The following is a 57,671-nucleotide window of genomic DNA, read 5'->3' as shown; positions in this document are numbered from 1 at the left end:
GACCGTGCCGGGCGCCGAGCGTATCTGGTATGTCGCTGACGCCTTCCGTGCGGGCATGACTGTCGAAGACATCTTCGGCATGAACATGATCGACCCGTGGTTCCTGGTGCAGATCGAAGATCTGATCAAGGAAGAAGAGAAGGTCAAGACCCTGGGTCTGGCCAGCATCGACCGCGACATGATGTTCCGCCTCAAGCGCAAGGGCTTCTCCGACCAGCGTCTGGCCAAGCTGCTGGGTGTGACCGAGAAGAACTTGCGTACCCATCGCCACAAGCTGGAGATCTTCCCGGTCTACAAGCGCGTTGATACTTGCGCCGCCGAGTTCTCCACCGACACCGCCTACCTGTACTCCACCTACGAGGAGGAGTGCGAAGCAGCGCCGTCGGGTCGCGACAAGATCATGATCCTGGGCGGCGGTCCTAACCGTATCGGCCAAGGTATCGAGTTTGACTACTGCTGCGTACACGCCGCCCTCGCCCTGCGCGAAGACGGGTACGAGACCATCATGGTCAACTGCAACCCGGAAACCGTTTCCACCGACTACGACACCTCCGATCGCCTGTACTTCGAGCCAGTAACCCTGGAAGACGTACTGGAAATCGTGCGCGTCGAGAAGCCAAAAGGCGTGATCGTCCAGTACGGCGGGCAAACTCCGCTGAAATTGGCTCGCGCCCTGGAAGCCGCTGGCGTGCCGATCATCGGCACCAGCCCTGACGCCATCGACCGTGCCGAAGACCGTGAGCGTTTCCAGCAGATGGTTGAGCGCCTGAACCTGCGTCAGCCGCCAAACGCCACTGTGCGCAGCGAAGACGAAGCCATCCGTGCAGCCAGCAAGATCGGCTACCCGCTGGTGGTGCGTCCGTCCTACGTACTGGGCGGTCGTGCGATGGAAATCGTCTACGAAGAAGAAGAGCTCAAGCGTTATCTGCGTGATGCGGTGAAAGTGTCCAACGACAGCCCGGTGCTGCTGGACCACTTCCTCAATTGCGCCATCGAGATGGACGTGGACGCAGTTTGTGACGGCACCGACGTGGTGATCGGCGCGATCATGCAGCATATCGAACAGGCGGGTGTTCACTCCGGTGACTCCGCGTGCTCGCTGCCACCGTACTCGCTGCCGGCGCACATCCAGGACGTGATGCGCGACCAGGTCAAGAAAATGGCCCTGGAATTGGGCGTGGTCGGCCTGATGAACGTACAGTTGGCGCTGCAAGGCGAAGACATCTACGTCATCGAAGTCAACCCACGTGCTTCGCGTACCGTGCCGTTTGTTTCCAAGTGCATCGGTGTGTCCCTGGCCATGATCGCTGCTCGCGTGATGGCCGGTAAGACCCTGAAGGAAATCGGCTTCACCAAGGAAATCATTCCTAACTTCTACAGCGTGAAAGAGGCGGTGTTCCCATTCGCCAAATTCCCGGGTGTGGACCCGATCCTGGGCCCAGAGATGAAGTCCACCGGTGAAGTGATGGGGGTGGGTGATACCTTCGGTGAAGCATTCGCCAAGGCCCAGATGGGCGCCAGCGAAGTGCTGCCGACTGGCGGCACGGCCTTCATCAGCGTGCGTGACGATGACAAGCCGCTGGTTGCAGGTGTGGCCCGTGATCTGATCAACTTGGGCTTCGAAGTCGTGGCCACCGCCGGGACCGCCAAGCTGATCGAAGCTGCCGGCCTGAAAGTGCGTCGCGTGAACAAGGTGACGGAAGGCCGTCCGCACGTGGTCGACATGATCAAGAATGACGAAGTCACTCTGATCATCAACACCACCGAAGGTCGCCAGTCGATCGCGGACTCGTACTCCATCCGTCGTAACGCCTTGCAGCACAAGATCTACTGCACCACCACCATTGCTGCTGGCGAAGCCATCTGCGAAGCGCTCAAGTTCGGTCCGGAAAAGACCGTGCGTCGCTTGCAGGATCTACACGCAGGATTGAAGGCATGACCAAATACCCAATGACCGTCCAGGGCTTCAAGGCCCTGGAAGAGGAGCACGCCCATCTGACCAAGGTCGTACGTCCAAAGCTGAGCCAGGACATCGGTACGGCCCGCGAGCTGGGTGACCTCAAGGAAAACGCCGAATACCACGCTGCTCGCGAGCAGCAAGGTATGGTCGAAGCGCGTATCCGTGACATCGAAGGCCGTCTGCAGAACTCGGTGGTCATCGACGTGACGACGATTCCGAAGACCGGTAAGGTGATTTTCGGTACGACCGTGGAAATCGCCAACGTTGAAACTGACGAAAGCGTGGTTTACCACATCGTGGGCGAAGACGAAGCTGACTTTAAACTCGGCAAAATCTCCGTCGGTTCGCCACTGGCCCGCGCCTTGATTGCCAAGGAAGAGGGTGATGTGGTGACCGTCAAGACGCCTGGCGGCGTGACCGAGTACGAGATTGTTGAAGTTCGTCACGTCTGAAAGGCGGCGCCCGCTTCGTGCGGGCGCCATGCTGTGGCAACTCGCCCAGATGCTTTGGGTGGGTGGCCTATGGCTGCTGCATATTGGTGTATTACCGGCGTTGGGCCTGATTGGCCTGGCGCCGTTGCTGATCGATGAGATCGACGGACTACTGAGTGCGCTGCTGGTGGGTTTTGCGGCGGCGTGCGTGATTCTTCAGGCGCTGGTGCTGATCAAGGCTGAAGGCCTGGGGAGTTTGTGGCGGGATATTCGCGGCCAACTGCTGTTGATGGCGCTGTATGCATGTGCAATGTTTTGCGCGGTGCATATCTGGCTGCCGGAAGCGTTGCGCTGGCAGCTATTCAGCTATCTTGTGCTAGGGTTTTCCGGCCTGGTGCTGGTTATACAGCCGGCGCCCGGGTGGAGTGGCGGGGCGCGCGAAGCACGCCCGTGACCCTTTGAATCATTTGAAGCGATGAACGTTCGACAGTTGCTTGTTGACGCTGAAGTTCTTGCGATACAGCAGCGCCATCTTGCCGATGACCTGAACCAGGTCCGCTTTGCCAACCTTGCACAGTTCTGCAATGGCAGCCAGGCGCGCCTCGCGGTCGAGGATGTTGACCTTGATCTTGATCAGTTCGTGATCGTTCAGCGCGCGTTCGAATTCGGCTAACACACCCTCAGTCAAACCGTTGTCTGCCACAATCAGAACTGGTTTCAGATGGTGGCCAATGGATTTGTACTGTTTCTTCTGCTCTTGAGTGAGCGGCATAATCTGACCCCTGCGTCTGATCTTGTAAAAAGCGGCGGCCAGTTTACCCGAGGGAGTCCGGGACCGCCCAGTTAATCACGACCCGTTTTATTTTCGAGGTGGCCCGTGGCCCGTTCCAAAACTAGCCTTAAGTGGCTGCAAGAGCATTTCAACGATCCTTACGTCAAAAAGGCGCAGAAGGACGGTTACCGTTCCCGGGCCAGCTACAAGCTGCTGGAGCTCCAGGACAAGGACAAATTGTTTCGCCCCGGCATGAGCGTGATCGACCTGGGCGCCGCCCCGGGTGGCTGGTCCCAGGTGGCCAGTCGTCTGATTGGTGGGCAAGGCCGGTTGATTGCGTCCGACATCCTTGAGATGGACAGCATCCCTGATGTGACCTTCGTGCATGGCGACTTTACCCAGGACGCCGTATTGGCCGAGATCCTGGAAGCTGTGGGAAATTCGCAGGTAGACCTTGTGATTTCCGACATGGCCCCCAATATGAGTGGATTACCGGCTGTTGATATGCCGCGAGCCATGTTCCTGTGCGAGTTGGCACTGGATCTGGCCGGGCGGGTATTGCGCCCGGGTGGTGATTTTCTGGTCAAGGTCTTCCAGGGTGAAGGCTTCGACGAGTACCACAAGAACATCCGCAAGCTGTTCGACAAGGTACAAATGCGCAAGCCGGACTCTTCCCGGGACCGGTCTCGCGAGCAATACCTGTTGGCGCGGGGGTTCCGTGGCATTGAAGGCGCCGCTAGCGATGAGCGTCTTTGAAAGTTTGAAGGGAGTCGATAGGTTTTTTTATATCGCTTTCGTCACGAAGCTTTACGAATATTGTGTAGTCAAAGTTTCACAAAGGGTTACAGACGGCGCCTGCCAGAGTTGTAGGTAATGTAGTAAGTTAGGCCGGTGAATATCATGCGAAGCGCGCGCCAGTAGCGGAGCTTGCTTCAGAGGGTAGTTAATTGAACGATATGGCAAAGAATCTGATCCTGTGGTTGATCATCGCGGCTGTCCTGGTGACGGTGATGAACAACTTCTCCAGCCCTAACGAGCCGCAGACCCTCAACTATTCCGACTTCATCCAGCAAGTTAAGGATGGCAAGGTCGAGCGCGTAGCGGTTGATGGCTACGTGATCACCGGCAAGCGCAACGATGGCGACAGCTTCAAGACCATTCGTCCGGCCATTCAGGACAACGGTCTGATCGGCGACCTGGTGGATAACCACGTGGTTGTCGAAGGCAAGCAGCCTGAGCAGCAAAGCATCTGGACCCAATTGCTGGTAGCCAGCTTCCCGATCCTGGTGATCATCGCCGTGTTCATGTTCTTCATGCGCCAGATGCAAGGTGGCGCGGGGGGCAAGGGCGGGCCGATGAGCTTCGGCAAGAGCAAGGCGCGCCTGCTGTCCGAAGACCAGGTGAAGACCACTCTGGCTGACGTCGCAGGTTGCGATGAAGCCAAGGAAGAAGTCGGCGAACTGGTTGAGTTCCTGCGTGATCCGGGCAAATTCCAGCGTCTGGGCGGCCGTATTCCTCGCGGTGTGCTGATGGTGGGCCCGCCAGGTACCGGTAAGACCCTGCTGGCCAAGGCCATTGCGGGCGAGGCCAAGGTGCCTTTCTTCACCATTTCCGGTTCTGACTTCGTCGAGATGTTCGTGGGTGTCGGTGCAAGCCGCGTTCGCGACATGTTCGAGCAGGCCAAGAAACACGCGCCGTGCATCATCTTCATCGATGAAATCGACGCCGTTGGTCGCCATCGTGGCGCCGGCATGGGCGGCGGTCATGACGAGCGTGAGCAAACCCTTAACCAGTTGCTGGTTGAGATGGACGGCTTTGAAATGAATGACGGCATCATCGTCATCGCTGCAACCAACCGTCCGGACGTATTGGACCCTGCGTTGCTGCGTCCAGGCCGCTTCGACCGTCAGGTTGTGGTGGGCTTGCCGGACATCCGTGGTCGTGAGCAGATCCTGAAAGTACACATGCGCAAAGTGCCGATGGGTGATGACGTGGCTCCGGCCGTGATCGCACGGGGTACTCCGGGCTTCTCCGGTGCCGACCTGGCCAACCTGGTCAACGAGGCTTCGTTGTTCGCTGCCCGTACCGGCAAGCGTATCGTCGAGATGAAAGAGTTCGAACTGGCGAAAGACAAGATCATGATGGGCGCCGAGCGCAAGTCCATGGTCATGTCCGAGAAAGAAAAGCAGAACACGGCTTACCACGAAGCCGGTCACGCCATTGTCGGTCGCGTCGTGCCTGAGCATGACCCGGTCTACAAAGTGTCGATCATTCCTCGTGGTCGGGCACTGGGTGTCACCATGTTCCTGCCGGAAGAGGATCGCTACAGCCTCTCCAAGCGGGCGCTGATCAGCCAGATCTGCTCGCTGTACGGTGGTCGTATTGCAGAAGAGATGACCCTGGGCTTCGACGGTGTCACTACCGGCGCTTCCAACGACATCATGCGTGCCAGCCAGATTGCCCGGAACATGGTCACCAAGTGGGGCCTGTCGGAAAAACTAGGCCCATTGATGTACGCCGAAGAAGAAGGCGAAGTGTTCCTGGGGCGGGGTGGTGGCGGTCAAAACGCCAGTTTCTCCGGCGAGACAGCCAAGCTGATTGACTCCGAAGTACGCAGCATCATTGACCAGTGCTACGGCACGGCCAAGCAGATCCTGACTGACAACCGCGACAAGCTGGATGCCATGGCGGATGCGCTGATGAAGTACGAGACCATTGATGCCGATCAGATCGACGACATCATGGCGGGGCGCGCACCTCGTGAGCCTCGCGATTGGGAAGGCGGTTCGGGCACTTCTGGCACCCCGCCAGTGGTTCAGAACGAACGCCCTGAAAACCCGATCGGCGGCCCGGCAGCTGACCACTAAGGCTTGAAATGACTTCTGTGTTGTCCTCCACCCGGTTGCCTTGCGGCAATCGGGTTCTTGATTTGGCCCATACGCATGTCATGGGCATTCTTAATGTAACCCCCGATTCCTTTTCCGATGGCGGCCGTTTCAGCCAGCTTGATGCAGCGTTGCGTCATGCCGAGGCGATGGTGGCGGCTGGCGCGACATTGATCGATGTCGGTGGTGAGTCGACTCGTCCCGGCGCCCGCGTGGTCTCTCCTTTGGAGGAGCTGGAGCGGGTGGCGCCTATCGTCGAGCGCATTGCTCGCGAGCTGGGCGTGATCATTTCGGTTGATACTTCAACACCAGCCGTAATGCGCGAGGCTGCGCGCCTGGGTGCCGGGTTGATCAATGATGTGCGTTCCCTCCAGCGCGAGGGTGCCTTGGATGCAGCTGCGGCGACCGGGTTGCCGGTATGCCTGATGCACATGCTGGGCGAGCCCGGAAATATGCAAGACAGCCCGCACTATGATGACCTTGTGGGTGAGGTGAGTGGCTTTCTCGCGGAGCGGGTCGAGCAGTGCGCTGCGGTCGGAATTCCTGCGGAAAAGATCATCCTTGATCCGGGATTTGGTTTCGCCAAGACCCTGCAACACAATTTAAGCCTGTTCAAGCATATGGATTCCTTGCATGCCCTTGGTCGGCCCTTGTTGGTCGGTGTTTCGCGCAAGAGCATGATAGGGCTGGCCTTGAACCGTCCGGTGGGTGAGCGACTGTATGGCGGCCTTGCGCTGGCGGCGCTGGCGGTGACCAAGGGCGCGCGTATCTTGCGTGTGCATGATGTCGCGGAGACTGTGGACGTGGTGCGTATGATTGCCGCTGTAGAATCAGCCGAATAAGAATGATGGAGCACTTATGACTAAAAAATACTTTGGCACCGACGGTATCCGTGGTCGGGTCGGCGAGTTTCCTATTACTCCAGATTTCATGCTCAAGCTGGGTTGGGCGGCAGGCATGGCGTTCCGCAGCATGGGCGCATGCCGTATCCTGGTGGGCAAGGACACCCGTATTTCGGGGTACATGTTTGAATCTGCGCTGGAGGCCGGTTTGTCCGCCGCCGGTGCTGATGTAATGCTGCTTGGCCCAATGCCAACGCCGGCGATCGCTTACCTGACGCGTACCTTTCACGCTGAAGCCGGTATCGTGATCAGCGCCTCGCACAACCCTCATGATGACAATGGCATCAAGTTCTTCTCGGGCCAGGGCACAAAGCTGCCGGACGAGATCGAGTTGATGATCGAAGAGTTGCTGGATGCGCCAATGACGGTGGTGGACTCCAGCAAGCTGGGCAAGGTGTCGCGCATCAATGACGCTTCCGGCCGCTACATCGAGTTCTGCAAGAGCAGCGTGCCGACCAGCACCAATTTTGCCGGTCTGAAAATTGTTGTCGATTGCGCTCACGGCGCCACCTACAAGGTTGCGCCGAGTGTGTTCAAGGAGCTGGGCGCCGATGTGACGGTGCTGTCGGCTCAGCCGAATGGTTTGAACATCAACGAAAACTGTGGCTCCACCCATACAGAGCAACTGCAGGCGGCCGTGCTGGCTGAGCATGCGGACCTTGGTATTGCCTTCGATGGTGATGGCGATCGCGTGCTGATGGTTGATCACACCGGTGCTGTGGTCGATGGTGATGAGCTGTTGTTCATCATTGCCCGCGACCTGCATGAGCGTGGCAAGCTGCAAGGCGGTGTCGTGGGTACGCTGATGAGCAATCTTGGGCTGGAACTGGCCCTGGCGGATTTAGGTATTCCTTTCGTTCGCGCGAATGTGGGCGACCGTTATGTGATCGCAGAACTGTTGGAGCGCAACTGGCAGGTGGGGGGTGAAAACTCCGGGCACGTCGTGTGCTTCCATCACACCACAACGGGCGATGCCATTATTGCCGCGCTGCAGGTGCTGTTGTCCTTGCGTCGTCGTGAAGAAAGCCTTGCCCAGGCCCGTCAGGCGCTGCGCAAGTGTCCTCAAGTGCTGCTCAATGTGCGCTTTGCGGGCGGTGAAAATCCGATCGAGCATCCGGCTGTCAAAGAGGCCTGCGAGCGCGTGACCCTGGCAATGGCGGGGCGTGGGCGGGTGCTGTTGCGCAAGTCCGGCACAGAGCCTTTGGTGCGTGTCATGGTCGAAGGTGATGACGAAATACAGGTTCGCGGCCATGCCGAAGACCTGGCAAAACTGGTAACTGAAGTTTGCGCCTGAATTCGGCTTGCCAGTGATGATGTGGTTGGGTAACATCTGCGCCCACTTTGACCGACGAGGTACAGCATGCGTCGCACTATGGTAGCTGGTAACTGGAAGATGCACGGTACCCGCGCCAGTGTCGCTGAGCTGATCAACGGCCTTCGTCACTTGGCCTTGCCAAGCGGTGTTGATGTCGCGGTTTTTCCACCTTGCTTGCATATCAACCAAGTGGTTGATGGCTTGAAAGGCAAGTCGATCCAGGTCGGCGCGCAGAACTCTGCGGTGGAGCCGATGCAAGGTGCGTTGACTGGTGAAATTTCGCCGAGTCAGCTGGTTGATGCGGGTTGTTCCTATGTGCTCGTTGGGCACTCCGAGCGCCGTCAGATGATGGGCGAGCGTGATGGGACACTCAATCGCAAGTTCGCAGCGGCACAGGCTTGTGGCTTGATTCCAGTGTTGTGCGTAGGGGAGACCCTTGCAGAGCGCGAATCGGGCAAGACTCTTGAGGTTGTCTCGCGTCAGCTGGGCAGCATCATCGAGGAGCTGGGTGTTGGTGCGTTTGCAAAGGCAGTAATCGCTTACGAGCCGGTCTGGGCCATTGGTACCGGGCTGACTGCTACGCCGCAACAGGCGCAGGATGTGCACGCAGCCATCCGCGCACAGTTGGCGGCAGAGAATTCTGAGGTCGCACAAGGTGTGCGGCTTCTATACGGCGGCAGCGTGAAGGCGGCCAATGCGGTCGAACTGTTCGGCATGCCGGATATCGATGGGGGGCTCATTGGTGGAGCTTCCCTGAATGCAGATGAGTTCGGTGCGATCTGTCGCGCCGCGGGAAACTGAAAAAATGCTGGAAACAGTCGTAGTCGTTTTTCATCTGTTGGCTGCCCTGGGCGTAGTTGCCCTGGTTTTGTTGCAACAGGGTAAAGGTGCGGATGCTGGTGCGTCTTTCGGTGCAGGTGCTTCAAATACTGTGTTCGGAAGCCAAGGTTCCTCTACCTTTCTTAGTAAGTTTACTGCTATACTTGCCGCAGGTTTCTTCATAACCAGCTTAGGGTTAGGTTACTTTGCTAAAGAGAAAGCTCATGTGCTGACTCAAGTAGGTTTGCCAAACCCAGCAGTGTTGGAAGTGCCAAAAGCAAAACCGGCTTCTGATGATGTCCCGGTGCTTCAAGAGCAAAAGTCGGCTACTCCAGCGACTGACGTACCTCCAGCTCAAGAGCAAAAGTAAGAAGGGTTGTAAACGCTGTATTGCCGAGGTGGTGGAATTGGTAGACACGCAACCTTGAGGTGGTTGTGCCCATAGGGTGTAGGGGTTCGAGTCCCCTTCTCGGTACCAATTATCAGGAGAGCCCGCAGTTGCGGGCTTTCTTGTAGGTGGAAGGTTACATTGACCCTGTAAGGGATCGGTCGTATACTTCCGCCCCAGCTTTGTCGCGGGGTGGAGCAGTCTGGTAGCTCGTCGGGCTCATAACCCGAAGGTCGTCGGTTCAAATCCGGCCCCCGCAACCAGTTTTAGCGGAGCCCCTTTTAAGGGGCTTTTTGTTAGCTGGACACTTTCAACGCCGCTGTTCGACGGCGTTTCAAGGATGGGCGTTTCGCCCATTTTTTTATTTTGCACAGCATGCACATACATGCACGAGGGGGTTCAGGTGTCGAGCAAGCTAGAAGAGTTGCAGGCCTTGTTGGCCCCGGTGGTCGTGGCCCTAGGCTATGAATGCTGGGGTATTGAGTTTTCGGCTCAAGGTCGCCACTCAATGTTGCGCGTTTATATCGATAAAGAGGGCGGCGTGCTGGTGGACGATTGTGCCATTGTCAGCCGTCAGATCAGCGGTGTCCTGGATGTTGAAGATCCAATTTCCGTTGAATACACCCTCGAAGTTTCCTCGCCAGGCATGGAACGCCCACTGTTCACTATTGATCAGTTTGCAAAATTTGCCGGTGAACAAGTGAAGATCAGGCTGCGATCTCCCTTTGAAGGGCGACGCAACTTTCAGGGCCTTCTGCGCGGTGTAGAAGAACAGGATGTCGTGGTGCAGGTAGACGACCATGAGTTCCTGTTGCCGATCGATATGATCGACAAGGCCAACATTATTCCCAGTTTTGACTGAGACGCGGATCCCGCGGATCCAATGGCTTGCGAAAGGCGAGGCGTACGATGAGCAAAGAAGTACTGCTGGTTGTTGAGTCGGTATCCAATGAAAAGGGCGTACCGGCAAACGTGATTTTTGAAGCGCTGGAGCTGGCTCTGGCCACTGCTACCAAAAAGCGTTTTGAAGACGAAGTTGATCTGCGTGTGGAAATCAACCGCCACACCGGTGCCTATGAGACTTTCCGTCGCTGGACGGTCGTCGAAGAAGCCGATCTTGATGATCCGGCCATCGAAACCTGGCCGAGCAAGGTTGCGCAAACGCACCCTGGCGCCAAGGTCGGTGATGTCGTTGAAGAAAAGATCGAATCGATCGAATTCGGCCGTATTGCTGCACAGACCGCCAAGCAGGTCATCGTGCAGAAGGTTCGCGAAGCCGAGCGCGCTCAAGTCGTTGACGCCTATCGCGAGCGCCTGGGTGAAATCATCTCCGGCACCGTGAAAAAAGTCACCCGCGACAACGTGATCGTCGACCTGGGCAACAACGCCGAGGCGTTGCTGGCCCGCGAGGACATCATCTCCCGCGAAACCTTCCGTGTCGGCGTGCGTCTGCGTGCGCTGCTCAAGGAAATCCGCACCGAAAACCGTGGCCCTCAGTTGATCCTGTCGCGTACCGCGCCGGAAATGCTGATCGAGCTGTTCCGTATCGAAGTGCCGGAAATCGCCGAAGGCCTGATCGAAGTCATGGCTGCGTCCCGCGACCCGGGTTCGCGCGCCAAGATCGCGGTCCGCTCCAAGGACAAGCGCATCGACCCGCAAGGCGCCTGCATCGGTATGCGCGGTTCGCGCGTCCAGGCAGTGTCGGGCGAATTGGGCGGTGAGCGTGTGGACATCGTCCTGTGGGACGACAACCCGGCGCAGTTCGTGATCAACGCCATGTCGCCCGCTGAAGTGGCGGCAATTATCGTTGACGAAGATGCCCATGCCATGGACATCGCCGTTGGCGCAGACAATCTGGCTCAGGCCATTGGTCGTGGTGGTCAGAACGTGCGTCTGGCCAGCCAACTGACCGGCTGGACCCTGAACGTGATGACCGAATCGGACATCCAGGCTAAGCAGCAAGCTGAAACCGGTGACATCCTGCGCAACTTCATCGACGAGCTGGAAGTCGACGAAGAGCTGGCACAGGTGCTGGTAGATGAAGGCTTCACCAGCCTGGAAGAGATTGCCTACGTACCGTTGGAAGAAATGCTCAACATCGACGGCTTTGACGAAGACATCGTCAACGAGCTTCGCGCTCGGGCCAAGGATCGTTTGTTGACTAAAGCCATCGCTACTGAGGAAAAGCTGGCAGACGCCCATCCGGCCGAAGACCTGCTCTCGCTTGAGGGTATGGACAAGGATTTGGCGATGGAACTGGCGGTGCGCGGCGTAATTACCCGCGAAGACCTGGCCGAGCAGTCTATTGACGATCTGCTCGACATCGACGGCATTGACGATGATCGTGCCGGCAAGTTGATCATGGCCGCCCGAGCCCATTGGTTCGAGTAACTAGGCGCGGCCTGAGGAGAGAAGTGCATGACGCAAGTCACGGTGAAACAACTGGCCGATGAGGTCAAAACACCGGTAGAGCGCCTGTTGCAGCAGATGCGTGAGGCAGGTCTGCCGCACACCGCCGCCGATGAAGGTGTGAGCGACAGTGAGAAGCAGTCTTTGCTGACTCACTTGAAGAGCAGCCACAAGGCGAAAGTGGAAGAACCGCGCAAGATTACATTGCAGCGCAAAACCACCAGCACCCTGCGTGTCGCTGGTAGCAAGAGCATCAGCGTTGAAGTACGCAAGAAGAAAGTCTTCGTACAACGCAGCCCGGAAGAAATCGAAGCCGAGCGCAAACGCGAACTGGAAGAACGTCGCGCAGTAGAAAATGCTGCTCGTCAGAAGGCTGAAGAAGAAGCCAAGCGTCGCGCCGAAGAAGAAGCGCGTCGCCAGCCTGCTGCTGCGCAACCTGCTGCCACTGAAGCGGTCGCCGCGCCTAGCGCGCCAGTAGAAGCTGTACGTGAGGCCGCTCCGGTTGCCCCTGCGCCAGCCCCTGCTGCCGACGCTCGCAAACGCGACGAACCTCGTCGTCCGGACAAGCCACGTGCTGACGATAACAATCGTCGCGGTGGTGGTGGCGATGGCGAGCGCAAAAACGCTCCGCATCGTGCTTCGGTCAAAGAGAAAGCGCCTGCTCCCCGCGTTGCCCCACGTACTACCGACGAAGAAAGCGATGGCTTCCGTCGTGGTGGTCGCGGCAAGGCCAAGCTGAAAAAACGCAACGCTCACGGTTTCCAGAGCCCAACCGGCCCTGTCGTGCGTGAAGTGAAGATCGGCGAGACCATCACTGTTGGCGACCTCGCTCAGCAGATGTCGGTCAAGGCTGCTGAAATCATCAAGTTCATGTTCAAGCTGGGCACCCCGGCCACCATCAACCAGGTACTGGATCAGGAAACTGCTCAACTGGTTGCTGAAGAGCTGGGCCACAAAGTGACCCTGGTCAGCGACACCGCCCTGGAAGATTCCCTGGCCGAGTCCCTGAAGTTTGAAGGTGAAGCAGTATCCCGTGCGCCAGTCGTGACCGTAATGGGCCACGTTGACCACGGTAAGACTTCCCTGCTCGACTACATCCGTCGTGCCAAGGTTGCTGCTGGCGAAGCCGGTGGTATCACCCAGCACATCGGCGCATACCACGTTGAAACCGACCGTGGCATGGTGACGTTCCTCGATACCCCAGGCCACGCCGCGTTTACCGCAATGCGTGCCCGTGGTGCCAAGGCGACCGACATCGTGATCCTGGTGGTTGCGGCGGACGACGGCGTAATGCCACAAACCATCGAGGCTGTTCAGCACGCTCAGGCGGCTGGCGTTCCTCTGGTGGTTGCAGTGAACAAAATCGACAAGCCGGGCGCCGATCTCGATCGCATCCGTAGCGAACTGTCGGTTCACGGCGTGACTTCCGAAGAGTGGGGTGGCGACACTCCATTCGTACCGGTCTCTGCGAAGATGGGTACCGGCGTTGATGAACTGCTCGAAGCCGTTCTGTTGCAAGCCGAAGTGCTGGAACTGACCGCTACGCCATCGGCTCCTGGCCGTGGTGTCGTGGTTGAATCGCGCCTCGACAAGGGCCGTGGCCCGGTTGCAACCGTCCTGGTTCAAGACGGTACCCTGCGCCAAGGCGACATGGTCCTGGTCGGTTCGAACTACGGCCGTGTACGTGCCATGCTCGACGAGAACGGCAAGCCAATCAAGGAAGCAGGTCCTGCTATCCCGGTCGAGATCCTCGGCCTGGACGGTACTCCGGACGCTGGTGACGAGATGAGCGTGGTTGCCGACGAGAAGAAAGCCCGTGAAGTGGCTCTGTTCCGTCAAGGCAAGTTCCGCGAAGTCAAACTGGCCCGTGCTCACGCCGGCAAGCTGGAAAACATCTTCGAGAACATGGGCCAGGAAGAGAAGAAGACGCTTAACATCGTCCTCAAATCTGACGTACGTGGTTCCCTCGAAGCGTTGAACGGCGCCTTGAACGGCCTGGGTAACGACGAAGTGCAAGTGCGCGTTGTCGGTGGCGGTGTCGGTGGTATCACCGAGTCCGACGCCAACCTGGCACTGGCTTCCAACGCTGTACTGTTCGGCTTCAACGTGCGTGCCGATGCCGGCGCTCGCAAGATCGTCGAGCAGGAAGGCCTGGACATGCGTTACTACAACGTCATCTACGACATCATCGAAGACGTCAAGAAAGCCCTCACCGGCATGCTTGGCAGCGACGTTCGGGAGAACATCCTGGGTATCGCCGAAGTTCGTGACGTGTTCCGCTCGCCGAAATTCGGCGCGATCGCCGGTTGCATGGTGGTTGAAGGCACCGTGTACCGTAACCGTCCAATCCGTGTACTGCGTGAAGACATCGTTATCTTCGAAGGCGAGCTGGAATCCCTGCGCCGCTTCAAGGATGACGCTTCCGAAGTACGTGCCGGCATGGAATGCGGTATCGGCGTCAAGAGCTACAACGACGTCAAGGTTGGCGACAAGATCGAAGTCTTCGAGAAGGTTCAGGTTGCTCGCAGCCTCTAACTCGCGCACTTCCGGAGCCACGCGGCGTGTGGGCATGCAAATGCCCCGCGCAGCGTACGGACTCTAAACGCAACGCCCGGTCTGGCTTTTGTCAGGCCGGGCGTTTGCCGCTTTCAGACCCCACGGGTTTCACCGTGTGGCAGTAACAGGTAACAAGACATGGCAAAAGAATACAGCCGTACCCAGCGTATCGGCGATCAGATGCAGCGTGAGCTGGCCCAACTGATCCGTCGCGAAGTCAAAGACCCCCGTGTTGGCCTGGTCACCATCACCGCCGTTGAAGTGAGCCGTGACGTGGGTCACGCCAAGATCTTCATCACCGTGATGGGCCAGGACAGCAGCGAAGAAATCGCGCAAAGCATCAAGGTGCTCAACTCCGCCGCAGGTTTCCTGCGTATGCAGTTGGCCCGCGAAATGAAGCTGCGCAGTGTTCCCCAGTTGCACTTCCACTACGACGAAAGCGTCGTGCGTGGCGCGCACCTGTCGGCACTGATCGAGCGCGCCGTGGCTGAAGACAGCCAGCACCCGTCCACACCTGAAGACGCCAAGGAGTAAGCGGTGGCTCAGGTCAAACGTATCCGTCGCAACGTCAGCGGCATCATTCTGCTCGACAAGCCCATTGGCTTCACCTCCAATGCCGCGTTGCAGAAGGTTCGCTGGCTGCTCAATGCCGAAAAGGCCGGGCACACCGGCAGCCTCGACCCGCTGGCCACCGGCGTGTTGCCGTTGTGCTTTGGCGAGGCCACCAAGTTCTCGCAATACCTGCTCGATTCCGACAAGGGTTACGAAACCCTGATGCAACTGGGCAAGACCACCACCACGGCCGATGCCGAGGGTGATGTGCTGCAGGTTCGCGACGTGACCGTTGGTCGCTCTGATATCGAGGCTGCGTTACCCGGTTTTCGTGGGCAAATCAGTCAGATACCGCCGATGTACTCGGCTCTCAAGCGTGATGGGCAACCCCTTTACAAGCTGGCACGTGCGGGCGAAGTAGTGGAGCGCGAAGCGCGTTCTGTTACTATTGCGCGCTTGGAATTGCTCGCCTGTGAAGGTGACACCGCGCGCCTGGCCGTGGACTGCAGCAAAGGCACCTATATCCGTACCCTGGTGGAAGATATTGGTGAACATCTTGGTTGCGGTGCGTACGTTGCAGAGCTGCGACGCACACAGGCTGGCCCTTTCACCCTGGCCCAGACGGTCACGCTGGAAGAGTTGGAAGCGGTACACGCCGAAGGCGGCAACGAAGCGGTTGATCGCTTCCTGATGCCATCGGACAGCGGTTTGCTGGATTGGCCATTGCTGCACTTCTCGGAGCACAGCGCGTTCTACTGGCTCAACGGCCAGCCGGTACGTGCCCCGGATGCTCCGAAGTTCGGCATGGTGCGGGTACAGGATCATAACGGTCGCTTCATCGGTATCGGTGAAGTGAGTGAAGACGGGCGCATCGCGCCACGTCGACTGATTCGGTCAGAATGACCGAACGAGTGTGGCTGTTAACAGGCACGGTCAACACTCATTTTTAGATACAGGGATTTGTCCCTGGCCTGTTGAAACTGCCCTTTGGGTGGTTTCCTGAAAAAGGATTGCCTCATGGCTCTCGACGTTCAAGAAAAAGCACAAATCGTTGCTGACTATCAGCAAGCTGTTGGTGACACTGGTTCGCCAGAAGTGCAAGTTGCACTGCTGACCCACAACATCAACAAGCTGCAAGGTCACTTCAAGGCCAACGGTAAAGATCACCACTCCCGTCGTGGTCTGATCCGCATGGTAAACCAGCGCCGTAAGCTGCTGGACTACCTGAAAGGCAAGGATCTGGGTCGTTATCAGACTCTGATCGGTCGCCTGGGTCTGCGTCGCTAATAAGCGATTGCGCTAGAGGTTGGTTGTCTGCCGTGCGTCAGTGGGATTCCCGCTGGCTCATGGTAGGCTCCCAGCCTCAAGTTTTATCTGGATACACGTTTTACCCCTGGACCTGGTTCGGGCCGATTCCCGACATTGCCCAAGAATTTCGCAAGAAGACAAGTTCCCCCAAGAGCCACAAAGAAGGTAGGACACCGTGAACCCGGTTATCAAAAAATTCCAGTTCGGTCAGTCGACCGTTACCCTCGAGACAGGCCGTATCGCCCGTCAAGCCTCCGGCGCAGTGCTGGTTACCGTTGACGACGACGTTACCGTTCTGGTGACCGTGGTTGGCGCCAAGACCGCTGACCCGAGCAAAGGCTTCTTCCCTCTGTCCGTTCACTACCAGGAAAAGACTTACGCTGCTGGTAAGATCCCTGGCGGTTTCTTCAAGCGCGAAGGCCGTCCTTCCGAGAAAGAAACCCTGACTTCCCGACTGATCGACCGTCCGATCCGTCCGCTGTTCCCAGAAGGCTTCATGAACGAAGTGCAGGTTGTCTGCACCGTCGTTTCCACCAGTAAGAAGACCGATCCGGACATCGCTGCGATGATCGGTACCTCGGCTGCCCTGGCTATCTCCGGCATTCCTTTCGATGGCCCGATCGGCGCTGCCCGCGTTGCGTTCCACGAAAGCACCGGCTACCTGCTGAACCCGACTTACGAGCAACTGAAAGCTTCGAGCCTGGACATGGTCGTTGCCGGTACCTCGGAAGCCGTATTGATGGTTGAATCGGAAGCCAAAGAGCTGACCGAAGACCAGATGCTGGGCGCCGTGCTGTTCGCCCACGACGAGTTCCAGGCTGTCATCAAGGCTGTCACCGAGCTGGCTGCCGAAGCGGCCAAGCCAACCTGGACCTGGGCGCCACAAGCTGAAGCCACTGAACTGCTGGGCGCTATCCGCTCCGAGTTCGGCGCTGCCATCTCCGATGCCTACACCATCACCGTCAAGGCCGACCGTTATGCGCGCCTGGGCGAGCTGAAGGATCAGGTTGTGGCCAAACTGTCCGGTGAGGAAGGCCAGCCTTCCTCCAGCGACGTCAAAGCGGCTTTCGGCGAGATCGAATACCGCACCGTTCGCGAAAACATCGTAAACGGCAAGCCACGTATCGACGGCCGCGACACCCGCACCGTACGTCCGCTGAACATCGAAGTCGGCGTTCTGCCGAAGACTCACGGTTCGGCGCTGTTCACCCGTGGTGAAACCCAGGCCCTGGTAGTCGCGACCCTGGGTACTGCCCGTGACGCGCAGCTGCTGGACACCCTGGAAGGCGAGAAAAAAGACCCGTTCATGCTGCACTACAACTTCCCTCCGTTCTCGGTGGGCGAGTGTGGTCGCATGGGTGGCGCTGGTCGTCGCGAAATCGGCCACGGCCGTCTGGCGCGCCGTTCGGTACAGGCCATGCTGCCTGCTGCTGACGTGTTCCCTTACACCATCCGTGTTGTGTCGGAAATCACCGAGTCCAACGGTTCCAGCTCCATGGCTTCCGTTTGCGGTGCTTCCCTGGCGCTGATGGACGCTGGTGTGCCGATGAAGGCGCCGGTTGCCGGTATCGCCATGGGCCTGGTTAAAGAAGGCGAGAAGTTCGCCATCCTGACCGACATCCTGGGCGACGAAGACCACCTGGGCGACATGGACTTCAAAGTAGCTGGTACCGCCAAGGGTGTGACCGCGCTGCAGATGGACATCAAGATCAAAGGCATCACCGAAGAAATCATGGAAATCGCCCTGGGCCAAGCCCTGGAAGCGCGCCTGAACATCCTCGGCCAGATGAACCAGATCATTGGTCAGTCCCGTACCGAACTGTCGGAAAATGCTCCGACCATGATCGCGATGAAAATCGACACCGACAAAATCCGTGATGTCATCGGTAAAGGCGGCGCGACCATCCGTGCTATCTGCGAAGAAACCAAGGCTTCGATCGACATCGAGGACGACGGTTCGATCAAGATCTTCGGCGAAACCAAGGAAGCGGCTGAGGCAGCACGCCAGCGCGTCCTGGGCATCACCGCTGAAGCCGAGATCGGCAAGATCTACGTCGGCAAGGTTGAGCGCATCGTCGACTTCGGCGCATTCGTGAACATCCTGCCGGGCAAAGACGGTCTGGTTCACATCTCCATGCTGAGCGACGCTCGCGTTGAGAAAGTGACCGACATTCTGAAAGAAGGCCAGGAAGTGGAAGTGCTGGTACTGGACGTGGACAACCGCGGCCGTATCAAGCTGTCCATCAAGGACGTAGCAGCAGCCAAGGCTTCGGGCGTTTAATCACCCCAGGCTTTACGCTGAAAAAAAGGACCCTTCGGGGTCCTTTTTTTATGGGCGCGGGAAAGTGAAGGGAAATCAGCCATTTACCCCGAGCCAAAAGCCGCAACTTGCATGCAGGCACGATGGGCTTCATGCAAGTTGCACGATTTCGAAAATCGCACATTTTTATAAGTCATTGTTTTATAATGACTTAATTATCAGTCACGACTTGGCACACTGCCTGCAATATCCCTGTTAACGCTGCAGCATCAAGGTTCATGTGCTGCGGACTTTTAATAAAACAGGAGTTACTCGTATGAAGAAGTTCGCTCTCGCTACTGCTACCGCTCTGACTCTGGCCATGGGTGCTAACGTAGCCTTTGCTCAGACTTCCCAAGCCCCTATGACTTTGGCGGCGGGTGAAGCGACCAAGGCCAAAGAAAGCGTTTCGGATACTTGGATCACTACCAAAGTTAAATCCGATCTGCTGACCGAGAAAGGCATTCCTGGCTCGGACATCAAGGTTGAAACCAACAAAGGCGTGGTTTCCCTGTCGTCCACAGTCGCTATCTCTGATTCGCAGAAAGCCACTGCTGTAGCGATCACCAAGAAAATCAAAGGTGTAACCGCCGTTTCCGCTGATGGCCTGTTGGCTGGCGGCGCGACCAAGGCTGACGGCATCGACAAGACCAAAGGCGCGGCTGCCAGCGCTAAAGAGTCGACCTCTGATACCTGGATCACCACCAAAGTGAAAGCTGATCTGGTAACCGAGAAAGGCATTCCTGGCACCGACATCAAAGTCGAAACCAACAAAGGTGTTGTTTCCCTGTCTTCGGCCGTAGCGGTCACTGAAGCCCAGAAAACCACCGCGGTGAACATCACCAAGAAAATCAAAGGCGTTAAGGCTGTATCGGCCGATGGCCTGAAAGCAGAGTAAATACTGAAGGATTCGTCTTGAACTAGACGGCGGCGGCTAAGGGTGAGTTAGATATCCACCCGATGCACCTCTTGAGTTCATGCGACCGACCACAGGGATGTGGTCATTACAGGCCCCGGCACTCGTGTCGGGGCCTGTTCTATTTTGGGCTGGAGAAAAACCTGACCACAACAGAGATCCAATGTGGGAGCGGGCTTGCCCGCGAAGGCGTCGTGTCAGCTAACCGATGGGTCGACTGATTCACTGCATTCGCGGGCAAGCCCGCTCCCACAGTTGGATGAGGTGCTTAGGAGGTTATTCAGCATCCAGATGCATCGGGGTCACCACCCGACCATCTTTCTCCGCCTGCCCCAGGTTCGCATCAATGAAGTACACCCGTTCATCTTCAAGCTGCCCCTTGTCCACCAAGTAGTCCTTGATCGTGCTGGCGCGGTCCTGGCCCAGCTGACGCAGCAAGACGTCACTGGTGCTCCAGAACTTGATCACGCCCTCACGCAGCTTCGCAGAGCGGTCGTCGTTGCTCAGGTCTTTCCACTCCGCTGGCGGTTGTTGCTTCAGGCGTGTGCGATAAATGCCTTCCAGCAGCGGCGCTTTCTCTTTCTCCGGTACGACCAACAGTGAGGCCTGCGCCGGGACCTTGTCGCCACGGCGTTGCAGGATCTTGTAGTAGTTGTATTGGTATTCACGCTCCAGGCGCTGTGCGGCCAGGAATGGGCCGTCGCTGCTGGCGGCTGCAGTGCCTTCGATTTCCAGGCGTAGGGCTGGACGTTCTTTCAATGCTTTGGCCAGGCTGTTCAAGGCGCCTTCGGCATCCTTGCTCAAATCGCTGGAACCCGGGGCGAAGGACACGTTGCCCAAATCCTCAGCACCGCCGCCTGAGATCAGCCCACCAATGAACTTGAACGGCGCCGTCGCCGCACGTACCACCAAGTTGCGCAGGGTCTGCCACACAATCGGCATTACGCTGAATTGCGGGTTGTTCAAGTCGCCGGTCACCGGCAGCTCGATGGAGATTTTGCCATCGCTGTCCTTGAGCAAGGCAATTGCCAGGCGGATCGGCAGGTCCACGGCGTCCGCACTGTCGACTTTCTCCCCCAATTGCAGTTGCTCGACCACCACTTTGTTTTCGGCTTTCAACTGGCCCTTTGTAATCACATAGTGCAGGTCGAGGTTCAGCCGGCCTTTGCGGATACGGAAGCCAGCGAACTTGCCGGAGTAGGGGGTCAGAGTCGTCAGTTCGACACGCTTGAAGCTGGTGGCGATATCCAGCGCCGCCATCGGGTCGAAAGGGTTCACGCTGCCCTTGATGGTCACAGGTGCATAGCGGTCCACCTTGCCGTTGATATTGACGCTGGCGGGCTTGGCCTGGCGACTGTCAATGGTGCCGATCTGGCCGTTGAGCTGTTGGATCGCCGTGGCGAAGTTGGGTGTCAGGCTGAAGTCCGCAAAGTTGGCCGACCCGTCATTGATCGCAATTTGCCCGATACGAATGCCCAACGGCTTTTCCTTGCTGGCGGGCTTGGATGTTTTGTCGGCGGGTTGCGGGATCAACAGGTCATCAACGTTGGTGGTGCGGTCATCGTTGATCATGAAGCGCGCATACGGTTGCAGCAGGTTGACCTTGTCGATCGACAGGCTGTCGCCATGCTGGTAGTTCACGCCCTCCAGTACCAGGCGCTGCCATTTGACGAAGTCGCGGGTCTTGAGGGTATCCAGGGTATGCAGTTGATCGACCTGCGCCCGGCCGGTGACCTGCAGTTTCAGCGGGTCCGCGCTTTTGAGGTTCACGTCCAGGTTGCTGCCCAACATGCCGCTGCGCAGTTCCAGGCGAATGAACGGGCTGATGTAGGACTGGGCGACCCGCAGGTCGATGTCCTGGGTGTTCACTTTAAGCTTGGCGCTGATCGGGTTGAGGTTCACTTCGCCGGTCGCGAGGATCTTGCCTTGCTTGCCCAGCCCCGTGTCGACCTTCAAGGTGAAGGGGCTCTGGTTGAGGCTGTCGAAGTTCTGTACATCGACATTCAGCGGGCCCAGTTCCAGCGCGACGGCAGGTTTGACCTGGCGGTCGGCCAGGTGCACCTGATAATTGCGCAGTTGCACGTCCTTGAGCAGCACCTGCCAGGGTTTGCTCGGCGCGGCAGGTTCAGGTTTGGGCGAGTCAGCGGTGGCCGGTGCGGTGGCGGGTTCCGCCTTGGCCGGTTTACTCGGTTGACTGGCAAACAGCTTCTGCCAGTCCAGTTGACCATCGGCTTCGCGGGCGGCCCAGGTTTCGAGCTTGTTACTGCGAATCTTGCCAACCACTACTTGCTGCTTGGCCAGGTCCACCGTGGTTTCGCTGACGTCCAGGCGCTCCAGACGTGCCAGCGGGCGGCCATCGGGGGCCTTGATCGCAAACGGCGCGATGCTCGCAGCGGTGTTGGTCAGGTTGAGTTCGGTCTCTTTGGCCAGGCTGAATTTATAGTCGGTGCTGAAATTCAACACACCGTCCTCAAGTACCAATGGCAAGGCATCGCGTACGTACGGCCACCAAGCTTTCATCTTGCCATCGGTGACTTTCAGGGTGCCCTCGGAGGTGATCGGCACCAGGCTGAAATTGCCTTTCCAGTCGATTTGCCCGCCTTCGGGGCCTGCGGCCACCAACGTCATGTCGGCGTTGTCTTCAGGCAGAGTGCTGAGGTTTTTCAGCTCGAAGTCGAGTTTGTCGTAGAGAAATTCGATCGGCTCGCTGGGGCGCAGATCCTGGAAATGCACATAGCCGCTCGCCAGCTTGATGCGTTCGATGCGCAGCGGGAACGGTTTGGCGTTGGGATCGGCCGGGGTCGGCTCGCTCGGCGGCAGCTTGAACAGTTGCGCCAGGTTCAGTTGCCCGGACTTGTCGAACAGCAGCTCGGTCTTGGGCTTGTCCAGCTCGACGTCCGCCAGGTGCAAGGCGCGGGTCCAGAGGCTGTCGATCTGCAGGTTGGCGTAAAGGCGCTCGAAGCCGACTTGTTCCTTGCCGGGTTCACCGATTTGCAGGCCCCACACGGTCAGCTCCAGGCTGAACGGGTTGAGCTCGATACGCTCGATGCGCGCCGGCACCGTGGCGTAATGGGCCAACTGTTGGTTGGCGATGCGAAGCGCAATGCCGGGCAAAATCAAAAAGCCCAGCAAGCTGTACAGAGCCAGAGCAGTCAACAAGGCGCCGACGGCGCGAATCAATCCTTTGGGCATGGGTGACGCCATCTGTGTCGAACGAGAGTGCCTTGGAGTATGGCACGGGTTTTCGGTTCCGAAGAACAGGCTCCGTTGGGATAAGTCTTACAGTTGCAGGATCAGGGTTTTCAGCGGTGGCTGCTGGTCACGGGACGGGAAGTCAGCCCCAGGTGTCATGACGGTCCACTCGCGGACCGGGCGACCGGCTTTTTCGGCGCAGCGCAGCACCTGTTCGCGCCAGTCATCCATGCTGACTTTAGCCAGATTGTTGCAGCAGATCAGCACGCCGTTGTCGGCGGTGGCCAACAGTGCCGGCTTGAGCAGGCTTTGGTAGTCGCGCAACAAATCGACGGTGCCGAAAGCGCTCTTGGCCCATGCCGGAGGGTCGAGCAACACCAGGTCATATTGACGCTGTTCGAGGCGTGGGTAGCTCGGCAGCTTCTGGCCGCGCCGCTGGGTGATCGGCAGCCCAGCCAGTTGGCGAATCGCCGGGAAGTAATCGGACTGCACGAACTCCATGGTCGGCAGTTGCGGGTTTAACAGGCCGTTTTCGCGCCCGACCGCCAGGTTGCCCTCGGCAAAGTCCAGGTTGCACACCTCTCGCGCACCTCCGGCTGCCGCGCTCAAGCCCACGCCACAGGTGTAGGCGAACAGGTTCAGCACGCTCTTGCCGGCGCTGTGCGCCTTGACCCAACCGCGCGTGTTGCGCAAATCGAGGAACAGCAGCGGGTCTTGCCCGGCATGACGACCGCGCACACGGTAGTTCAGGCCCCACTCCTGGCCGACCAGGTCCACCAGTGCCGCAGGTTCGGCGCGGTACACCGTGTCTTCACGGTCGATCCGCGAATTGCCACGGGAGCGGTCGTTGTAGACCAGCAACAATTCCAGGCCCATGTACTGGTTGATCAGTTGATGCAGGTCCAGCAGGTCGGCGGTTTCCAGCGACTGGTGGAAGCTTTGCACCAGCAGTTGCGGACCATAGCGGTCGATGGTCAGGCCGCCGGCGCCCTCCTGGCTGCCATGGAACAGCCGGTAGCAGTCGGTGCCTTGGGCGTGCAGCTCGTTGATCAGGTCTTGGCGATAGTCGAGGGCGGCGCGCAGCGCCTGATTCAGGGGAGACATGGAGCGCGCCTTGCTGGGAAAAGAGGGCGCGAAGTTTAACAGTTATGCGGCGTTGCCTACATCAACCCCATCCGCCGATGGGCGCGTTGCACCGAACCATTGCGCATGGCCCAGCGCAGCAATGGTGCACTGCGTCTTACCCCGGCGCGGATCATCTGGCGCTGCAACGGGCTTTGGTGCTGTTCGAGCATCGCACTGGCCCACTCCGGCAGCAGATCGATCCCGGCCTGCATCATCAAGCTGCCAAAGGGCTTGGCCAGGGTGCTGGGGGCGGGCGCGTTGACCAGCAGACGCAACACTTCGCGACTGCGTTCGTCGCACAACAGTTGAGGGCGGATACGCTCCAGATAATCCGAAACGTCCTGCCGTGAACGGGGAACATGCCGCGCGCCCAGGCGTTCAGCTACCAGGGCGATTTCGCTGTAGTAGCGGTCTTGATCCCGCCCCGAGAGATGAGGGTTGCGATAGCGCAGGTGCGCCGCCAGAAAATTGCTGACTTCCGCCACGTGCACCCACGTCAGCAACTCCGGATCGCTGGCCGCATAAGGCCGCCCATCCGGCGCATGGCCGACCACTTGCAGGTGAATGGTGCGCACCTTTTCGATCAGCCATTCGGCGTCTTGGCGTGAGCCGAAGGTGGTGCCGGAGATGAACTGCGAGGTGCGCCGCAAACGCCCGAGCATGTCCTGGCGGAAATTCGAATGGTCCCACACACCCGCCAGGGCCAATGGGTGCAAGGCTTGCAACATCAAGGCGCTGATGCCGCCGATCAACATGCTGCTGAAGTCGCCATGCACTTGCCAGCTCACCGAGTCGGGCCCGAACAGGCCTGGATCGCCCTTGGGGTTTTCCAGGTCCAGTTGGCCCAGTGACAAGCCGGTGAGGCTCATCAACTGGGTTTCGATACGGCTGCGGATAAATTCCATGGCGACTCAAGGGTTCCTATCGGTTCAGGCGTTTGTCGATCAGGCCGTCCACCACGCTTGGGTCGGCCAGGGTCGAGGTGTCGCCCAGGCTGTCGAGCTCATTACAGGCGATCTTGCGCAGGATACGCCGCATGATCTTGCCGGAGCGGGTTTTTGGCAGGGCTGGCGCCCATTGGATCAGTTCCGGCTTGGCAAAGCTGCCGATTTCCTTGCTGACCAGATCCAGCAGGTGTTTTTTCAGCGTGTCGCTGGGCTCCACGCCATTCATGGGAGTGACGAAGGCATAGATGCCCTGGCCCTTGACGTCGTGGGGGTATCCCACCACCGCGGCTTCGGCGACCTGGTCATGCAGCACCAGCGCGCTCTCTACTTCGGCGGTGCCGATACGGTGGCCGGACACGTTGATCACATCATCGATGCGCCCGGTGATCCAGTAGTCGCCATCCTCATCGCGGCGAGCGCCATCGCCGGTGAAGTAGTAGCCGAGGTAGGGTTTGAAGTAGGTGTCGATCATGCGCTGCGGATCGCCATAGACACTGCGGATCTGCCCGGGCCAACTGGCCTTGATCGCCAATACGCCGCTGCCGGCCCCGTGCAGCACCTTGCCGTGTTCATCCAACAGCACCGGCTGCACGCCGAACATCGGCTGGGTGGCGCAACCGGGCTTGATGCGCTGTGCGCTGACCAAGGGGCTGAGCATGATGCCGCCCGTTTCGGTCTGCCACCAGGTGTCGACGATGGGGCAGCGCTGCTCGCCCACGGCATTGAAATACCAGTCCCAGGCTTCCGGGTTGATCGGTTCGCCGACGCTGCCCAGCAGCCGCAGGCTCGCCCGGGAGGTGTTTTCCAGCGGGCCGTGGCCCTCACGCATCAAGGCGCGCAAGGCGGTGGGCGCGGTGTAGAAGATATTCACCTGGTGTTTATCGATCACTTGCCAGAAGCGCGAGCTGTCCGGGTAGCTGGGCACCCCTTCGAACATCAGTGAGGTGGCGCCATTGGCCAGCGGGCCGTACACGATGTAGCTGTGGCCGGTGACCCAGCCCACGTCGGCAGTACACCAGAACACTTCGCCGTCGCGGTAGTCGAGCACGTACTTGAAGGTCATCGCCGCCTGCAGCAGATAGCCACCGGTGGTGTGCAGCACGCCCTTGGGTTTGCCGGTGCTGCCGGAGGTGTAGAGGATGAACAGCGGGTCTTCGGCGTCCATTGGCTCGGGCGGGCAGTCGTCGCTGGCGGCCTCCAGGGCGAACTGATAGTTGAGGTCGCGGCCTTCGCTCCAGTTAATGGTTGCTCCGGTGCGTTCCACCACCAGCACCGTGCTCACATTCGGGCAACTGGCCAGTGCCTTGTCAACGTTCTGTTTCAGCGCCACCGGCTTGCCACCGCGTACGCCTTCGTCAGCGGTGATCACGGTGCGACAGTCGGCGTCGAGAATGCGGTCGCGCAGCGCGTCGGGCGAGAACCCGCCAAACACGACGGAGTGCACGGCACCAATACGCGTACAGGCCAGCATCGCGTAGGCTGCTTCCGGGATCATTGGCATGTAGATGCACACGCGGTCGCCTTTCTTCACGCCACGGCTTTTCAGCACATTGGCCAGGCGGCATACGTTTTGGTGCAGTTGGCGGTAGGTGATTGTGGATGATGTTGTCGGGTCATCGCCTTCCCAGATGAAGGCCGGTTGATCGGCACGTTGTGCCAGGTGACGGTCGATGCAGTTGTAGCTGACGTTCAGCTGAGCACCGGCAAACCATTGCGCTGCGCCGGTCTTGATGTCTGAGATTTGAACGGTGTGCCAGGGTTTGATCCAGTCAAGGAAGCCCTTGGCCTGTTCGGCCCAGAAGGTGTCGGGCTGTTCGATGGACTGGCGATAGAGACGCTTGTAGTCCTCTTGGCTGAGCTGCGCAGCTCGGCGGACGGCATCGGCGGTGGGAAATGAGCTGATATCGAACATGAGCGGTCCTTATTCTTGTTTTAGGGACAAGAGGGGAGCGCCCTGTGTGTAGGAGCCGGCTTGTCGAATCGTCGCACCGCGGCGATGGCGATCTTTCGGACGCCATCGCCGGCAAGCCGGCTCCTACACAGGAAGGTGTGCTCCCGCCATTTCAGACCATCAGTGTAGTGCCGATCCCTTAGCCGCGGTGACGACCACGGAAGTAGTTGATCAGGCCCTGGGTCGAAGCGTCCTCGGCCGAGGTTTCTTCGGCGCCGGTCAGGCGGTTGTACACGCCTTTGCCCAGCTCTTTACCCAGCTCCACACCCCATTGGTCGAAGGCGTTGATGCCCCAGATCACGCTCTGCACAAACACTTTGTGTTCATACATGGCGACCAGCGCGCCCAAGCGGCGCGGGCTGATGCGCTCAACCACCAGGGTGTTGCTCGGACGGTTGCCCGGGATCACCTTGTGCGGGGCCAGCTTCTGAACTTCGGCTTCCGGGATGCCCTTGTCGCGCAGCTCGGCTTCGGCTTCGGCGCGGGTCTTGCCGAGCATCAGCGCCTGGCTCTGGGACAGGCAGTTGGCGTACAGCCACTGGTGGTGGTCAGAGACCGGGTTGAAGCTGACGATCGGCACGATGAAGTCGGCCGGGATCAGTTGGGTCCCTTGGTGCAGCAACTGGTGGTACGCGTGCTGACCGTTGCAGCCGACGCCGCCCCAGATCACCGGGCCGGTATCGGTGGACACGGGCGTGCCGTCCTGGCGCACGCTTTTGCCGTTGGATTCCATGTCCAGCTGTTGCAGGTGCTTGGTGATGTTACGCAGGTAGTGGTCGTACGGCAGGATCGCGTGGCTCTGCGCGCCCCAGAAGTTGCCGTACCACACGCCCAGCAGGCCCAGCAGCACGGGCATGTTCTGTTCGAACGGCGCGTTCTGGAAATGCTGGTCCATGGTGTAGGCACCGGACAGCAACTCCTTGAAGTTGGACATGCCGATGGCCAGCGCGATAGGCAAGCCGATGGCCGACCACAGCGAGTAACGGCCGCCAACCCAGTCCCACATCGGGAAGATGTTCTCCTCGCGGATACCGAAGGCCACGGCCGCGGCGTTGTTGCTCGATACGGCGATGAAGTGGCGGTACAGCTCGGCTTCCGAGCCCCCCTGGGCCAGGTACCAGGCACGGGCGGCCTGGGCGTTCTTCAGGGTTTCCAGGGTGTTGAAGGATTTCGACGAAACGATGAACAGCGTGGTCTCGGCGCGCAGCTTCATGGTCAGCTCGTGGAACTCGCTGCCGTCGATGTTCGCCAGATAATGGCAGCGCACGCCTTTGTGGGCGTAGGACAACAGCGCTTCGGACACCAGCTCCGGGCCGAGGAACGAGCCACCGATACCGATGTTCACTACGTCGGTGATCGGCTTCTCGGTGTAGCCACGCCACAGGCCGTCGTGGATGCGGCCGACCAGGTCAGTGATCTGGTTCAGCACCTTGTGCACGTCCGGCATGATGTTCACGCCGTTGACCGATAGCTTGTCGCCCACTGGGCGGCGCAGGGCGGTGTGCAGGGCAGGGCGGCCTTCGGAGGAGTTGACCGGCTCGCCTGCATACAGCGAGTTGATCGCGTCTTTGAGACCGACTTCCTTGGCCAAACCCACGAGCAAGTCGCGGGTTTCGCTGGTGATCAGGTTTTTCGAGTAATCGAGGAAAAGTCCGCAGCTGCTCAAGGTGAACTGGGAGAAACGCTGAGGATCGGCATTGAACGCTTCGCGCATGCTGAAATCCTGCATGGCTTGGCGATGTTGATTGAGCGCTTGCCAGGCGGGCAGAGCGGTAACGTCATGAGGAGTGCGGTAGTACGCCATCGCTGCGGGTTTCCTTTTATTACGGGGACTGCCTTTAGGACACTTCAAAGTCCGGAACGTCCTGCTTTGTTCAAGCGGCCGACCCCGGACAGCGCTAACCAAGAGCGCAGGGCGATTACATTAAACCTAGCGTGTGAATATGTCTTGGCTTTGTCTGCGCTGTAGCCGGTACTTTTTTATACCGGCACAGCGGACAGGGCAACAGGCGTGCTGTTTTTGAGGTGGGAAAAGGCGGGGAGTGTCAGGCCAGGTTCAGGTGCAGGTTGTCGATCAAGCGCGTGGCGCCCAGGTAGGCGGCCACCAGTATCACGATGTCGCGGTCCTCGGCCGTGGCGGGCCGCAGGTGCGCGCCTTGGCGAACTTCGAGGTAGTCGATGCGCAAGCCGGCGGCTTCGATCTGCTGGACCTGCTCGGCGCGCAGCTTGGCGAAATCATGCTCACCGGCTTTGATCGCCTCGGCAATCTGGCTGAGGCTGCGGTACAGCACCGGGGCAATGGCACGTTGCTCGTCGGTGAGGTAACCATTGCGCGACGACAGCGCAAGGCCGTCGTCGGCGCGCACGGTGGGCTCGCCGATGATCTGGATCGGCATGTTCAGGTCGTGGACCATGGCGCGGATCACGGCCAATTGCTGGTAGTCCTTCTGGCCAAACACGGCCATGTCCGGCTGGACCATGTTGAACAGCTTGCTCACCACCGTGGCCACGCCCTCGAAGTGCCCGGGGCGGCTGGCGCCGCACAGGCCTTCGGAGAGTTGCGGCACACTGACGCGCGTCTGGCCGGTCATGCCGCCCGGGTACATTTCTTCGACGGTGGGTGCGAACAGCAGGTTGCAGCCGGCTTGCAGCAGCTTTTCCTGGTCGGCCGCCAAGGTGCGCGGGTACTTGTCCAGGTCTTCGCCGGCGCCGAACTGCAGCGGGTTGACGAAGATGCTCGCCACCACGAAGTCCGCCTGTTGCGCGGCTTTGGTGACCAGAGTGGCGTGGCCGCTGTGCAGGTTGCCCATGGTGGGCACAAAGCCAATGCGTTTGCCGGCGCTGCGGGCGTGGGCCACGGCAGCCCGCAGTTCACGTACGGTTTTTACGGTGTTCATGCAGAGAATCCGTGTTCGACGCCAGGGAAGGTAACGGCTTTGACTTCAGCGACGTAGGCGCTCAAGGCGGCATGGATGCTGTCCTGGCCGGCCATGAAGTTCTTCACGAACTTGGGCACGCGGCCGCTGATCGACAGGCCGAGCATGTCATGCACCACCAGCACTTGGCCGTCGGTGGCCGAACCCGCGCCAATGCCGATGACCGGCACTTTGACGGCCTGGGTGATTTCGGCGGCGAGTTCGCTGGGCACGCACTCCAGCAGGATCATTGCGGCGCCGGCTTGTTCCAGGGCAATCGCGTCGGCACGCATCTGGCGTGCCTGAGCCTCATTACGGCCTTGAACCTTGTAGCCGCCGAGGATGTTCACCGACTGCGGCGTCAGGCCCATATGTGCACACACCGGCACGCCACGTTCCGCCAGCAGGCGGATGGATTCGGCCAGCCACACGGCGCCTTCCACTTTGATCATGTGCGCACCGGCTTGCATCAGCTTGCCGGCGTTCTGGAAGGTCTGTTCGAGTGTTGCGTAACCCATGAACGGCAGGTCAGCAATGATGAACGCACCGTCGTTGCCGCGTTTGACGCTGGCAGTGTGGTAAGCGAGGTCATCGGTCGTCACAGGCAGGGTGCTGTCATTCCCTTGAAGAACCATGCCCAGGGAGTCACCCACCAGCAACACCTCCACACCCGCCTGGCAACTGGCGTGGGCGAAGGTGGCGTCGTAGCAGGTCAGCATGGTGATTTTTTCACCTTTGAGCTTGAGGCTCTGCAAGGTGGTCAGGGTAATGTCTGGCATGAAAAGGGTCCTCGTTCAGGCGCTTGGAAACAGCGAGTAACGCGCGTGAGTCTTCGTTTATACAGGCGCACTGTCTTGAGAGCAGTGCTTATAAGGCCTGGATTGCGCCCTTGAGCGCCGTGTTGACGGCAGCGGGACGCCTATAGTCGTGATGGGGACACGGGAAGTCAATTGGATGTGTTACCGCATTGTTACGACGGCGGTGTTACCGCTGTTACTGACGCGATTCAGCAACTTCAGCGGCGTTTTCAGGCTACATGGGATCAAAATGTGGGAGCTGGCTTGCCTGCGATGCAGGCGCCTCGGTCTTTCAGTGAGGCCGAGGTGATGCTATCGCAGGCAAGCCAGCTCCCACATTGACCGAGTCAGTCTTGGGGCAGGCGTTCCAGGCCGACGAATGGGCACGCGGCCAACAGATCGCTGAGCCGCTGACCGTTGGGTAATTGCAACGCGGCCGGTGCCAGCTCAGCCAGCGGATACAGCACAAACGCCCGCAGGTGCATCTGGTAGTGCGGCACCTTCAGGCGCGGTTCGTCGATCAGGCGATCGCCAAACAGCAGGATGTCCAGGTCCAGGGTGCGCGGGCCCCAACGTTCAAGGCGCTCACGGCCCTGATCGTTCTCGATAGCCTGCAAGGCATCGAGCAGTTCCAGCGGCGCGAGGCTGCTGTCCAGGGCGGCCACCGCGTTGGTGTAGCGCGGTTGGCCCGGGAGCAGGGAGTCACTTTGGTAGAAGGCCGACACGCCAGCGACGGATGTGCCGGGCAATTGCGCCAGTGCTTCGATGGCGCTGCGCAATTGCTGGTCCGGGGCAGCCAGGTTGCTGCCCATGCCGATGTAGATGTGCTCCACGTTTATTCGCCCGAAGCGTCAGCCGCACTGCGTTTACGCTTGGTGCCACTGCGACGACGCTTTTTCGGGCCTGCGCCTTCACCGTCACCCTTGCTGCCGAGGTCACGGATCATGTCGCGGCGCTCGCTGTCGTTGGCGTCCTGGTAGTCGGTCCACCAGTCGCCCAGGCCGTCGGTCTGCTCGCCAGCGCTTTCACGCAGCAGCAGGAAGTCGTAGCCCGCACGGAAGCGCGGGTTGTCCAGGAGCAGGTCGGCGCGTTTGCCGCTGCGGCGTGGCAGGCGTTCCTGCATGTCCCAGATCTCGCGGATCGGCATCGTGAAGCGCTTCGGAATAGCGATGCGTTGGCACTGCTCGGCGATCAGCTCGTGCGCAGCTTCCTGCATGGCCGGAATCGGCGGCATGCCACGGTCTTGCAGGCGCAACACGCGTTTTGGCAGGGCCGGCCACAACAGGGCGGCAAACAGGAACGCCGGGGTGACCGGTTTGTTCTGCTTGATGCGCAGGTCGGTGTTGATCAGGGCTTCGCTGATCAGGGTGTGGGTGTACGTCGGGTTGTATTCCAGTGCTTCGGCGCTGGCCGGGAACAGTGGGTCGAACAGCTGCAGGTCCACCAGCATTTCGAAGGTGTCGGCGGCGTATCCCGAGAGGAACAGCTTGAGCACTTCTTCAAACAGGCGTGCCGAAGGAATCTCGCGCAGCATCGGCGCCAGGTCGCGAATCGGCGCGGCGGTGTGCTTCTCGATGCCGAAGTTCAGCTTGGCGGCAAACCGCACTGCCCGCAGCATGCGCACCGGGTCTTCCTGGTAGCGCTGGACCGGGTCGCCGATCAGACGGATCAGGTTGTTGCGGATGTCGTGTACGCCATTGGCGTAATCGAGAATGCGCTCGCTGACCGGGTCGTAATACAAGGCGTTGATGGTGAAGTCGCGGCGCTGCGCATCTTCTTCCAGGGTGCCATAGACGTTGTCACGCAGGATGCGGCCGCTTTCGTTGCGCGAAGACTGGTTGGTGTCTTCTTCTTCATCGCTTTGCGGATGACCGGCGCGGAAGGTGGCGACCTCAATGATTTCGCGACCAAAGTGGATGTGCACCAGCTTGAAGCGACGACCGATGATTCGCGCATTGCGGAATTCGGCACGCACTTGCTCGGGCGTGGCACTGGTGGCGACGTCGAAGTCCTTGGGCGTGATATTGAGCAGCATGTCGCGCACACAGCCACCGACCAGGTAAGCCTGGTAGCCGGCGTTCTGCAGGCGTTCGACGATGTTCACCGCATAACGGCTGAATTGAGCGCGTTGCAGCGAATGTTGGCTGCTGTTGAGCACTTCAGGCGTGCTGCGTTTGTGTTGCGTACGACGCAAGGGAGAACGGAATGACTGGAACAACTTCTTCAGCATGGGATGCACTGTTTGAAGGAATGTTCGGCCATAACGAAGAATGACCGCATGATGGGCGGGGATTCTAGCATTTAGTCGGGGGATGGTGTAGGAACAAGCTGCAGGCCTTGCGCCATAAGCCTTGGAAGGTCAAATCGCAGAAACTACAAGGGGAGCCGAAGCTCCCCCAGAAGTAGTTGCGTGCTCTATTTTTATTATTGATTTCGGGCTTCTTGTTTTTGTTGATCGCCCTCGCCATGAAGCTTCACCTTCATGGCACTCCCAATCGAGAGTCAAGAGCAAACGGATTGCTTTGGTCGCTGTGTTGCTGATCTACGATCCAACCAGTTCAGGCTCTGCCTTAGGGCAGTTTTTGTTGTTCTCGGCCTGGTTGCGGGGCAAGCCCCAAATGCAACGCCTCTCCAAAAGAATCAGTTAGCTGCGCCTCCGCCGTGTTGTTTTTGTTATGCGTGAGTCGATTCGTCTTATTTTTATTGTCTTGTACAAAGCTTGTTATTGTTTTTGTACTAAGCATATAGCAGGGTGCGTGCCAACTTTTGCACCGGCCAATGATTCCGGGGGTTTAAGGTGTTTTTTGGTTTTTGACAGGCCAAAAAAAGCCGGGGCTTCGTTACCGTAAGCCCCGGCTTTTGTTACGTGAAAAATCAGCGGTAACAGTTTTTTCACATCTGAGGGTGTTACCTGTGGGGGCGCGCCCTCAACTCTCGCTGGCCACCCCGGTCTTGCGCCGTGGAATACCCAGGCGCTGGCGGCGTTCCCACAGGCACTTACGGCTTACGCCCAGCTTGCGGGCCAGTTCAGTCTCGGTCATGTGGTCCTGATGCTCGAGAACGAAATGCTGGAAGTAGTCCTCCAGTGACAAATCTTCCGTCGGCTCATGGCTGGTATTGCTACCGCTGCCCTGTTGCGGGGCCAGGCCGATGAAATCGTCGTCTTCCAAGTCGCTCAGCTCGATGTCGATACCCAGCAGCTCGGCAGAGATTTCCGGGCTCTCCGACAGGATTACCGCACGCTCTACCGCATTTTCCAGTTCCCGCACGTTACCCGGCCACGAGTAATGCCGGATGGCCTGTTCGGCGTCCGGAGCAAACTTGAGGTCGGTACGGTTGATGCGCGCGCTCTGGCGCAGCAGGAATGCATTGGCGATCTCGTTGACGTCAGCGCCACGCTCACGCAGGGCCGGCAGCTTGAGGGCGATCACGTGCAGGCGGTAATACAAGTCTTCACGGAACTGGCCGATCTTGGCCAGACTCTTGAGGTCACGGTGGGTCGCCGCGATCAGGCGCACATCGACCTTCTGCGATTGCACCGAACCGACACGGCGAATCTCGCCTTCCTGCAACACGCGCAGCAAACGGGCCTGGGCTTCCAGGGGCAGCTCGCCGATTTCGTCGAGGAACAGCGTGCCGCCGTCCGCGGCTTCGACCAGGCCCGCACGCCCGGCGCTGGCGCCGGTGAACGCACCTTTTTCGTGACCGAACAATTCGGATTCGATCAGCGATTCAGGGATGGCTGCGCAGTTCACCGAGATCATCGGCGCCTTGGCGCGCTTGGACAGGTTGTGCAGGGCGCGAGCCACCAGCTCTTTACCGGTGCCTGACTCGCCCTGGATCAACACATTGGAGTCAGTAGGCGCGACCTTGCGGATCTTGCCGTACAGGTCCTGCATCGGCGGGCAGGAGCCGATGATGCCGATTTCGCCGTTGCTGTTATCCACCCCTGGCTTGTCGGCAGCCTTGCCGGAAGGACGCTGTTCGGCCGGTGCGCTGCTGGCCGACTGACGGTCACGCAGGATGCGGGCCACGGCCTGGAGCATTTCGTCATGGTCGAAAGGCTTGGCGATGTAGTCCACCGCGCCCATCTTCATGGAGTCCACCGCCGAGCGCAGGCTGGCGTAGCTGGTCATGATCAGCACCGGGGTGCCCTGGCCAAGCTTGATCAGCTCGGTGCCCGGAGCGCCCGGCAGGCGCAGGTCACTCACAATCAGGTCGAACGTGGGAATGCTGAACCGCTCCTGGGCTTCCTGCACCGAGCCGGCTTCGCTGACCTGGTACTGATTACGTTCAAGCAGGCGACGCAAGGCAGAGCGGATAATGGTTTCGTCTTCGACGATCAAAATGTGCGGCATTGATTCAATTCTCTCGACGGTCTCAGTTCACAGCGGACGTCGCTTCGACATGACGCGGCAAGGTCACCCGAATACGGGTGCCGCGTTGGCTTTCGGTGTCAGCCGGGCTGTCGATGGTGATTTGTCCATAATGCTCTTCAACGATGGAATAGACCAGTGCAAGGCCCAGACCGGTACCTTCACCGGGGTCCTTGGTGGTGAAGAAGGGTTCGAACAATCGGTCCATGATGTTCTGTGGAATGCCGCTGCCTTCGTCCTCGACGATCAGGTCGACCGTGTGCTCGAAAGCCTCGGTCTTGACCCTTACCGCGCCACCCGCCGGGGTTGCGTCGCGGGCGTTGGACAGCAGGTTGATCAGCACTTGGGCCAGGCGTTGTGAGTCGCCATCGACCCAATGGTCCGGATCACACAAGTTGAAGAACTGTACTTCGAAATTGCGCCGGTTCAAGGCCAGCAGCCCAATGGCATCCTGCGCCACTTCAGCCAGGCAGACGGCTTCGTCCTGATTCTGATGGGCGCCTGCGTGGGCAAAGCTCATGAGCGACTGCACGATGCGCGAAACACGCTTGGTTTGTTCGAGGATCTGCCCGCTGATTTCGGTGATTTCGCCGTCTTCTTCGCGCTCTTCCCGCAGGTTCTGCGCAAGGCAGGCGATACCGGTGATCGGATTGCCGATTTCATGGGCAACGCCTGCTGCCAGGCGGCCAATACTGGCCAGTCGCTCGGAGTGCACCAGCTTGTCTTCGAGCATCTGGGTTTCGGTCAAGTCTTCCACCAACAACACCAGGCCACTGTTACCCGGTGCCAGCGGCTCGTCGATCGCAGCCTTGTGCAGGTTGAGCCAACGGGTCTGGCCGTCGAGGGCCAGGTGCTGCTTGTGCAAGTGTTCGTCGGGCAGGTTGATGAAACCTTGCAGCAACTCCTTCCACGGTTCGCCCAGGGTATTCAGGCGCGAGCCCACGACGCGCTGGGCGGCGATACCGGTGAGTTCCTCCATGGCCTTGTTCCACATGAGGATCTCCTGGTCCTTGGCCAGGGAACACACGCCCATCGGCAGCTCTTGCAGCGTCTGACGGTGGTAGCGGCGCAGGGCATCGAGTTCGGCGGCCAGGCCGGTGAGGCGCGAGTGGTAGTCCTCAAGGCGGCTTTCGATGAAGTGGATATCTTCGGTGACGTAGTTTTCGCCGCCCGCCTTGTAGGGCAGGAAGGTTTCCACCATGTCCTGGGACACGCTCGGACCCATCAGGCCCGAGAGATTGGCTTCGATACGGTCACGCAAACGACGCAGTGCATACGGGCGCCGCTCGTCGAACGGCAGGTACAGATCGCGCAGCGCTTGCTCGACTTCTTTTTGTGCGGCCTTGGCACCGAGGGGCTTGGCCAGTTGTGTGGCGAACTCCTGGGGCGACGCCGCATGCAACTCGCGGCGTTGCGGCCGGCGCACGTTATCCACCGCACAGGCTTCGGCGGCGCTGGTTTCTTCCGGGCTGGCGTTGGTGAACAGCGAAATCAGGGTGAACATCAGGACGTTGGCGGCCAGCGAGGCGATGGCCGCCATGTGCCAGCTGGTGTCGTCCAGCACGTAAATCATGTTCAGCAGCGGAATGTAGAAACCCTGCAGGTTGCCGACCAACGGCAAGAGCATGGTGACGATCCACACCAGGATGCCCGCCAGCAGCCCGGCGATAAACCCACGACGGTTGGCCGTCGGCCAATACAGCACCGACAGCACCCCCGGCAGGAACTGCAAGGTGGCGACGAACGCGACGATGCCCAGATTGGCCAGGTCTTGCCCGGCGCCCAGCAGCAGGTAGAAGCCGTAGCCGGCCATGATGATCGCGACGATCAGCGCACGGCGTGTCCATTTCAGCCAGCGGTAGATATTGCCCTCGGCCGGCGGCTGGTACAGCGGCAGCACCAGGTGGTTGAGCGCCATGCCCGACAGCGCCAGGGTGGTGACGATGATCAACCCGCTGGCGGCGGAAAGCCCGCCAACGTAAGCCAGCAGCGCCAGGGCCGGGTTGTTGGCGGCAATGCCGATGCCGAGCGTGAAGTATTCGGGATTGGTGGTCGCGCCCAGCTTCAGGCCGGCCCACAGGATCAGCGGCACTGCCAGGCTCATCAGCAGCAGGAACAGCGGCAAGCCCCAACTGGCACTGACCAGCGAGCGCGGGTTGAGGTTTTCGGTAAAGGTCATGTGATACATGTGCGGCATCACGATCGCCGAGGCGAAGAACACCAGCAACAGCGTGCGCCACGGGCCTTCTTGCAGCGGCGTGTGCAAGGCGGCGAGAGCGGTCTGGTTCTGCAGCAGCCACAGTTCAAGCTGTTGCGGGCCGTCGAACACGCCGTAGAGCGCGTAGAGACCGACGCCGCCGATGGCGATCAACTTGATCACCGACTCGAAGGCGATCGCAAAGACCAGACCTTCGTGTTTCTCGCGAGTGGCGATATGGCGCGAGCCGAAGAAAATCGTGAACAGCGTGATCAGCGCACAGAAGGCCAGCGCCACGCGATGTTGCACAGGCTCGCGGGTCAGGATGCTGATGGAGTCCGCCACGGCCTGGATCTGCAGGGCCAGCAACGGCAGCACGCCGATCAGCATGAACACGGTAGTCAAGGCACCCGCCCACGTGCTGCGGAAGCGGAAGGCAAACAGGTCGGCCAGGGAGGAAAGCTGATAGGTGCGGGTGATTTTCAGGATTGGGTACAGCAGCACCGGCGCCAACAGGAACGCACCGGACACGCCAAGGTAGCTGGAGAGAAACCCATAGCCATATTGGTAGGCCAGGCCCACGGTGCCATAAAACGCCCAGGCGCTGGCGTAGACGCCCAGGGACAAGGTGTAGGTCAACGGATGGCGAATGATCGCCCGCGGAATCATTCCGCGCTCACTGATCCAGGCCACCCCGAACAACGCGGCCAGGTAGGCGGCGCTGATCAGCAGCATCTGGGTGAGACTAAAGCTCATCGGCATCTTTTTGGCTCTGCAGGATGAAGGTCACGACGATCAGGATCAGCCACAGCAGATAGGGGCGATACCAGGCGCCCGTGGCGTCGATCCACCAATCCATGATGGCGGGAGAAAACAGGTAGATCCCGACGACCAGCAGCAGGACCAATCGATAGATGTACATGTTGGCCTCTGTGTAAAAACGTGCGGCGATGGTAACGGATGCTTGGCAAGCTGCAAGCGCCTTCAGTTCAATTGCGCTTCGGCCAGCGTGAGTGTGCGCGGGATCTTGGTCGCGTCCCAGTGCGCAATCCCCCAATCCAGTAGCTCCCGTGGGCTGGCGTGCAGCAGCTCGGCGCCCGGTTGCTGGCCCAGGGCGCGCAGTGCTCTCAATAACAAAGGCGTGGCCTGGTCGGGTGTCAACGGTGGCGAACGGTAGGATTTGCCCAGCTTGTTGCCGTCCGGTTGGGTGATCAGCGGTACGTGTAAATAGCGCGGTTGACGCAGGCCCAGCAGTTCTTGCAGGTAGAGTTGACGCGGCGTGGAGTCCAGTAGATCGGCGCCGCGCACGATATCGGTGACACCCTGCCAGGCATCGTCGAGCACCACGGCCAATTGGTAGGCATAAAGCCCGTCACGGCGGCGGATGATGAAGTCGCCGACATCGCGGCCCAAATGCTGTCGGAATTCGCCCTGCACACGGTCGGTAAAGTGATACGCAAGCTCAGGCACACGCAAACGAATGGCGGCGTCCTGCTGCTCGTGCCCGGCGTTGCGGCACAGCCCCGGGTAAATCCCGTTGTAGGCTTCCAGTTGCTTGCGTGAACAGGTGCAGGCGTAGGCCAGGCCATGGTTGAACAGGTCGTTCAGTACTTTGGCGTAGGCTTCATGCCGCTCGCTTTGTCGGACTAGTTCCCCGTCCCATTCGAAGCCATAGCTTTCCAGGGCGTGTAGGATCGCCGCCTGGGCGCCCGGTTCTTCGCGGGGTGGGTCGAGGTCCTCCATACGCATCAACCAGCGGCCATGGTTGGCGCGGGCATCAAGGTAGGAGGCGAGGGCGGCGACCAGGGAGCCAAAGTGCAAGTGGCCGCTGGGCGTGGGGGCAAATCGCCCGATATAGGTAGAGGCAGTCATGGGCCGGATACTACTGGAAAATCGGTAAACGCCAGAAACAAAAATGGGGCGTTTGCACGCCCCATTCGTTCAGCCCGGCAGGGATTACTTGCCGACCTGTTTTTCCTTGATTTCAGCCAAGGTCTTGCAGTCTACGCAGAGGTCCGCGGTAGGGCGGGCTTCCAGGCGACGGATACCGATCTCGACGCCGCAGGATTCGCACCAGCCGTATTCCTCGTCTTCGATCAGTTGCAGTGTCTTGTCGATTTTCTTGATCAGCTTGCGCTCGCGATCACGGGCGCGCAGTTCGAGGGCGAATTCCTCTTCCTGGCTGGCACGGTCTGCCGGGTCCGGAAAGTTGGCTGCTTCGTCCTTCATGTGGTCAACCGTGCGGTCGACTTCCTGCATCAAGTCCTGCTTCCACTTCTTCAGAATATTGGAGAAGTGCTTGCGCATGGGCTCGCTCATGTACTCCTCACCCTTTGCCTCGACATAGGGTGTGAAGCCGCTGAGGCCTGAGGATTGTTGTTGCTTTGCTTGGGTGGACATGAATAGACCGCCTCTCACTCTTCTAATCCATTGCGCAGGATTGCAACGTCACCGACACCTGCCGGCCCTGCGGCTGCAAGCGGGCGAACTTACCAGATAGATTCGGGGTGCGCCACTCCCGGTTGTCGAGGCCCATCACGCGGGGGTTGCAAACGGTAGCAGCCCGCCGTGGCTGGTTATGTATCGTCTCGAATGTTGATTTTAGTCGTTTTGCAAGCGCCTGCCCGGTTCATCCTGGACGACCGGGCAGGCAATAGAACATGTTTTACGGCGCGGGTTCGGTAGAATCCGGATTTTGTCCTCACCGTCTAAGGAAGGCTAATGGCTCAGCCCTACAGTGCGCGCAGTCGCGCCATCGAACCTTTTCATGTCATGGCGTTGCTGGCGCGCGCCAATGAGCTGCAGGCTGCGGGTCATGACGTGATCCACCTGGAGATCGGCGAGCCGGATTTCACCACGGCCGAACCGATCATCCAGGCCGGCCAGGCTGCGCTGGCGAACGGCAGGACTCGCTACACAGCAGCCCGCGGCCTGCCGGAATTGCGCGAGGCCATCAGCGGTTTCTACGAGCAACGATACGGTTTGAACGTGGATCCTGAACGCATCCTGATCACCCCCGGAGGTTCGGGCGCGCTGTTGCTGGCGAGCAGCCTGTTGGTCGACCCGGGCAAGCATTGGCTGCTGGCGGACCCGGGCTACCCGTGCAACCGGCACTTCCTGCGGCTGGTGGAGGGCGCGGCCCAACTGGTGCCGGTGGGCCCGGAGGTGCGCTATCAGTTGACGGCCGACCTGGTGGCCAGGCATTGGGACCAAGACAGCGTTGGTGCGCTGGTGGCGTCGCCCGCCAACCCTACCGGGACCATCCTTACGCGAGATGAGTTGGCCAGCCTGTCGAGCGCGATCAAGGCGCGCAATGGCCACCTGGTGGTCGACGAGATTTACCACGGTCTCACCTACGGCACAGACGCCGCCAGCGTGCTGGAAGTCGACGATGATGCCTTTGTCCTGAATAGTTTTTCGAAGTATTTCGGCATGACCGGCTGGCGCCTGGGTTGGTTGGTGGCGCCACCGGCGGCGGTGGGCGAGCTGGAGAAGCTGGCGCAAAACCTCTACATCAGTGCACCGAGCATGGCCCAATACGCGGCGCTGGCCTGTTTTACCCCGCAAACCCTGAGCATCCTTGAGGAGCGTCGCGCGGAGTTTGGCCGTCGTCGCGACTTCCTGCTGCCCGCGCTGCGTGAGCTGGGCTTCGGCATCGCCGTCGAGCCAGAGGGGGCGTTCTATTTATACGCTGATATCAGCGCGTTTGGCGGTGATGCCTTCGCGTTCTGCCGTCATTTCCTCGAAACCGAGCACGTCGCGTTTACCCCCGGGTTGGACTTTGGTCGCCATCAGGCGGGGCATCATGTGCGCTTTGCCTACACACAAAACCTCGATCGACTCCAGGAGGCGGTGGAGCGTATCGCCCGTGGCCTGCGGAGCTGGCAAGGCTGATGCGCTTCCATCCTCCCCTCGAAGAAGGGCGGCTGATTCGCCGCTACAAGCGCTTTCTCACCGATATCGAAACCGTTACCGGCGAGTTGCTGACCATTCACTGCCCGAACACCGGTTCGATGCTCAATTGCATGGTGGAGGGCGGGCAGGTCTGGTTCAGCCGGTCCACGGACCCCAAGCGCAAGTTGCCGGGTACCTGGGAAATCGCCGAAACCCCTCAAGGGCGCCTCGCGTGCGTCAACACGGCGCGAGCCAATCAGTTGGTTGAGGAGGCGTTGCGTGCAGGTGTCATCAGTGAACTCAACGGCTTTACCGCCCTGAAGCGGGAAGTGCCCTACGGCCAGGAAAAAAGCCGCATCGACTTTTGGCTGGATTACCCGCAGGGCCAGGCTTATGTGGAGGTCAAGAGCGTCACTTTAGGGTTTGACGGTTCGACGGTCGCCGCCTTCCCCGACGCCGTCACCCAGCGCGGCGCCAAGCATTTGCGGGAACTGGCGCACCTGGCGCGCGAAGGCGTGCGGGCCGTGCAGTTGTATTGCGTCAACCTGTCGGGGGTGGATGCGGTGCGCCCGGCCGTGGAAATCGATGCCGGTTACGCCGCGGCATTGCGTGAGGCCAAGGCTGCCGGGGTGGAGGTGTTGGCCTATGGCGTGCGGGTGACGCCTGAAGAAATTTACGTCGACCGGCGCCTGGATGTCGTCATGGGCGACTAGAGTTCCACCCACAATCCCTGCTCGTCCTCGCGGCCGGGCAGGGCAGTCAGGCTTTGGCCTGCGCAGGGGCCGGCGATGCATTCGCCGCTTTCGATCAGGAACAGCGCGCCATGGGTGGCGCACTGGATCAGGCTCGCGCTGGTGTCGAGGAATTGGTCGGGCTGCCATTCCAGCGGGATACCGCGATGGGGGCAACGGTTGATATAGAAGTAGGCGACGCCGCCCCGGCGCACGGCCAACAATTTGCAACCATCGATTTCAAAACCGAGGCTGCTATCGGGCGCGAGGGTGTGGGAGGGGCAGACAAACTTCATTTCAATCCTTAAGTGCCTTGACGTTCAAATGCAAACAATTATCAAATGCCGGCTTCGCCCGTCGGCTGACCGGGCGCTCAATACGATGCCTGGCAGACGCTGTCTGTCACATCGATGAGTGCTTGAGTAGCCCTGCCCCTGGAAGGAAACCCTGTTATGCGCCTGAGTACCAGCGCTATTGCGCTTGTTGCCTCACTGCTGGTCAACCACGGGGCGCAAGCCTCTGAACTGCCACAACGCTGGGTGAGTGCCGGTGGCGCACTGTCGGAATGGGTGACGGCCCTGGGCGGGGAGTCGAAGTTGGTGGGGGTGGATACCACCAGTCAGCATCCCGAGTCGCTTAAAGCGCTGCCGAGCATTGGCTACCAGCGGCAATTATCGGCTGAAGGCATTCTGAGCTTGCGTCCGCAGATCCTGGTAGGCACCGAGGAAATGGGGCCGCCGCCGGTATTGGCGCAGATTCGCGGTGCCGGCGTGCAGGTGGAGTTGTTCTCGGCCCAACCGGACCTGCCGACGTTGAAAGGTAACCTGCAGCACTTGGGCAAACTGTTGGGCAGCGAGGCGAAAGCCAACGAATTGTTTACCGGATATGAACAGGCCCTTGAACAGCAGAAGAGCTGGGTTGCCAAGGCCCAGACCACGCAGAAATCCCCGGGTGTGCTGCTGTTGCTTGGTCACGCGGGTGGCAAGCCGCTGATCGCGGGCAAAGATACAGCTGCCGATTGGATGCTGCAGCAGGCTGGCGGGCATAACCTGGCAACCCACAGTGGCTACAAGCCGTTTTCGGTGGAGTCGCTGGCCGGTTTGAATCCGGATGTTCTGGTGTTTGCTGATCGTGCCCTTACCGGTGATGCAGCGCGTGCAGCCCTGTTCAAGGAAAACCCGATTTTGGCTTCCACCCCGGCCGCCAAGCAGGGGCGGGTGTTTGAAGTGGATCCGACTCTGCTGGTGGGCGGGCTGGGGCCGCGTCTGCCGCAAAGCCTGGTGAAGCTGTCTGCCGGGTTTTACCCGTCCCAGGCCAAGCCCGCCCCATGACGACGCTGGTTAAACCCAAAACTTTGTTTATCGGGCTGGCGTTGCTGTGTGTGTTGGCGACCTGGCTCTCATTGGCCTTGGGGCCGGTCAGCCTACCGCTGGTGGATACGCTCAAGGCTGCCTTGCGCTTGATGGGCATACCGATTGAGGCGCAAGGGTTGGAGCAGGCCGAGTTGATCCTGGGGCAGATTCGCCTGCCGCGAACGTTGCTCGGACTGGCGGTAGGGGGCGTGTTGGCACTGTCGGGTGTGGCAATGCAGGGATTGTTTCGCAACCCGCTGGCCGATCCGGGCCTAGTGGGGGTGTCCAGCGGTGCTGCGCTGGGGGCGGCGATTGCGATAGTCGGTGGTTCGTTCTTTGGCGGTCTGCCGGATGCGTTTGGGCCGTATTTATTGTCGCTGTGTGCGTTTCTCGGGGGGCTTGGGGTGACGGCCCTGGTCTACCGCCTGGGGCGGCGTAATGGCCAGACCAATGTCGCGACCATGCTGCTTGCCGGTATTGCCCTGACCGCCCTCGCCAGTTCGGCGGTTGGGCTGTTTACCTACCTGGCGGATGACGCCACCTTGCGTACGCTGACCTTTTGGAACCTGGGCAGCCTTAATGGCGCGAGCTATTCGCGGTTGTGGCCATTGCTGTTGGTGAGTGCGGGTGTGGCGCTGTGGCTGCCGCGTCGGGCCAAGGCGTTGAATGCGCTGTTGCTGGGAGAGTCCGAGGCCAATCACCTGGGCGTTGATGTCGAGAGGCTCAAGCGTGAACTGGTCTTCTGTACCGCCCTGGGCGTGGGAGCTGCCGTGGCGGCAGCCGGCATGATTGGTTTTGTCGGGCTGGTGGTTCCACATCTGGTGCGGTTGCTGGCCGGGCCGGATCACCGGGTGTTGTTGCCCGCGTCGGTATTGGCAGGGGCGAGCCTGTTGCTGTTCGCCGATTTGGTGGCTCGCCTGGCGCTGGCGCCGGCTGAGTTGCCGATTGGTATCGTGACTGCGTTTATTGGCGCGCCATTTTTTCTCTACCTGTTGTTGCGGGGGCGTGCCTGATGCTGCGCGTGGAAGAGCTGCAGATCCGGCGCGGTCACAAGACGGTGCTGGCTGATGTCACCCTAGACCTGATGCCGGGAGAAGTGTTGGGTGTGCTGGGCCCTAACGGGGCGGGCAAAAGTACGTTGCTTGGCGCGTTGTGTGGAGAGTTGCAGCCGGATAAGGGCAATGTCTGGCTTGACCAGCAGGCGTTGGCTGACTGGAGTGGTTCGCAACGTGCGCAGCGGCTGGCAGTGCTGCCGCAGGTATCGACGCTGGACTTTGCCTTCCGTGTTGAAGAGGTGGTCGGCATGGGGCGCCTGCCTCATCAAACCGGCCGGGTGCGTGATGATGAAATCATCAGCGCGGCCCTGCAGGCGGCGGATGTGGGGCACTTGAGTGGCCGTAGCTATCTGGCGTTGTCGGGAGGTGAGCGTCAGCGCGTGCACCTGGCGCGGGTGCTCGCACAGTTATGGCCGGGTGAAGCAGGCCAGACGCTGCTATTGGATGAGCCCACGTCGATGCTCGACCCCTTGCACCAGCACACCACCTTGCAAGCGATCCGCCACTTTGCGGATCGGGGGGCGGCGGTGCTCGTGATCCTTCATGACCTGAACCTGGCAGCACGTTACTGCGATCGCATCTTGTTGCTGGAACAGGGGCGCCCTCATGCGCTGGATATACCTTCGAAGGTCTTGCTACCTGAGCCGCTCAAGGCTGTATTTGGCCTGGAGGTGTTGGTGCAGCCCCATCCCGAGCGCGGTCACCCGTTGATTATTGCGCGCTGAAACAGGTTTTACGGGCAAAAAAAGACCCGGCAAGAGCCGGGTCAAATAACCGTGATTAGCCTGATGAGGAGATAATCTGAGAGTCCGAACCAATGGTCTTTCAGTTATCGGCTGATCTCGCGACCAGTTGTGATAATCATAACGATTCTCATTTGAGAGTCAACCTTTGTTTTTTCTTGCTCCTCAAATTTTCTCAAACAGGTGTTTGTCATGCCCGCAAATGCTGGGTCTGATCGTGAATCTAATTCTTCTGCCGTGCTGAAATAGCATCCAACTGACGGTTCAACGCTTCCTTGCGCTCCGACGGAATGTCGTTCCAGTGCACATCCATCAATGCGCCTTCGATGGCATACAGCAGCACTTTGGACGCCCGGAATCCACGCGTCCGAACGGCTCGGTAGGCGTCGACCGCTCCCAGGCGGCGCAGATCGGACGCGCTGTGGATGCCCACCGCATGCAGCCACTGCGCCGACGTCTTGCCAAGATTTTTCAGGTGTTGCAGCTCATCGTTCATCAAGCCTCCTTGCGACGGCCGAATGGTGCGGTGGGTATCGTGACCAGGCAAGCCTGAAAAAGAGTGTAGCGCTCAGTAGGAAAAGCGTAGTTCTTTGGTCAGGAACGGGTGAAAAGCTTATAAGAATGACGCGAGGATTTTGACGGCGGGCAGGCATAAACCCCAGCACGCCTGGGCGTGGCCGGGGTTTTGGGCATTGGCGTTACTTGGTGCGGTAACGCAGGCGGGTACCGAAATTGACCGACATGAGGATCTCATCGGCGGTCAGCTCAGGCGGAAAGTAGGCGCCCGAGATCTGTGCATGGGCCAGGCTGGCGCCTTCCAGTGAGCAGTCGCGTAAATCCAGGCCACGCAGGTCGGCGGAGCGGAAGTAGGCATCGGTGAAGTCCACGCCGGTAGCGTTCAGCTCGCGCAGGTCGAGCCCGCGGAAGTCGCCGCCACGCATATCGATGGCACCGTCTTTGGGGCGCTCCTGGTTGAAACCTCGGATGTCATCTTTATGCAGGAGCGAGTAGAGCGGGGTATCAAGAAGCTTGGGCTGACTCATGACGGCGACTCCTGTTGGATTTATGACGCCATTATAGTGCCACTATTGCTGGGTCGTGCGCCCTAAGTCGGTGACACGACCAAGAAATATTTCTTACAGCCCCGGCAAGCGCTGGCGAATATGCGCGACCAAGGCATCGAGCGTCCCGCTTTCATTGGTCTCGACACGATGGCTGAGGAGCAGTTCTTCGGCGGTCAGCGGCTCACGGTTGGCGTGTTGCTCCTCAATTACCGCCAGTGTTGCGTCGGAAGGATCGTTCCTGTCCGCCTGACGTTGTGCCAACCAGCTGGCGATAACGGCCTGTGGTGCGTTGCAATCCAGGATCAGGAAAGGAGCGCCAGTCGCTTCAGCCACTTTGGCGGCGGCGCTGCGCTGTTCGTGCTTGAGGAAAGTGGCATCCAGCACCACAGGGAAGCCTGCACGCAGCACGGTATCGGCGATTTCATTCAGGCGGGCGTAGGTCGCTGCACTGGCGTCGGTCGCATAAATGCCCGCTTGTGGCGTATTTTCCACGTGTTGTTCACCAAACAGACGTTTGCGTTCAACGTCCGAGCGCAGTCGCACAGCGCCCAAGGCTTCCACCAATCGCATCGAGACCTGGCTTTTGCCGACAGCCGAAACACCGTGGGTAATGGCCAGGAAGCGCGATGGAATGGTGCTGTAGCTTTCTGCAAGGTTCGCGTAGTTGCGGTATTGGCGCAGGGTGGTGGCGCGTTGTACCGGGCTAGCCTCGCTCGGCATGCTGAACAGTGCAATCTTGGCGCGGACCAGGGCGCGGTAGGCTTTATAGAAGTTCAGCACTTCAAGGCCCTTGTAGTCGCCCGTCAATTCCAGATATTGGCTGATGAAGCGGCGTGCCAGGGACTTGAGGCCACGGTCTTCCAGGTCCATCGCCAGGAAGCCTGTGTCGGCGTAGACGTCGGTGAAGCGGAACGGTTCGTTGAACTCGATGCAGTCGAAGATCACGACTTGGCCATCGATCAACGTGGCGTTGCCCAGGTGGATGTCACCGTGGCATTCGCGAGTGAAGCCGTCGAGCTTGCGCTGTGCGAGCAGAGGCTTGAGGCGCTCAAAACTGCTTTCGGCCCAGGCTTGCAGGGCTTCCAGTTGTACCAGGTCCGCCTTGTCGCTGAGGAATGGGCGGATCTGTTCGAAGTTCTGCCGCACCGGTGCCATCACTTCGTCCGGCGTGCCGGCCGGGTGATCCTGCGGCACTTTCGGGGCCGTCAGGTGAAAGTGTGCGATCTGTTTGGCCATCTCATCGATGTGCGCACTGGTCAGTTCGCCATTGGCTTGCAAGGTGCTGAGCAGCTGGCTTTGCGGGAACTGGCGCATTTTCAGCGCGTACTCGATCACCGGACCTTCGCCGTCCAATTGCGGGGCTTCGGCGGTACCGGTAATTGGCAACACTTCAAGATACAAATCTTCAGTCAGGCGCCCGTTGAGGCGCAGTTCTTCGTTGCAGAAGTGGCCGCGATCTTCGAGGACCGTGAAGTTGAGAAAGCCGAAGTTCATCGGCTTCTTCAATTTATAGGCATACGGGCCGGTCAGGATCACCCAGGAAATATGGGTTTCAATGACTTGAAACGCTTCAACCGGGTGAGGGTATAAAGCCGGGTTTTGCAGGGCAGCGATCAGGGACTGGCTCACGGGCGATCCTTCAAAGTCGGGGGGAAATCATGGCGGGCATTATGGCCGCTACGAGCGGTCGTGCAAACCGCTGTCCGGCTCATGTTGATCATCAATAAAGTGCGTATAATCCGCCGCCATGACTCGAACCCGATCTCCCCGTTCCCGTAAAAAACCTCCTTCCCGCGGCCTGCGCCCTTGGCTGGGCTGGGCGCTCAAGCTCGGCCTGGTTGGCCTTGTGGTGCTCGCCGGCTTTGCGGTGTACCTCGATGCCGTGGTGCAGGAGAAGTTCTCCGGCAAGCGCTGGACCATTCCGGCCAAGGTGTATGCACGCCCGCTGGAGCTGTTCACCGGCCAGAAGCTGAGCAAGGATGACTTCCTCACTGAGCTGGACGCGCTGGGCTACCGCCGCGAACCCGTGAGCAATGGCCCGGGCGCGGCGGCGGTCAGCGGTAACACCGTCGACCTGAATACCCGTGGCTTCCAGTTCTATGAAGGCCTGGAGAAAGCCCAGCCTGTGCGTGTGCGCTTCTCTGGCGACTATGTTGCCGAACTGTCGTCACTCAACGGTTCGAAGCTGCCGGTGGTGCGCCTTGAGCCGCTGCTGATCGGCGGCATTTATCCAAAGAATCTTGAAGACCGCATCCTGATCAAGCTCGATCAGGTGCCGCCGTATTTGCTGGAAACCTTGGTTGCGGTGGAAGACCGCGATTTCTACAGCCACTGGGGCGTTTCGCCCAAGTCGATTGCCCGTGCCATCTGGGTGAACACCTCTGGTGGCAAGATGACCCAGGGTGGCAGCACGCTGACCCAACAGTTGGTCAAGAACTTCTACCTGACCAACGAACGCAGCCTGACCCGCAAGTTGACCGAAGCGATGATGGCGATGCTGCTTGAGTTGCACTACAGCAAGCAGGAAATCCTGGAGGCGTATCTCAATGAGGTGTTCGTCGGCCAGGATGGCCAGCGTGCCGTGCATGGTTTCGGCTTGGCCAGCCAGTTCTTCTTTGGTCAGCCGTTGTCTGAGCTGAAGCTGCATCAAGTGGCGCTGCTGGTCGGTATGGTCAAGGGCCCGTCCTATTACAACCCGCGTCGCAACCCGGAGCGCGCGCTGGAGCGTCGTAACCTGGTGCTCGATGTGCTCGAACAACAGGGCGTGGCCACGGCTGAGCAAGTGGCGGCGGCGAAGAAGATGCCGTTGGGCGTCACCACGCGCGGCAAGCTGGCGGACAGCTCCTTCCCGGGCTTCATCGACCTGGTCAAGCGCCAGTTGCGTGAAGACTATCGCGACGAAGACTTGACCGAAGAAGGCCTGCGGATCTTCACCAGCTTCGACCCGATCCTGCAGATGAAGGCCGAAGCGTCGGTCAATGACACCTTCAAGCGCATGACCGGTCGTAAGGGCATCGATGACGTCGAAGCGGCCATGGTCGTGACCAACCCGGAAACCGGTGAAGTCCAGGCCATGATCGGCAGTCGCCAGGCCAGTTTTGCCGGGTTCAACCGTGCGCTGGACGCCGTGCGGCCGATCGGCTCGCTGGTCAAGCCGGCGGTTTACCTTACTGCGTTGGAAAAACCGAGCAAATACACCCTTACCAGTTGGCTATCGGATGACCCGTTGTCGGTCAAATTGGCAGATGGCCAGGTGTGGACGCCGAAAAACTTCGAGCGTCGCTCCAACGGTACGATTTTCCTCTATCAGGGATTGGCGCATTCCTACAACATTTCCACGTCGCGCCTCGGGCTTGAAGTCGGCGTGCCGAATGTGTTGAAAACCCTCGGACGCCTAGGCGTCAACCGCGAGTTCCCGGCGTTCCCATCAATGCTGCTGGGCGCCGGCGCCATGACGCCGATGGAAGTCACTACGATGTACCAGACGATCGCCAACGGTGGGTTCAATACACCGATGCGCGGCATTCGCAGTGTGCTGACCGCTGAGGGCGAGCCGCTCAAGCGTTACCCGTTCCAGATTCAGCAGCGCTTTGATGCAGGCTCTATCTACCTGATCCAGAATGCGATGCAGCGCGTGATGCGTGAAGGCACCGGGCGTTCGGTCTATAGCGTGCTGCCAGCGAACCTGACGTTGGCGGGTAAGACCGGCACCAGTAACGACTCGCGTGACAGCTGGTTCGCCGGTTTCGGCCAGGATGTGCTGGCGGTGGTCTGGATGGGGCGTGACGACAACGGCAAGACGCCGTTCACGGGGGCGACGGGCGCGTTGCAGGTGTGGACAAGTTTCATGCGCAAAGCCGACCCGCTGCCGCTTAATATGCCGCAGCCGGATAACATCGTGCAGGCGTGGATCGATCCGCACACAGGGCAGGGCTCTGATGCCAACTGCCCGGGTGCGGTGCAGATGCCGTATATTCGCGGCAGCGAGCCACCTGCCGGCCCCGCCTGCGGTAGCGGTGCCCCTGCCAGTGCGGAGTCGGTGATGGATTGGGTCAAGGGCTGGATGAATTAAGCAAAGAGGTTTTCAAGTGAACAAGTGGTGGATTCCAGCTATTACAGCTCTGGCTTTGCTCAACGGTTGCGCCAGCGTGCAGCGCGGTTCGATTCCGGTGGTGGACTCAAGCACGACCGTCTCCAACAACGACCGCATCTCGGCCAACGGCGGTTTCCGCCAGACCGTGACGAATCGTCCTGCCCAAGCCCGGCCTCAAGCCGTGCCGCAGGATTCCGGCGTGGTGGTGATGGTGCCGGGTGGTGGTGCTGCCACATCCGCGCCGATCAGTGCCGAGCCGTGGACCCCGGGGCCAAGTACTTCAGGGCCGATCGATTCCACGCCGATTCAAACGGCGCCGATCAACCAGGGCACCTACACCATGCCGTCGACGCCAAGCGGTATCCCGTCGTCGTCCAACGCCGGAGGCCTGTCGGCTGACGAGCAACTGGACGGCCCGGTGCTGGCATTGCTCACTACCGCCCAGCAGCAGCAGGCGGGTGGTGATCTGAACGGCGCATCGTCAAGCCTTGAACGTGCCCAGCGTGTGGCGCCGCGTGAGCCGCAAGTGCTGTATCGCCTGGCCCAAGTGCGTATGGCCCAGGGCGATGCGCCGCAAGCCGAGCAATTTGCCCGCCGCGGCCTGAGCCTGGCGAACGGTCGTCCCGACCTGCAAGCCAACCTGTGGGCCTTGATCGGTGATGCGCGTGCCGCGCAAGGCGATGCTGCCGGTGCCGCCCAGGCTCGGCAAAAAGCCAAGGTCAGCCTCTGATGGATGCACGGTTTCCGGCAATTGCCGAACAGTTGTTGCTGATTGAACGCGAGTTGCGCGTGCAAGGTTGGTGGGACGAAGTGTCCCCCAGCGTCGAGGCGCTCAGCAGTGTCGAGCCGTTTTCGGTCGATACCCTGGACTTTCACCAGTGGTTGCAATGGATCTTCCTGGTGCGTATGAAGCAGATCCTCGAGCAGGATCTGCCATTGCCCAACGCGTCCGGGATCCTGGAGATGGCCGAGATGGTCTACGCCGATCGCCCGACAGAGAGCCTTGGCCTGCGTAACGCGCTGAAAAAGTTCGACCAACTGATCGCCGACGCTCGTTAATTGCCTGACTGCCGGTTTTTCCGGCAGTCTTGCGCACATTTCTACCGCTTGACGACATTCAGGCGAGTTTTATCCCTCCTCAAAGCCCTTTCTTCTACGTTCTCATGCGCTTAGTTGGAAAAAAGCGCAATTATTGCTTGACTTGAAGGGCCTGAAACAGAAGAATCCAAAGTCCGCTGTATCGGGACTGCCAGAAGCAGGCCCGCTCAGCAGATCATGAGGCGCATATCCGCGCCGACCTGTAACACCCGCAACGCGTTACCTCGCGCTGGGTGGGAAAAGCCCGCAACACTTGGGACGATCCCAATACTTGCTCAGTCAGTGCTGACGTAGTCGGCGACCACCGTCGCTCATGCTCTGTTGAGAAGTAAACCTATTAAGACCCGTCGGTTTTCAACGGACGGTATTCTGGCGTTTTAGAGGTGAACAACGTGGAGCTTTTATCTGGTGGTGAGATGCTCGTCCGCTTTTTGCGTGACGAAGGCGTCGACTATATCTACGGGTACCCAGGTGGTGCTCTGCTGCATGTTTACGACGCACTGTTCAAGGAACCGGCTGTTACCCACATCCTGGTTCGCCACGAACAAGCTGCAACCCATATGGCTGACGGTTACGCCCGTGCCACCGGTAAAGCCGGCGTGGTACTGGTAACGTCCGGCCCGGGCGCAACGAATGCCATCACCGGCATCGCGACTGCGTATATGGACTCCATCCCGATGGTGATCATCTCCGGCCAGGTGCCTAGCACCATGGTGGGCACCGATGCATTCCAGGAAACCGACATGATCGGTATCTCCCGGCCGATCGTGAAACACAGCTTCATGATCAAGCATCCATCGGAAATCCCGGAAGTCATGAAAAAGGCCTTCTACCTCGCACAGTCCGGTCGCCCGGGCCCTGTCGTGGTCGATGTGCCGAAAGACATGACCAACCCGGCCGAGAAATTCGAATACGTCTTCCCGAAGAAAGCCAAGCTGCGTTCCTACAGCCCGGCCGTTCGTGGGCACTCGGGGCAAATCCGCAAGGCGGCAGAAATGCTCCTGGCGGCCAAGCGCCCTGTGCTGTACTCGGGCGGTGGCGTGATTCTGGGCGGCGGTTCCGCACCGCTGACCGAACTGGCCAAGATGCTCAACCTGCCAGTGACGAACACCCTGATGGGCCTTGGCGCATTCCCGGGTTCGGACCGTCAGTTCGTCGGCATGCTCGGCATGCACGGCAGCTACACGGCCAACCTGGCCATGCACCACGCCGACGTGATCCTGGCCGTGGGCGCACGCTTCGATGACCGTGTGATCAATGGCGCGAGCAAGTTCTGCCCGAATGCCAAGATCATCCACATCGATATCGACCCGGCGTCCATCTCCAAGACCATCAAGGCCGACGTGCCGATCGTAGGTCCTGTGGAAAGCGTGTTGACCGAAATGGTTGCCGCGCTCAAGGACATCGGCGAGACGCCGAACAAGGAATCCGTTGCCAGTTGGTGGAAGCAGATCGACGAATGGCGTGGTGATCGCGGCCTGTTCCCTTACGACAAGGGCGACGGCAGCATCATCAAGCCACAAACCGTGATCGAAACCCTGTGCGAAGTGACCAAGGGCGATGCCTTTGTGACCTCCGACGTGGGCCAGCACCAGATGTTCGCCGCGCAGTACTACAAGTTCGACAAGCCTAACCGCTGGATCAACTCCGGTGGCCTGGGCACGATGGGCTTTGGTTTCCCTGCGGCCATGGGCGTGAAACTGAGCTTCCCGGACACCGACGTCGCGTGCGTCACCGGTGAGGGCAGCATCCAGATGAACATCCAGGAACTGTCGACGTGCCTGCAGTATGGCCTTCCGGTGAAGATCGTCTGCCTGAACAACGGTGTGCTGGGTATGGTTCGCCAGTGGCAGGACATGAGCTACAACAGCCGTCACTCCCACTCCTACATGGAGTCGCTGCCAGATTTCGTCAAGTTGGTTGAAGCCTATGGCCACGTCGGCATTCGCATCACCGATTTGAAAGATCTGAAGCCGAAGATGGAAGAGGCGTTCGCCATGAAGGACCGCCTGGTGTTCATCGATATTCAGGTGGATACCAGCGAGCACGTCTACCCGATGCAGATCAAAGACGGCTCTATGCGCGACATGTGGCTGAACAAGACGGAGCGTACTTAATCATGCGGCACATTATCTCCCTGCTTCTGGAGAACGAACCCGGCGCTCTGTCTCGTGTTGTCGGCCTGTTTTCGCAACGCAACTACAACATCGAAAGCCTGACCGTGGCCCCGACCGAAGACCCGACCCTGTCGCGCCTGACGTTGACCACCGTGGGTCACGATGAGGTGATCGAGCAGATCACCAAGAACCTCAACAAGCTGATCGAAGTGGTCAAGCTGGTCGACCTGTCGGAGAGTGCCCACATCGAGCGCGAGCTGATGCTGGTCAAGGTCAAGGCCACGGGTGCCCAACGTGCCGAGATCAAACGGACTACCGACATTTATCGCGGGCAGATCGTCGATGTGAGCGCCAGCGTTTATACCGTTCAACTGACCGGTACGAGCGACAAGCTGGACAGCTTCATCCAGTCGATCGGGACGGCCTCGATTCTGGAAACGGTACGCAGTGGTGTCACCGGGATTGCCCGTGGCGACAAAGTACTCAGCATCTAACCCAAATTAGCGAATGGCCTTACGGCCTGGATATATAGAGGAACCTCATGAAAGTTTATTACGATAAAGATTGTGACCTGTCGATCATCCAGGGCAAGAAAGTCGCCATCATCGGCTACGGCTCCCAGGGTCACGCACAGGCGTGCAACCTGAAAGACTCCGGCGTTGACGTAACCGTTGGCCTGCGCAAAGGCTCGGCTACTGTTGCCAAGGCTGAAGCCCACGGCCTGAAAGTGACTGACGTTGCTTCCGCTGTTGCGGCTGCCGACCTGGTCATGATCCTGACCCCGGACGAGTTCCAGTCCTCGCTGTACAAGAACGAAATCGAGCCGAACATCAAGAAGGGCGCCACCCTGGCCTTCTCCCACGGTTTCGCGATCCACTACAACCAGGTTGTGCCGCGCGCTGACCTCGACGTGATCATGATCGCGCCGAAAGCACCGGGCCACACTGTGCGTTCCGAGTTCGTCAAAGGCGGCGGTATCCCTGACCTGATCGCGATCTACCAGGACGCCTCGGGCAACGCCAAGAACGTCGCCCTGTCCTACGCTGCTGGCGTGGGTGGCGGTCGTACCGGCATCATCGAAACTACCTTCAAGGACGAGACCGAAACCGACCTGTTCGGCGAACAAGCCGTTCTGTGCGGCGGTACCGTTGAGCTGGTTAAAGCCGGTTTCGAAACCCTGGTTGAAGCGGGCTACGCGCCAGAAATGGCCTACTTCGAATGCTTGCACGAACTGAAGCTGATCGTTGACCTCATGTACGAAGGCGGTATCGCCAACATGAACTACTCGATCTCCAACAACGCCGAATACGGCGAGTACGTGACTGGCCCGGAAGTGATCAACGCCGAGTCCCGTCAGGCTATGCGCAACGCCCTGAAACGTATTCAGGACGGCGAATACGCCAAAATGTTCATCAGCGAAGGCGCAACCGGCTACCCTTCGATGACCGCCAAGCGTCGTAACAACGCCGCTCACGGTATCGAAGTCATCGGCGAGCAACTGCGCTCCATGATGCCGTGGATCGGTGCCAACAAGATCGTCGACAAAGCCAAGAACTAAGTCGTACGCATCAAGGGAAAACGCGGCTTAGGCCGCGTTTTTTCGTTTGGGGGCGGGTTCTGGTATAAAGCTGCATCGTTTGCGGGCGAACACGCTCCGCAAGTATTTGTCGAATTCTTTTCACACCGTTGCAAGGTAAAGTCCATGACCGAACGTCCCGAAGAGCCGGGCCAGGCCGCTGACGCCGATAGCCTGCTACCGATCGATGAGCATGTCGAAGAAGGGCATGATGCGGAAGGTCGCAAGGTCCGGCATCGTGGCATCTATCTTTTGCCCAACCTGTTCACCACGGCGAACCTGTTTGCCGGGTTCTATTCCATCATCAACTCCATGAGTGCCCAGAGCGCCCTGGCAGCGGGTGATGCAGCGAGCGCCAGCAAGTACTTCGGTTTTGCGGCTATCGCCATTTTTGTAGCCATGGTGCTCGATGGCCTTGATGGTCGTGTGGCACGCATGACCAACACCCAAAGTGCTTTCGGCGCCGAGTACGACTCGTTGTCGGACATGGTTGCCTTTGGTGTTGCGCCTGCATTGCTGGCGTTTGCCTGGGCACTGGGGGACATGGGCAAGGTGGGCTGGATGGTTGCCTTCATCTATGTTGCCGGCGCGGCCTTGCGCCTGGCGCGTTTCAATACCCAGGTGGGTACTGCCGACAAACGCTACTTCATCGGCCTGGCCAGTCCGGCAGCTGCGGGTGTGGTGGCGGGTATTGTCTGGGCGTTCAGTGACTACGGTATCCAGGGTTCGAAGATGTCATTCCTGGTGGCCTTGATGGTTGCGGCGGCCGGCATGCTGATGGTCAGTAACATCAAGTACAACAGCTTCAAGGAGTTCGACCTCAAGGGGCGCGTGCCTTTCGTGGCGATTCTGGTAGTGGTGCTTGTGTTTGCCGTCGTGTTCAGCGACCCACCGCGCATTCTGCTGCTGGCGTTCCTGGTCTACGCGGCTTCGGGGCCAGTTCAGTACTTGCTGCATCTGCGCCGGGACAAAACATTGCCTTAATGTAATTTCCCCCATACTCCGCAGTCTATTGGTGCATCAGTTCTCCAATACTGCGGAGTTGCCATGCTAATCAAATTGCCCAAAGCGTCCGATTGCCACGAATCTGACGTCACGCCTGAATCCTTCTATCTCTCTCGCCGTAGCTTGCTCGGTGGTGCGCTGGCCGGCATTGCTGCCAGTAGCTTGCCGCGTTGGGCAAGTGCCAACGATGCTTCACGTTATGCCGATGTCGAGGCGGGCAAGGCGCCAAGCTGGTTTACCGGCAAGCTGCCCGATACCAAGTGGCAGGCTGTGACGGTGTCGGGGGAGGCGATTACTCCGTTCAAGGACGCGACCCACTACAACAACTTCTATGAATTTGGCACTGGCAAGGGCGACCCGGCAACCAATGCGGGGTCACTGCAAACCGAACCTTGGAGTGTGGTGATTGATGGCGAGGTTGCGAAGCCAGGGCGCTATGCCCTGGAAGATTTCATGAAGCCCTACCAGTTGGAGGAGCGAATCTATCGTTTGCGCTGCGTCGAAGCCTGGTCGATGGTCATTCCGTGGATCGGCTTTCCCATCTCGGCCCTGCTCAAGCAGGTAGAGCCTACCTCTAAAGCCAAATACATCCGCTTTGAAACCCTGCAGGATCCCAAGAGCATGCCTGGCCAGCGTTCAAGCTTTGGTTTGATCGACTGGCCTTATGTTGAGGGGCTGCGTTTGGATGAGGCGATGAATCCCTTGGCGATTCTTGCTGTTGGCATGTATGGGCGGGAGCTGCCTAATCAGAACGGGGCCCCGTTGCGTCTGGTGGTGCCGTGGAAGTATGGCTTCAAGAGTGTGAAGTCCATTGTGCGAATCAGCCTGGTGAGTGAGCAGCCGAAAACCACGTGGCAAAGTATTGCGGCGGATGAGTATGGGTTCTATGCGAATGTGAACCCTACGGTCGACCATCCTCGGTGGACGCAGGCACGTGAGCGCCGGTTGCCGAGTGGTCTCTTCAGCCCCAATGTGCGCGAGACGCAAATGTTCAATGGGTACTCCGACGACGTTGCCTCTCTTTATACCAACCTGGATTTGCGGAAGAACTACTGATGCGCTATCCCATCTGGCGCATTGGCGTCTTCATGGCTGCGGCGGTGTGGCCGTTGTTCTGGCTCTACGAAGCGTGGAGTTCTGTCCTGGGGCCGGACCCGGGCAAAGTGCTGGTTGATCGCCTGGGGTTGGGCACCTTGATTCTGCTTCTGATCACCTTGGGAATGACGCCGCTGCAGAAATTGAGTGGTTGGGCAGGGTGGATAGCGGTGCGTCGGCAATTAGGGCTGTGGTGCTTTGCGTATGTTGTGCTGCACTTGGCGGCTTATTGTGTGTTTGTGCTGGGGCTCGATTGGTCGCAGCTTGGGGTGGAGTTGCGTAAGCGGCCTTACATTATTGTGGGCGCCTTGGGTTTTCTGTCTTTATTAGTGCTGGCGGTGACTTCGAACCGCTATAGCCAGCGTCGGCTTGGGAGTCGTTGGAAGAAGCTGCACCGTCTCGTCTATGTGATTCTAGGACTTGGCTTGCTGCACATGCTGTGGATTGTGCGAGCGGATCTGAAGGAGTGGGCTATCTATGCCTCTATAGGTGCGTTGCTCCTGGTACTGCGGATACCACCGGTGATGCGCAGAATCCCACGCCTTATTGCGAAAAAACCACTTTCTGCAACAAAAGCGTAATTAGGGGTTGACGGGCGATTCCAGAAGTCTATAATTCGCCCCACTTCCGGCGCAGTCGAAACGGAAAACTCTTTGATAAACAATGAGTTGCGTAGGTTTTGACGGTGAGTTGCTTCAGTTCATCGAAGCCAAAAGGAAGTTGAAAAAGAGGTGTTGACAGCAGCGTGTAACGCTGTATAATTCGCCTCCCGCTGACGAGAGATCGGAAGCGCAAGTGGTTGAAGTTGTTGAAGAAATCTTCGAAAGCTTCTGAAA

The 57,671-nt window shown here is 59.4% G+C and carries 51 protein-coding genes and 2 tRNA genes (1 of these 53 running past the window's edge); 33 read left to right on the top strand and 20 right to left on the bottom strand.

Going from position 1 to position 57,671, the window contains the following annotated elements:
• The 3 genes in view from carB to AC07OV_RS13690 are tightly spaced (at most 28 nt apart) and all read left to right on the top strand, a layout consistent with a single transcriptional unit that may run on beyond the window.
• Positions 1–1,939, top strand: the 3' portion of a protein-coding gene (gene carB / locus AC07OV_RS13700; protein ID WP_176998429.1) for a carbamoyl-phosphate synthase large subunit. The gene continues 1,283 nt to the left of window position 1, outside the view; only the last 1,939 of its 3,222 coding nucleotides appear in the window; its start codon lies off the left edge, out of view; it ends in the stop codon at positions 1,937–1,939.
• Entirely contained in the window at positions 1,936–2,412 is a 477-nt protein-coding gene (greA, locus tag AC07OV_RS13695) for a transcription elongation factor GreA (RefSeq protein WP_017139258.1), read from the top strand. The genes carB and greA overlap by 4 nt, the downstream gene beginning before the upstream one ends.
• 28 nt (positions 2,413–2,440) lie before the next feature.
• Positions 2,441–2,845, top strand: a complete 405-nt coding sequence (locus AC07OV_RS13690; RefSeq protein ID WP_495092394.1) for an MFS transporter — start codon at positions 2,441–2,443, stop codon at positions 2,843–2,845.
• A gap of 9 nt (positions 2,846–2,854) precedes the next feature.
• Here the strand turns inward: AC07OV_RS13690 and AC07OV_RS13685 are convergent, their stop codons facing one another.
• Complete coding sequence (locus tag AC07OV_RS13685) at positions 2,855–3,163, bottom strand: YhbY family RNA-binding protein (RefSeq protein ID WP_010206607.1); 309 nt, start codon at positions 3,161–3,163, stop codon at positions 2,855–2,857.
• Between the two features lie 105 nt (positions 3,164–3,268).
• Here AC07OV_RS13685 and rlmE point away from each other — a divergent pair, with 105 nt between their 5' ends.
• From rlmE to AC07OV_RS13605, 16 genes are all read left to right on the top strand, one after another.
• Entirely contained in the window at positions 3,269–3,919 is a 651-nt protein-coding gene (gene rlmE, locus AC07OV_RS13680) for a 23S rRNA (uridine(2552)-2'-O)-methyltransferase RlmE (RefSeq protein ID WP_010206606.1), read from the top strand.
• Positions 3,920–4,119: 200 nt separating this feature from the next.
• On the top strand, positions 4,120–6,030 hold the full coding sequence (gene ftsH, locus AC07OV_RS13675; RefSeq protein ID WP_176998427.1) for an ATP-dependent zinc metalloprotease FtsH: 1,911 nt from the start codon (positions 4,120–4,122) through the stop codon (positions 6,028–6,030).
• Positions 6,031–6,038: 8 nt separating this feature from the next.
• Positions 6,039–6,890 (top strand): dihydropteroate synthase, encoded by an 852-nt coding sequence (folP, locus tag AC07OV_RS13670; protein ID WP_495092393.1) that lies wholly within the window; start codon positions 6,039–6,041, stop codon positions 6,888–6,890.
• 16 nt (positions 6,891–6,906) lie between these two features.
• Positions 6,907–8,244 carry a phosphoglucosamine mutase gene (gene glmM / locus AC07OV_RS13665; protein ID WP_176998425.1) on the top strand — a complete coding sequence of 446 codons (1,338 nt, stop codon included), beginning with the start codon at positions 6,907–6,909 and terminating at the stop codon, positions 8,242–8,244.
• 66 nt (positions 8,245–8,310) lie between these two features.
• The gene (tpiA, locus tag AC07OV_RS13660; protein WP_016973764.1) at positions 8,311–9,066 is read left to right on the top strand and encodes a triose-phosphate isomerase; all 756 of its coding nucleotides are present in this window, start codon (positions 8,311–8,313) and stop codon (positions 9,064–9,066) included.
• Between the two features lie 4 nt (positions 9,067–9,070).
• A complete protein-coding gene (gene secG / locus AC07OV_RS13655) occupies positions 9,071–9,454 on the top strand; it encodes a preprotein translocase subunit SecG (protein WP_010206600.1) in 384 nt (127 codons plus the stop codon).
• A gap of 22 nt (positions 9,455–9,476) precedes the next feature.
• Positions 9,477–9,562 (top strand) — tRNA-Leu (locus AC07OV_RS13650).
• A gap of 96 nt (positions 9,563–9,658) precedes the next feature.
• Positions 9,659–9,735: transfer RNA gene (locus AC07OV_RS13645), tRNA-Met, on the top strand.
• 140 nt (positions 9,736–9,875) lie between these two features.
• Positions 9,876–10,334: a ribosome maturation factor RimP gene (gene rimP / locus AC07OV_RS13640; RefSeq protein ID WP_176998424.1), complete on the top strand. Its 459-nt coding sequence runs from the start codon at positions 9,876–9,878 to the stop codon at positions 10,332–10,334.
• A 47-nt stretch (positions 10,335–10,381) separates the two neighbouring features.
• Positions 10,382–11,863, top strand: a complete 1,482-nt coding sequence (gene nusA, locus AC07OV_RS13635; protein WP_176998423.1) for a transcription termination factor NusA — start codon at positions 10,382–10,384, stop codon at positions 11,861–11,863.
• A gap of 27 nt (positions 11,864–11,890) precedes the next feature.
• Positions 11,891–14,416: a translation initiation factor IF-2 gene (infB, locus tag AC07OV_RS13630; protein ID WP_176998422.1), complete on the top strand. Its 2,526-nt coding sequence runs from the start codon at positions 11,891–11,893 to the stop codon at positions 14,414–14,416.
• A gap of 159 nt (positions 14,417–14,575) precedes the next feature.
• On the top strand, positions 14,576–14,971 hold the full coding sequence (gene rbfA / locus AC07OV_RS13625; protein ID WP_016973761.1) for a 30S ribosome-binding factor RbfA: 396 nt from the start codon (positions 14,576–14,578) through the stop codon (positions 14,969–14,971).
• A gap of 3 nt (positions 14,972–14,974) precedes the next feature.
• Positions 14,975–15,892, top strand: coding sequence for a tRNA pseudouridine(55) synthase TruB (gene truB / locus AC07OV_RS13620; RefSeq protein WP_176998421.1), 918 nt, complete (start codon positions 14,975–14,977; stop codon positions 15,890–15,892).
• 114 nt (positions 15,893–16,006) lie between these two features.
• Positions 16,007–16,276 (top strand): 30S ribosomal protein S15, encoded by a 270-nt coding sequence (gene rpsO / locus AC07OV_RS13615; protein ID WP_003177875.1) that lies wholly within the window; start codon positions 16,007–16,009, stop codon positions 16,274–16,276.
• Positions 16,277–16,472: 196 nt separating this feature from the next.
• Positions 16,473–18,578: a polyribonucleotide nucleotidyltransferase gene (gene pnp, locus AC07OV_RS13610; protein ID WP_016973759.1), complete on the top strand. Its 2,106-nt coding sequence runs from the start codon at positions 16,473–16,475 to the stop codon at positions 18,576–18,578.
• A gap of 295 nt (positions 18,579–18,873) precedes the next feature.
• A complete protein-coding gene (locus AC07OV_RS13605; RefSeq protein WP_176998420.1) occupies positions 18,874–19,494 on the top strand; it encodes a BON domain-containing protein in 621 nt (206 codons plus the stop codon).
• Positions 19,495–19,788: 294 nt separating this feature from the next.
• Here AC07OV_RS13605 and AC07OV_RS13600 read toward each other — a convergent pair whose 3' ends face one another.
• The 14 genes from AC07OV_RS13600 to dksA all read right to left on the bottom strand — a co-directional run bounded on the left by AC07OV_RS13600 (position 19,789) and on the right by dksA (position 39,412).
• A complete protein-coding gene (locus AC07OV_RS13600) occupies positions 19,789–22,704 on the bottom strand; it encodes a DUF748 domain-containing protein (RefSeq protein WP_495092392.1) in 2,916 nt (971 codons plus the stop codon).
• 87 nt (positions 22,705–22,791) lie between these two features.
• Positions 22,792–23,808 carry a class I SAM-dependent rRNA methyltransferase gene (locus AC07OV_RS13595; protein ID WP_494997790.1) on the bottom strand — a complete coding sequence of 339 codons (1,017 nt, stop codon included), beginning with the start codon at positions 23,806–23,808 and terminating at the stop codon, positions 22,792–22,794.
• A 56-nt stretch (positions 23,809–23,864) separates the two neighbouring features.
• Positions 23,865–24,734: an oxygenase MpaB family protein gene (locus AC07OV_RS13590; RefSeq protein ID WP_494997791.1), complete on the bottom strand. Its 870-nt coding sequence runs from the start codon at positions 24,732–24,734 to the stop codon at positions 23,865–23,867.
• A gap of 16 nt (positions 24,735–24,750) precedes the next feature.
• Complete coding sequence (acs, locus tag AC07OV_RS13585) at positions 24,751–26,688, bottom strand: acetate--CoA ligase (protein WP_495092391.1); 1,938 nt, start codon at positions 26,686–26,688, stop codon at positions 24,751–24,753.
• A 178-nt stretch (positions 26,689–26,866) separates the two neighbouring features.
• On the bottom strand, positions 26,867–28,531 hold the full coding sequence (gene pgi / locus AC07OV_RS13580) for a glucose-6-phosphate isomerase (RefSeq protein WP_176998415.1): 1,665 nt from the start codon (positions 28,529–28,531) through the stop codon (positions 26,867–26,869).
• A 241-nt stretch (positions 28,532–28,772) separates the two neighbouring features.
• Complete coding sequence (gene panC, locus AC07OV_RS13575) at positions 28,773–29,624, bottom strand: pantoate--beta-alanine ligase (RefSeq protein ID WP_494997793.1); 852 nt, start codon at positions 29,622–29,624, stop codon at positions 28,773–28,775.
• Positions 29,621–30,421 carry a 3-methyl-2-oxobutanoate hydroxymethyltransferase gene (panB, locus tag AC07OV_RS13570; protein ID WP_176998413.1) on the bottom strand — a complete coding sequence of 267 codons (801 nt, stop codon included), beginning with the start codon at positions 30,419–30,421 and terminating at the stop codon, positions 29,621–29,623. Before panB ends, panC begins: the two co-directional genes overlap by 4 nt.
• 365 nt (positions 30,422–30,786) lie before the next feature.
• Entirely contained in the window at positions 30,787–31,272 is a 486-nt protein-coding gene (gene folK / locus AC07OV_RS13565) for a 2-amino-4-hydroxy-6-hydroxymethyldihydropteridine diphosphokinase (RefSeq protein WP_494997794.1), read from the bottom strand.
• Positions 31,273–31,274: 2 nt separating this feature from the next.
• Positions 31,275–32,669 (bottom strand): polynucleotide adenylyltransferase PcnB, encoded by a 1,395-nt coding sequence (locus AC07OV_RS13560; protein ID WP_176998411.1) that lies wholly within the window; start codon positions 32,667–32,669, stop codon positions 31,275–31,277.
• 697 nt (positions 32,670–33,366) lie between these two features.
• Entirely contained in the window at positions 33,367–34,797 is a 1,431-nt protein-coding gene (locus tag AC07OV_RS13555; RefSeq protein ID WP_494997796.1) for a sigma-54-dependent transcriptional regulator, read from the bottom strand.
• Between the two features lie 22 nt (positions 34,798–34,819).
• On the bottom strand, positions 34,820–37,774 hold the full coding sequence (locus AC07OV_RS13550; RefSeq protein WP_176998409.1) for a sensor histidine kinase: 2,955 nt from the start codon (positions 37,772–37,774) through the stop codon (positions 34,820–34,822).
• Positions 37,758–37,934 carry a hypothetical protein gene (locus AC07OV_RS13545; RefSeq protein ID WP_003176118.1) on the bottom strand — a complete coding sequence of 59 codons (177 nt, stop codon included), beginning with the start codon at positions 37,932–37,934 and terminating at the stop codon, positions 37,758–37,760. Before AC07OV_RS13545 ends, AC07OV_RS13550 begins: the two co-directional genes overlap by 17 nt.
• 62 nt (positions 37,935–37,996) lie before the next feature.
• Positions 37,997–38,884: a tRNA glutamyl-Q(34) synthetase GluQRS gene (gluQRS, locus tag AC07OV_RS13540; protein WP_495092390.1), complete on the bottom strand. Its 888-nt coding sequence runs from the start codon at positions 38,882–38,884 to the stop codon at positions 37,997–37,999.
• Between the two features lie 84 nt (positions 38,885–38,968).
• Positions 38,969–39,412, bottom strand: a complete 444-nt coding sequence (dksA, locus tag AC07OV_RS13535; protein ID WP_065910298.1) for an RNA polymerase-binding protein DksA — start codon at positions 39,410–39,412, stop codon at positions 38,969–38,971.
• A gap of 321 nt (positions 39,413–39,733) precedes the next feature.
• Here dksA and AC07OV_RS13530 point away from each other — a divergent pair, with 321 nt between their 5' ends.
• The gene (locus AC07OV_RS13530) at positions 39,734–40,906 is read left to right on the top strand and encodes a pyridoxal phosphate-dependent aminotransferase (RefSeq protein WP_176998407.1); all 1,173 of its coding nucleotides are present in this window, start codon (positions 39,734–39,736) and stop codon (positions 40,904–40,906) included.
• Positions 40,906–41,619, top strand: a complete 714-nt coding sequence (gene sfsA / locus AC07OV_RS13525; protein ID WP_495092389.1) for a DNA/RNA nuclease SfsA — start codon at positions 40,906–40,908, stop codon at positions 41,617–41,619. The genes AC07OV_RS13530 and sfsA overlap by 1 nt, the downstream gene beginning before the upstream one ends.
• On the opposite strand, the gene AC07OV_RS13520 is transcribed toward sfsA, so the two are convergent.
• Positions 41,616–41,933 carry a Rieske (2Fe-2S) protein gene (locus AC07OV_RS13520; protein WP_494997799.1) on the bottom strand — a complete coding sequence of 106 codons (318 nt, stop codon included), beginning with the start codon at positions 41,931–41,933 and terminating at the stop codon, positions 41,616–41,618. The genes sfsA and AC07OV_RS13520 overlap by 4 nt on opposite strands.
• A gap of 156 nt (positions 41,934–42,089) precedes the next feature.
• Here AC07OV_RS13520 and AC07OV_RS13515 point away from each other — a divergent pair, with 156 nt between their 5' ends.
• The 3 genes from AC07OV_RS13515 to AC07OV_RS13505 are packed head-to-tail and all read left to right on the top strand — an operon-like array spanning position 42,090 to position 44,769.
• The gene (locus AC07OV_RS13515) at positions 42,090–42,968 is read left to right on the top strand and encodes a heme/hemin ABC transporter substrate-binding protein (protein WP_495092388.1); all 879 of its coding nucleotides are present in this window, start codon (positions 42,090–42,092) and stop codon (positions 42,966–42,968) included.
• A 50-nt stretch (positions 42,969–43,018) separates the two neighbouring features.
• Positions 43,019–44,002, top strand: a complete 984-nt coding sequence (locus AC07OV_RS13510) for a FecCD family ABC transporter permease (RefSeq protein ID WP_495092441.1) — start codon at positions 43,019–43,021, stop codon at positions 44,000–44,002.
• Positions 44,002–44,769: a heme ABC transporter ATP-binding protein gene (locus AC07OV_RS13505; RefSeq protein ID WP_495092387.1), complete on the top strand. Its 768-nt coding sequence runs from the start codon at positions 44,002–44,004 to the stop codon at positions 44,767–44,769. Before AC07OV_RS13510 ends, AC07OV_RS13505 begins: the two co-directional genes overlap by 1 nt.
• Before the next feature lie 241 nt (positions 44,770–45,010).
• Here the strand turns inward: AC07OV_RS13505 and AC07OV_RS13500 are convergent, their stop codons facing one another.
• The 3 genes from AC07OV_RS13500 to AC07OV_RS13490 form a co-directional block, all read right to left on the bottom strand.
• On the bottom strand, positions 45,011–45,283 hold the full coding sequence (locus tag AC07OV_RS13500; RefSeq protein ID WP_176998402.1) for a TfoX/Sxy family protein: 273 nt from the start codon (positions 45,281–45,283) through the stop codon (positions 45,011–45,013).
• Positions 45,284–45,485: 202 nt separating this feature from the next.
• Entirely contained in the window at positions 45,486–45,830 is a 345-nt protein-coding gene (locus AC07OV_RS13495) for a pentapeptide repeat-containing protein (RefSeq protein WP_135310628.1), read from the bottom strand.
• Between the two features lie 93 nt (positions 45,831–45,923).
• Positions 45,924–47,480, bottom strand: a complete 1,557-nt coding sequence (locus tag AC07OV_RS13490; protein ID WP_495092386.1) for a bifunctional aminoglycoside phosphotransferase/ATP-binding protein — start codon at positions 47,478–47,480, stop codon at positions 45,924–45,926.
• Positions 47,481–47,598: 118 nt separating this feature from the next.
• Here AC07OV_RS13490 and mrcB point away from each other — a divergent pair, with 118 nt between their 5' ends.
• The 9 genes from mrcB to msrQ all read left to right on the top strand — a co-directional run bounded on the left by mrcB (position 47,599) and on the right by msrQ (position 57,416).
• A complete protein-coding gene (gene mrcB / locus AC07OV_RS13485; RefSeq protein ID WP_495092385.1) occupies positions 47,599–49,923 on the top strand; it encodes a penicillin-binding protein 1B in 2,325 nt (774 codons plus the stop codon).
• 16 nt (positions 49,924–49,939) lie between these two features.
• Positions 49,940–50,674, top strand: coding sequence for a tetratricopeptide repeat protein (locus tag AC07OV_RS13480; protein WP_176998399.1), 735 nt, complete (start codon positions 49,940–49,942; stop codon positions 50,672–50,674).
• On the top strand, positions 50,674–51,003 hold the full coding sequence (locus AC07OV_RS13475; protein ID WP_494997805.1) for a YqcC family protein: 330 nt from the start codon (positions 50,674–50,676) through the stop codon (positions 51,001–51,003). Before AC07OV_RS13480 ends, AC07OV_RS13475 begins: the two co-directional genes overlap by 1 nt.
• A 431-nt stretch (positions 51,004–51,434) precedes the next feature.
• Positions 51,435–53,159, top strand: a complete 1,725-nt coding sequence (locus AC07OV_RS13470; protein ID WP_176998397.1) for an acetolactate synthase 3 large subunit — start codon at positions 51,435–51,437, stop codon at positions 53,157–53,159.
• Positions 53,160–53,161: 2 nt separating this feature from the next.
• Complete coding sequence (gene ilvN / locus AC07OV_RS13465) at positions 53,162–53,653, top strand: acetolactate synthase small subunit (RefSeq protein ID WP_003176102.1); 492 nt, start codon at positions 53,162–53,164, stop codon at positions 53,651–53,653.
• A 47-nt stretch (positions 53,654–53,700) separates the two neighbouring features.
• Positions 53,701–54,717, top strand: a complete 1,017-nt coding sequence (gene ilvC / locus AC07OV_RS13460) for a ketol-acid reductoisomerase (RefSeq protein WP_003194132.1) — start codon at positions 53,701–53,703, stop codon at positions 54,715–54,717.
• A 144-nt stretch (positions 54,718–54,861) separates the two neighbouring features.
• Positions 54,862–55,719, top strand: coding sequence for a CDP-diacylglycerol--serine O-phosphatidyltransferase (gene pssA / locus AC07OV_RS13455; RefSeq protein WP_176998396.1), 858 nt, complete (start codon positions 54,862–54,864; stop codon positions 55,717–55,719).
• A 63-nt stretch (positions 55,720–55,782) separates the two neighbouring features.
• A complete protein-coding gene (gene msrP, locus AC07OV_RS13450) occupies positions 55,783–56,796 on the top strand; it encodes a protein-methionine-sulfoxide reductase catalytic subunit MsrP (protein ID WP_495092384.1) in 1,014 nt (337 codons plus the stop codon).
• A complete protein-coding gene (gene msrQ, locus AC07OV_RS13445) occupies positions 56,796–57,416 on the top strand; it encodes a protein-methionine-sulfoxide reductase heme-binding subunit MsrQ (protein ID WP_494997807.1) in 621 nt (206 codons plus the stop codon). Before msrP ends, msrQ begins: the two co-directional genes overlap by 1 nt.
• A gap of 28 nt (positions 57,417–57,444) precedes the next feature.
• On the opposite strand, the gene AC07OV_RS13440 is transcribed toward msrQ, so the two are convergent.
• A partial coding sequence (locus tag AC07OV_RS13440; RefSeq protein WP_495092383.1) for a hypothetical protein occupies positions 57,445–57,671 on the bottom strand: 227 nt, incomplete at its 5' end.

The organism is Pseudomonas sp. GW821-FHT09A09 (genome assembly GCF_059418405.1).
The sequence above is the reverse complement of the archived record's forward strand: the minus strand, read 5'-3'. Positions and strand labels throughout refer to the sequence as shown.

Bases quoted from the DNA above. Each gene is read 5' to 3' on its own strand.
- panC (WP_494997793.1), bottom strand. From the start codon at position 29,624: ATGAACACCGTAAAAACCGTACGTGAACTGCGGGCTGCCGTGGCCCAC.
- acs (WP_495092391.1), bottom strand. From the start codon at position 26,688: ATGTTCGATATCAGCTCATTTCCCACCGCCGATGCCGTCCGCCGAGCT.
- ilvC (WP_003194132.1), top strand. From the start codon at position 53,701: ATGAAAGTTTATTACGATAAAGATTGTGACCTGTCGATCATCCAGGGC.
- AC07OV_RS13590 (WP_494997791.1), bottom strand. From the start codon at position 24,734: ATGGAATTTATCCGCAGCCGTATCGAAACCCAGTTGATGAGCCTCACC.
- AC07OV_RS13690 (WP_495092394.1), top strand. From the start codon at position 2,441: ATGCTGTGGCAACTCGCCCAGATGCTTTGGGTGGGTGGCCTATGGCTG.
- rpsO (WP_003177875.1), top strand. From the start codon at position 16,007: ATGGCTCTCGACGTTCAAGAAAAAGCACAAATCGTTGCTGACTATCAG.
- AC07OV_RS13515 (WP_495092388.1), top strand. From the start codon at position 42,090: ATGCGCCTGAGTACCAGCGCTATTGCGCTTGTTGCCTCACTGCTGGTC.
- infB (WP_176998422.1), top strand. From the start codon at position 11,891: ATGACGCAAGTCACGGTGAAACAACTGGCCGATGAGGTCAAAACACCG.
- pgi (WP_176998415.1), bottom strand. From the start codon at position 28,531: ATGGCGTACTACCGCACTCCTCATGACGTTACCGCTCTGCCCGCCTGG.
- rbfA (WP_016973761.1), top strand. From the start codon at position 14,576: ATGGCAAAAGAATACAGCCGTACCCAGCGTATCGGCGATCAGATGCAG.
- AC07OV_RS13495 (WP_135310628.1), bottom strand. From the start codon at position 45,830: ATGAGTCAGCCCAAGCTTCTTGATACCCCGCTCTACTCGCTCCTGCAT.
- dksA (WP_065910298.1), bottom strand. From the start codon at position 39,412: ATGTCCACCCAAGCAAAGCAACAACAATCCTCAGGCCTCAGCGGCTTC.
- AC07OV_RS13475 (WP_494997805.1), top strand. From the start codon at position 50,674: ATGGATGCACGGTTTCCGGCAATTGCCGAACAGTTGTTGCTGATTGAA.
- AC07OV_RS13545 (WP_003176118.1), bottom strand. From the start codon at position 37,934: ATGTACATCTATCGATTGGTCCTGCTGCTGGTCGTCGGGATCTACCTG.
- AC07OV_RS13550 (WP_176998409.1), bottom strand. From the start codon at position 37,774: ATGCCGATGAGCTTTAGTCTCACCCAGATGCTGCTGATCAGCGCCGCC.
- AC07OV_RS13685 (WP_010206607.1), bottom strand. From the start codon at position 3,163: ATGCCGCTCACTCAAGAGCAGAAGAAACAGTACAAATCCATTGGCCAC.
- AC07OV_RS13595 (WP_494997790.1), bottom strand. From the start codon at position 23,808: ATGTCTCCCCTGAATCAGGCGCTGCGCGCCGCCCTCGACTATCGCCAA.
- ilvN (WP_003176102.1), top strand. From the start codon at position 53,162: ATGCGGCACATTATCTCCCTGCTTCTGGAGAACGAACCCGGCGCTCTG.
- ftsH (WP_176998427.1), top strand. From the start codon at position 4,120: ATGGCAAAGAATCTGATCCTGTGGTTGATCATCGCGGCTGTCCTGGTG.
- AC07OV_RS13520 (WP_494997799.1), bottom strand. From the start codon at position 41,933: ATGAAGTTTGTCTGCCCCTCCCACACCCTCGCGCCCGATAGCAGCCTC.
- AC07OV_RS13600 (WP_495092392.1), bottom strand. From the start codon at position 22,704: ATGCCCAAAGGATTGATTCGCGCCGTCGGCGCCTTGTTGACTGCTCTG.
- AC07OV_RS13500 (WP_176998402.1), bottom strand. From the start codon at position 45,283: ATGAACGATGAGCTGCAACACCTGAAAAATCTTGGCAAGACGTCGGCG.
- greA (WP_017139258.1), top strand. From the start codon at position 1,936: ATGACCAAATACCCAATGACCGTCCAGGGCTTCAAGGCCCTGGAAGAG.
- panB (WP_176998413.1), bottom strand. From the start codon at position 30,421: ATGCCAGACATTACCCTGACCACCTTGCAGAGCCTCAAGCTCAAAGGT.
- sfsA (WP_495092389.1), top strand. From the start codon at position 40,906: ATGCGCTTCCATCCTCCCCTCGAAGAAGGGCGGCTGATTCGCCGCTAC.
- pssA (WP_176998396.1), top strand. From the start codon at position 54,862: ATGACCGAACGTCCCGAAGAGCCGGGCCAGGCCGCTGACGCCGATAGC.
- nusA (WP_176998423.1), top strand. From the start codon at position 10,382: ATGAGCAAAGAAGTACTGCTGGTTGTTGAGTCGGTATCCAATGAAAAG.
- folP (WP_495092393.1), top strand. From the start codon at position 6,039: ATGACTTCTGTGTTGTCCTCCACCCGGTTGCCTTGCGGCAATCGGGTT.
- AC07OV_RS13560 (WP_176998411.1), bottom strand. From the start codon at position 32,669: ATGCTGAAGAAGTTGTTCCAGTCATTCCGTTCTCCCTTGCGTCGTACG.
- secG (WP_010206600.1), top strand. From the start codon at position 9,071: ATGCTGGAAACAGTCGTAGTCGTTTTTCATCTGTTGGCTGCCCTGGGC.
- msrQ (WP_494997807.1), top strand. From the start codon at position 56,796: ATGCGCTATCCCATCTGGCGCATTGGCGTCTTCATGGCTGCGGCGGTG.
- gluQRS (WP_495092390.1), bottom strand. From the start codon at position 38,884: ATGACTGCCTCTACCTATATCGGGCGATTTGCCCCCACGCCCAGCGGC.
- AC07OV_RS13530 (WP_176998407.1), top strand. From the start codon at position 39,734: ATGGCTCAGCCCTACAGTGCGCGCAGTCGCGCCATCGAACCTTTTCAT.
- AC07OV_RS13605 (WP_176998420.1), top strand. From the start codon at position 18,874: ATGAAGAAGTTCGCTCTCGCTACTGCTACCGCTCTGACTCTGGCCATG.
- tpiA (WP_016973764.1), top strand. From the start codon at position 8,311: ATGCGTCGCACTATGGTAGCTGGTAACTGGAAGATGCACGGTACCCGC.
- mrcB (WP_495092385.1), top strand. From the start codon at position 47,599: ATGACTCGAACCCGATCTCCCCGTTCCCGTAAAAAACCTCCTTCCCGC.
- msrP (WP_495092384.1), top strand. From the start codon at position 55,783: ATGCTAATCAAATTGCCCAAAGCGTCCGATTGCCACGAATCTGACGTC.
- AC07OV_RS13555 (WP_494997796.1), bottom strand. From the start codon at position 34,797: ATGCCGCACATTTTGATCGTCGAAGACGAAACCATTATCCGCTCTGCC.
- glmM (WP_176998425.1), top strand. From the start codon at position 6,907: ATGACTAAAAAATACTTTGGCACCGACGGTATCCGTGGTCGGGTCGGC.
- AC07OV_RS13505 (WP_495092387.1), top strand. From the start codon at position 44,002: ATGCTGCGCGTGGAAGAGCTGCAGATCCGGCGCGGTCACAAGACGGTG.